Origin of the sequence: Methylobacterium oryzihabitans (assembly GCF_004004555.2) — a bacterium.
Classification (GTDB): Bacteria; Pseudomonadota; Alphaproteobacteria; order Rhizobiales; family Beijerinckiaceae; genus Methylobacterium; species Methylobacterium oryzihabitans.
The window spans coordinates 221175-278845 of the sequence record NZ_SACP01000004.1 but is presented as its reverse complement, the minus strand read 5'-3'; the positions used below and the strand labels follow the sequence as shown (position 1 = coordinate 278845).

Here is a 57671-nt window from a genome sequence, read left to right as displayed (position 1 = left end):
CACCACGTCGGCGGCCTCCCACCGGCCCGGCCGGGTGCCGGTCGCGGCGAATTCCGGCGCCAGCCGCTCCGGCTCGCGCCCGGCGAGGTCGATCCAGGCGTTGAGCCCGGCGACGAACGCCTCGACGACCGCCCGCGTGTCGGGCGCGCCGTAGGCGGCCCATTCCGCCTCCATGTCGCCGCGATAGACGAACGAGCGCGCCGCCCGGTCCTGGGCGAGGTAGCCCGGCCCGAAGCTCTCGGCGAGCAGGCCGAGGCCCCGCCGCCGCCACAGGTCGAGCTGCCACAGCCGGTCGCGGGCGGCGTTGAAGCCCTGGACGAAGAAGGCGTCGCGCCGCGATCCGGCCCGCAGATGGGCGATGCCGTGGCGGTCGAGGCGGATCTCCGCCGGGGCGTCGAGCCCCGGCACGGTCAGGGTTTCGCTGGCAACCGGCATCGTCTCCCTCCGCGAGGTGCGCCGGCGGCCAGTGTCGGACGCGGGCGGCGGGGAAGTCGAGCGCCGCCGGGGAACGAGCCCCCCGCGGCGGATGCATGGGCGGCCGGTGCGACGGGCCGCCGGTTCAGAACCGGCAGAAGCGGCGCGGCCCGTACGGGGTCGGACGGACGAAGCAGCGGCGGCCGTAGACCCGCGGCGGCCCGTAGGCGCGGAACGGGCGGCAGAAGCCGCGGGGCGTGCGGAAGAAGCCCGGGCCGCAGCCGCCGGCGACCCGGGTCACCGGCGCGTCCGGCGCCACGGCGCCGGCACCCGGCACCGCGAGCGGCGTGGCGCCTGCCGTCGAGGCGAGGCCGAGGCCGGCCGCCAGCGTGGCGGCGGCGATGAGCTTGTGCATCATCTCTCTCAACTCCAGGGAACGCTTCCGAGGAACTCCGCCGGAAGGCGCGACCAAACCGGGCTTCGGCCGGAAAGGTTCCGCGGACCGTCCCTGTCGCGCGGTCGCAAGGTCGGGATCTCGTGCGGTTTGCGATGGATCGCTTCGCGATGCGGAAACAGGCGTCGCTCAGGTGTGGGGAGCCGAGGGCTCCACCGCGCGGGCTGACGATACGATGCCCGGACCTGATCGCCCGGACATCGTATCATGTGACGCCGTCGCCGACGACGCAGGCGAAGGTCAGCACGTCGACCGCCGCGGCGCCGCCGCGCAGCAGGGCCCGGGCGGCGGCGTTGGCGGTGGCGCCGGTCGTCATCACGTCGTCGACGAGGAGGATCCGGCGGCCGGAAAGGCGCGGGCGCGCCGCCTCGGGCACCCGGAACGCCCCCTGGAGGTTCTCGGCCCGGGCGGGCCGGCTGAGCCCGACCTGCGGCCGGGTCCGGCGCACCCGCAGCAGCAGCCCGGCCTCCACGGAGCGGCCCTCCCCGGCGGCGACGTGGCGCGCCAGCAATGCCGCTTGGTTGAAGCGCCGCCGCCACAGCCGCCAGCGCCACAGCGGCACCGGCACGATCGTGTCCGCCTCGGCGACGAGGTCGCGGCCGGCCCGCGCCATCATCCGGCCCATCGCCACCGCGAGGTCGAGCCGGTCCTCGTATTTCAGCCGGTGGACGAGGCGGCGGGCGGTGTCGTCGTAGCGCGCGACGCTGCGCGCCCGGGCGAAGACCGGTGGCGCCGCCATCGCCGCCGGCGAGATCAGCCCCGGCACGCCGAGATCGACCGCGAACGGCGTGCCGAGCCGCTCGCACCACGGCCGCTCGATGAAGCGCATCCCGGTCCAGCACCCGGCGCACAGGGCGTGCGGCGACCCGGTCGCGGCCCCGCAGGCGATGCAGACCGGCGGGTAGACGAGGCCGAGGAGGCCGCGCAGGGCGAGGCCCGGCGCCCGCGCCAGGCGGCGCAGCGCCGGCGCGAGCGAACCGGGCATCCCGCCCCGGCCGAAGGTCCCGCCGCCGTTATCCACGCCCGATCTCCGGATCCGCGAAGGTGAGCCGATTGAGACGGCCACGTTAAGACGGCCGAGACGACGCAACGATACACCTTCTGCGACACTCCTCACGTGGAAGGACGCCAGGATGCTCGTCAGGTTCGGTGCCGTGGGCCGCAGGGTGGCGCGCCTCTCCATCAGGGCCCGCATCCTCGGCGGGTTCGGGCTCATCCTTCTCACGTCCTGCGGCGTCGCCGCGGCCGGCGCGCTGCTCCTGGCCCAGGCGCGGGAGAACTTCGCCGCCTACGAGGCGGCCCGCAACAAGGTCGAGCACGTCCGCACCATCGACATGGACATGATGCAGGCCCGCTTCGAGACGAGCCGCTGGCTCCAGCGGTTCGACCCGGCCGTCGCCAGGGCGGCGCAGGCGCTCCTCGCCAAGGCCGGCGAGACCGCGGGCGCGGCGAGGGACGCCGGGCTGACCGCGCCGGAGCAGGCGCTGTCGCAGCGCGTCGCCGCGAGCGTGCGCGGCTACGCCGCCGAGTACGAGAGCCTGCGGCAGATCCAGGCCGAAATCGCCGCGCAAGGGAAGGTCGTCGAGGCGGCGGGGGAGCGGTTCCAGTGGGTCCTCGCCGGGCTGCGGGCCGGGGCCGCCGAATCCTGGGATCTCGAGCGACTCACGGCGGTCAACGAGGCCGCCGAGGTCGTCCAGGCGGTCCGCGGGCAGATGGCCCAGTTCGGGATCTCGATCGATCGCGGCCGCCTCGAGGCGGCGGCGGCCGGCATCGCCGACCTGCGCGGCCGGCTCGCCGCCGCCGGGCTGGCCGAGGCCGGGAGCGGGGACGACCGGGTGTCGTCGCTGCTGGCGACGTGGGGGGAGGCGGTCCAGCGGCTTGCCGGCCTGTCGCAGCGCTGGGGCGGGCATCTCCAGACCTCGCGGGGATTCCGCGACGAGGCGAACGCGGCGCTGGCCGACCTCCTCGCCTCGGCCCGGCAGGGCGCGACGGCGCAGGAGGCCGCCTTCGCCGCGGCGGTGGCCCGCAGCAACACGATCTTCCTCGCCGTCTCCGCGGCGATCGTGGTGGCGGGCCTGCTCATCAGCCTGCGGCTCGCCGGCTCGGTCGCCGGCCCGCTCCAGCGCCTGTCCGGGGTGATGGCGGCGATCGGCGGCGGCGCCCGCGCGGTGCCGGTTCCGGAGACCGGCCGGCAGGACGAGATCGGCGGCATGGCCCGGGCGGTCGCGGTGTTCCAGGACGGGCTCGCCGAGGCCGAGCGGCTCGCCGCCGCCCAGCGGGCGCAGTCCGAGGCGGGCGAGGCGCGCACGCGGCTCGTCGCCGACCTGACCCGGGAGTTCGAGGGGGCGATGGCGCGGCTGACCCTCGAACTGACGAGCGCGGCGGGCGGGATGGAGGCGGCGGCGCAGGTCGCCGGCGAGGCGGCGGCGGAGGCCGACGGCCTCACCGCCGGCGTCGCCGAGGCGGCGAGCCGCACCTCGGCCAACGTGCAGTCGGTGGCCGGGGCGACCGAGGAGCTCTCGGCCAGCATCGCCGAGATCGTGCAGCAGGTGACCCAGTCCTCGGCGATCGCCGGCCGCGCCGAGACCGAGGCCGCCCGCACCGAGGAGACCGTCCAGGTGCTCGAGGCCGGGGTCGCGCGGATCGGCACTGTCGTCGGCCTCATCACCGAGATCGCCGCCCGCACCAATCTCCTGGCGCTCAACGCCACGATCGAGGCGGCCCGGGCCGGGGAGGCGGGCCGCGGCTTCGCGGTGGTCGCCACCGAGGTCAAGGAACTCGCCGGCCAGACCGCCAAGGCCACCGAGGAGATCGCCGCGCAGATCGGCGGGATCGAGGCGCAGACCGGACAGGCGGTGCGCGCGATCGCCGACATCGCCCGCACGATCCGCGAGATGAACGCCATCGCGTCCGGCGTCGCCGCCGCGATGGAGCAGCAGGGCGCGGCGACCCGGGAGATCGCCCGCAACGTCCAGCACGCCGCCGAGGGCACCGAGCGGGTCTCCGGCAACGCCGCCGAGGTCCGCCGCGGCGCCGCCCGCACCGGCGACGCCGCCGGCCGGGTTCGGCAGGAGGCCGGGGCGGTCTCGCAGCAGGCCGCGGGCCTCGAACGGGAGGTCTCGCGCTTCGTGGCCGGGGTCCGGGCGGCCTGACGGCCGCTGGCCCGGCCCCGGGGGGTGGCGGGCAGGGTGCTCCCGCGCCATCTAGCGGGCACGATGTCCACGCCGCCGCCCCTGTTCGACACCGCCCTGATCCGCATGCGCCTTCGGCGCGCCCGCCGGATCGGCTACGCCGACTTCCTCCTCGCCCGCGCCCTCGACGACCTCGGCGACCGGCTCGGCGCGGTGCTGCGGGACTTCCCCCACGCCCTCGACCTCGGCACGCCGCTGCCCGACGCCGCGTCGTGGCTGCGGGCGAGCGGGCGGGCCGGCGAGGTCTGTCGCCTCGCCCCGGTGCCGGAGCCGGCCGTGCCCGGCGTGGCCCTGGCGGTCGGCGACGCCGAGGCGCTGCCCTTCGCCGGTGCGCGGTTCGATCTCGCGGTCTCGCTGCTGGCGCTCCAGCACGCCAACGACCTGCCGGGCGCCCTGATCCAGATCCGCCGCGCGCTGAGGCCCGACGGCCTGTTCGTCGGCTGCCTGCTCGGGGGGCGCAGCCTCACCGAACTGCGCCAGGTCCTCGCCGAGGCGGAGAGCGAGGTCGAGGGCGGGATCTCGCCCCGTGTGGCGCCGTTCGCGGAGGTGCGCGACCTCGGCGGCCTGCTGCAGCGGGCCGGCTTCGCCCTGCCGGTCACCGACGTCGAGACGGTGCCGGTGCGCTACGCCGACCCGTTCGGGCTGATGCGCGACCTGCGCGCGATGGGGCTGACCAACGCCCTGCGCGAGCGGCGCGGGCGCCTGCGCCGCGACACCCTGATGCGGGCCGCCGCCCTCTACGCCGCGCGCTACGCCGACCCGGACGGGCGGGTGCGCGCCACCTTCGAGGTGATCTGGGTCTCGGGCTGGGTGCCGCACGAGAGCCAGCAGAAGCCCCTGGCACCCGGCTCGGCGCGGGCACGGCTCGCCGACGCCCTCGGCACGCAGGAGAGACGCTCATGAGCGACGACCATCCGATCACCGTCACGCCCAACCCGCACCGCATCCGCGTGGTGCTGGGCGGCGTCATCGTGGCCGAGACGACCCGCGCGCTGACCCTGCGCGAGGCCGGGCTGCCGCCGGTGCAGTACATCCCGCGCGAGGATGCCGAATGGGACCTGTTCGCGCCCAGTACCCGCCGCACCCGCTGCCCGCACAAGGGCGAGGCGAGCTATTACGGCCTCACCGCCGGCGGGGTCGAGCGCGCCGACGCGGTGTGGAGCTACGAGGATCCGCTGCCGCAGGTCGCGGCGATCCGCGGGCACCTCGCCTTCTACCCCAACAAGGTCGACGCGATCGAGGAGTTCAAGGATTAGGCTCACGGCCCGAGCAGGTCGACGAGCGCCGGCAGCAGCGGCAGGTCGGCAGGGGGCATCGGGTAGCTCGCGAGATCGCGGGGGCGGACCCACTTGAGCGCCTGCCCCTCGCGCGGCTGCACGAAGCCGTCCCAGCGCCGGCAGACGTAGAGCGGCATCAGCAGGTGGAAGCTCTCGTAGGCGTGGCTCGCGAAGGTCAGGGGCGCGAGGCAGGCCTCCTTCACGACGATGCCGAGCTCCTCGGAGAGCTCGCGGATCAGCGTCTCCTCCGGCCGCTCGCCGGGCTCGATCTTGCCGCCCGGGAACTCCCACAGCCCGGCCAGCGACTTGCCGTGAGGGCGCTGCGCCAGCAGCACGCGCCCGTCGGCGTCCACGAGGGCGACGGCGACGACGAGGAGAAGCTTGAGCGGATCGGCCATCCCCCGACATAGCCCGTGCGGGATGCCGGGCGGAAGCGATTCCGTGCGCCGCCTCACGCCGCCTCGTAATAGGCCCGCAGGAGGCTCGGATAGGCGAAGGTCTCGTAGCGCCGCCGGCGGCCATAGACCTCGGCGAGCGGGGTGGCGAGCAGCCGGTCGTTGAAGGCGGACGGGTCCTCCAGGAGGGACGGGGGCACCAGCACGCCCTCGCCGGTGGCGCGCAGCCGCTCCGCCTGGGCGCCGAGATCGAGCGTCACCGGCGGAATGCCCGCCGCCAGCGCGATCGACAGCGCGTAGCAGTAGGTCTCGGGCCAGATCGACGGAATCATCACGAGGTCGATCTTCAGGCTGCGCAGGAGGTCCATCGCCTCGCCGTCGGACTTGTAGGCGCCGGACTCGATCACGCCGACCTGGGCCATCCGGTCGGAGCGGTCGGAATAGCCGACGATCCGGTACTGGATCGGGAGGTTGCGCAGGCGCGCGTCGAGGGCGAGGTCGTGCAGCACGCCCGAGCCCTTGTGCGGACCGAGGGCGCCGATGGCGGCGACCTGGAGGATCGAGGGGCCGCCGCCGGCCGAGCTGCCCCGCGGCGCCGGCTGCGCCGCGGCGGTGAGCCGCTCCTCGTGCGGCCGGACCACGATCCGTGCCTCCGGGATGAACGGCCGCAGGCGCTCGGCGATGTCCCCGGACGGGGCCAGCACGCCCGTCGCGCCCGAGAGGAAGCGGGCATAGACGGTCCGCCGCTCGTCCGGGTCGGGAACGTCCTCGGCCTGATGGTCGATCGCGATGCAGGCCCGGCAGGTCTCGGCCGCGGGCAGCCCGCAATACCGGGCGAGCGGGGTCACGAGATCGTTGCGGTGGCACACCGCCGAATAGTCGTGCAGCGTGAAGTAGTAGTTCCTCATGCCCGACACCATGTCGATCATCCGGCGCGTCGAGGCCCAGTCGAGACCGACGAACGAGTGGACGTGGACGATCGCGGGATCGAGCCAGCCGAGGAACGCGGCGAGGAGGTCGGCATGCCGGCCGAGATCGAGCTGCTCGAAGGACGGCTCCGGCAGGTGCAGGTCCTGGTCCGGCGGGGCCGAGAGCCGGATCGCCCGGCGGCCGGCGATGGTCAGGATCAGGGTCTTGACGCCCTCCCGGGCCAGCCGCCCGCTCGCGTCCCTGACATGGGTGGCGATGCCGCCGCCGCGGTTGTGGGTGACGAAGACCGCGACCTTCCAACGGGCCAGGTAGCGGGCGATCCGGTAGAGGTCGAGCCGGAAGCGGGCGTCGCGGGCCGGATCGGCCTCGATGTAGCGGAAGACCCGGGTCAGGTAGTCGGGATGCTTGCCGAGCAGGCGCTTCTCGATCGCCGACAGCGAGTCGAGATAGGTGTTGTCGAACGACACGCCGCCGCAATGGTAGACGAACACGTCGTGCGCGAGCAGGTTGCGGTAGCCGGCCTTCGCGGCACGCAGGCAGAAGTCGTTCTCCTCGCCGTAGCCGCGGCCGAACGTGGCCTCGTCGAAGGCGCCGATCGCGTCGATCACCGCGCCGCGCATGTAGAAGCAGAACCCCACGCCGGTCGGGATCTCGGACGAGGCGCGCGCGTTGCAGGCGCTCGCGTAGCGGTCGATCTCGGCCAGGGACGCTTCGAGCTGGACCCGGTTGTTCTGGTTGAAGCGGGGATAGCTGCAGATCGTGGCGTTGTTGGAGAACGGCGTGATGGTGGCGGCGTCGGGATGGGCGGCGGCGTGCCACAGCATCCGGTCGATCCAGTCGCCGAACGGGATCGCGTCGGAGTTCAGCAGGATGACGTCCTTGCCGCGGCACAGGCCGAGGGCGCGGTTCACCGAGCCGACGAAGCCGAGATTGGCCGGGTTCTCCTCGTACCGGAACAGCCCGCGCGCCGCGAGGCGGCCCAGCGCCGCGTTCAGCTCCGGGTCCGGGCCGCGGTCGTTGACCACCAGCACGGCGAACCGCGCCGCCTGCGGGGTCAGCGCCGCGTGCACCGCCCGCAGGGTCTCGTCGTAGCCCTTGTAGACCGGGATCACCACGACGACGTCGCTGGCCTCGACGTCGGCGGCGGGCGCAACCGCGTCCCACTCCGCCTCGCCCGGCGCCGTCGCCGCCGGCCACAGGTCCGCGCCGAACGGGTTGGGCCGCAGGCCGAGGGTCTGCCCCTTGGTGACGTAGTGGTAGAGCGGGTTGGGATCGTCGCCGATCGCCTCCCGGTAGGTGTCGAGATAGAACGTGCTCCAGAAGAATTCCGACGGGTTGCGGCCCTCCTTCCAGCCGTGCAGCGCGTAGTGCCGGAGCGGATCGATGCCGGAATCCCGCACGTCGGCGTACTGCGCCAGATAGAAGGCGGGATCGAAGGCGTCCCGGATCGTGTGCATGACGAGGTGCAGGTCGAGCGGCGACTTGGCCTGCGGACGGCCGGAGGCGCGCGACACCTTGACGAGGGGCGGGCCTCCGTCGGCCAGCTGGTGCGTCGAGACGTAGTGGTAGAACGGGCACAGCCCGCTGTAGATGATGTGTCCGTGCCGGTTGACGTGGTTCTGCGACGAGAAGTGCGGATTCGGCTCGTAGCCCTGCCGCCAGCCGGTCAGGAGATAGTGCGACAGCGGATCCTTGACGAACTTGAGGTTGTTCTTGGAGAGGTAATAGTCCTCGTCGAAATAATCCTTGATGACGCTGCGCTGGATCTCGAGGGCATCGGAGGCGAACGACGTGTCGATCTGCGCCCGCACCTCGCGGCTGAGCTTGCTGTAATGGACGAGCGGATTGACGTCGGCCTGCCCGTCGCCGAGGCGGCTGTCCTTGTAGAGAAGGGTCGAGAAGGAGCGCGAGGGGTCCCGCCCCTCGCGCCAGCCGCACGCCATGAAGTGGTCGAACGGATTCACGCCATCCTGAGCGACGTCGGGATTCGCCTGCAAATAGAAACGGCTGTCGAATAAAGCGGCGAGACGATGATTCGGCAACCATCGACGGAACGCTTTGCGGATTGGCATGAAGATTCTCCGGCCCCGGCCTTTTAGGAAATGCAACCGGCCCGTGCAAGGGACGCGAATCGCCGCGCGGAAGAACGGTTTTGTGTCGTATTGTTGTCGCCGTGTCACGGGCAACGTGCAGACCGCCGGCTGCCCAAGGGCAGGGCCGGTCGGCGGGATGACGGCGGCCGGGCCGGTTCCGGCGCGTGTCCTGCCCCCGGGACGACTTGAGGTGAGGGACCCGCCGCGGATCGGGGATCACACGATGTCGATCGCTCGCTCGGCGATTCCGCCGGATCGCGGCGATCGCCGTGCCATCGCTTTCGCGATGCGAAAATCGGCGTCGCTCAGGCGCCGCGCGGGCGGGTGAGACGAAATCCGGATGTGATCTTCCGGATTTCGTCTCAGGGGGCGATGGCCCAGGTCACCTCGACCGAGGCGGCCACCTCGACCGTGCCGGGCTCGACCGGGACGCTGGCGCCCGGCGCCTTGGCGGCGAGGGCCCGGGCCATCGGGTAGGGCGGGGGCACCGCGCCCTGCGGCGAGGTGGTGATGCGCTCGACCCGGCCGAGGCGCAGGCCCGCCGCTTCCGCGAGGACTTCGGCCCGCCGGCGGGCGTCCCGCACCGCCTCGGCCTCGATCCCGGCCTCGGCCCGGGCCGGATCGAGGAGGCCGAAGCCGATGCCGTTGATCCGGTCGGCCCCGGTGTCGACGATCCGGCGCACGAGGGCGCCGAGGCGCGGCAGGTCGCGCAGCCGGATCCGCACCGCGTTGACCGCCTGATAGCCGTCGGCCACCTCCCTCACCACCCCGTTCGGGTCGCGCTGGCTGCGGGTGGCCGGCCGCAGGACGACCGCCGTCGTCGCGACGTCGGGGCCCGCGGCCCCGAACTCCCGGGCGAGCGCCACGACCTTCGCGGCCGCGCCGCTGCTCTGGTCGAGGGCCGCGCCGGGCGTCGCGCCGCGGGTCTCGACCGCGACCTCGACGGTGGCGAAGTCGGGCGCGATCTCGGCGCTGGCCTGCCCGGTGACCACGATCCGCCCGGGCTCCTCCGCGGCGGCGGGTCCGGCGAGGAGGAGGACGGCGAGCAGGGCGCCGGCGGGTCCCCTCACGAGCGGTAATCCCCGTTGATCTCGACATAGGCCTTGGTCAGGTCGCAGGTCCATACCCGCGCCGTGCCCTCGCCGAGGCCGAGACCGACCCGGATCACGATGTCCTGCCGGCGCATCGCCGCCGAGGCCTCGGCCTCGTCGTAGTCGGGGTCGCGGGCGCCCGCGACCGCCACCCTCACGTCGCCGAACCAGATCGCGAGCCGGTCGCGGTCGGCGGGCTCGCCGGCCTTGCCCACCGCCATCACCACCCGCCCCCAATTGGCGTCCTCGCCCGCCACCGCGGTCTTCACCAGCGGCGAGTTGGCGATCGACATCGCGATCCGGTGGGCGGAGGCGTCGTCGGTCGCGCCCTCGACCCGCACGGTGACGAACTTGCGCGCGCCCTCGCCGTCGCGGGCGACGAGCTGGGCGAGCTCGGCCAGGAGGTCGTCGAGGGCCGCCGCGAAGTCGCGCAGGCGCGGATCCTCCGCCGAGGCGACCGCGTCGTTGCCGGCCGCTCCGGTCGCGAACAGCATCAGGGTGTCGGAGGTCGAGGTGTCGCCGTCGATGGTGACGCAGTTGAAGCTCTGGCGCACGCCGCGGTCCAGCAGGGCCTGGAGAACGGCGGCCGGCAGCGCCGCGTCGGTGACGACGAAGGACAGCATCGTCGCCATGTCCGGGGCGATCATCCCGGCGCCCTTGGCGATGCCGTTGAGCGTCACTTCGGCGTCGCCGAGGCGCACCCGGCGGGTCGCGAGCTTCGGGAAGGTGTCGGTGGTCATGATCGCCCGGGCGGCCTCGGCCCAGGTCTCCGGCCCGGACCCGGCCGAGGCGGCGCAATCGGCGAGCACGCCCTCGAACTTCGTCGCGTCGAGGGGCTCGCCGATCACGCCGGTCGAGGCGATGAAGACCTGGCCGGGGGCGCAGCCGGCCGCCCCGGCGGCGATGCGGGCGGTGAGCTCGACCGCCTCGCGTCCCTTCAGCCCCGTGAAGGCGTTGGCGTTGCCGGAATTGACGACCAGCGCCCGCGCCTCGCCCCCGGGCAACTGCCCGCGGCACCAGTCCACCGCCGCCGACGGGCATTTCGAGCGGGTGAACACCCCGGCGGCCTGGGTGCCGGGCGCGAACACGGCGAGGAGGACGTCGGTGCGTCCCCTGTAGCGGATCCCGGCCTGCGCGGTGGCGAGGCGCACCCCCGCGACCGGCGGCAGTTCGGGGAGGGTCTGCGGGGCGAGCGGGGAGACGGGATGGGACATGCGGCGCTCCGATCCTGTGCGGCGCCGTGCTTGTTGCCCCCGGGCGCGGTCCCGTCAACCTGACACCCCTTCCCGTCGGGAGGCGGCCGGCGGAACCGGAAAGATGTTTTCCAAGGCCTCCAGAGGACGAAGGACCATGGGAAAATTCGGATCTAGAGTTGCAAAATATCACCTAGAGGCTCAGTTATCGCAGGGTCATCGCTCATGACGCCCCGGCCTGGAGGTCTCGCTTGGCTCACCCGCAAGTGCTGCGCGACATGGCGCTGTTCGTCGAGGTGGCGAAGCGGAAGAGCTTCAGCCAGGCCGCGGCGGCTCTCGACGTGCCGATCTCCTCGCTGTCGCGGAGGATCACGCAGTTCGAGGCCGCGATCGGGCTGCGTCTGCTCGACCGGACCACCCGCAAGCTGGTGCTCACCTCCTACGGCGAGGCCTATTACGAGCAGGCGACGCGGCTGGTGGAGGAGGCCGAGCGGACCTTCGACGACCTGATCGCGCAGGCGCGCGGCCCGAGCGGGCTGCTGAAGCTCGCGGCCCCGTCCGACCCTTGGGTGCTCGACCACGTCTCGTCGGTCGTGTCGGCCTATTGCCGGCGCCACGAGCACGTGCGGGTCCACGTCGACCTGCGGCCGACGATGGTCGATCTGGCGCAGGAGGGTTACGATCTCGCGATCGCGGTCGAGGAGCCGCGCGAGACGTCCCTGATCACCCGCCGGGTCGCGCAGATCGACAACGGCCTGTTTGCGGCGCCGGACTATCTCGATCGCGCCGGCATTCCGGCCGAGCCCCGGGACCTCGCCGCTCACTCCGCGATCCTGCTCGGACTGCCCTCGACGTCGAGCGTCTGGCGCCTGACCCGCGACGGCGCCGCCGCGGTGGTCCCGGCGGCCGGCATCGTGTCCTGCAACAGCGTCGCCCTCGCCCGGCGCTTCGCGGCGGCCGGCCACGGCATCGCCCTGCTCCAGGAGGCGGAGGCGCAGGCAGCGGTCGAGGCGGGCGCGTTGCGGCGGGTGCTGCCGGAGTGGAGCCCGTCCCCGACCCCGGTCTCCATCGTGACGACCTCGCGCCTGCTCCCGGCCAAGACCCGCAGCTTCATCGACTTCGCCGGACGGCACCTCGCGCTCCACCTCGCCGGTCGCAGCCCGGGCGAGGACGAGGAGAGCGGCGAGGCGCCCCGGGCGCTGCGCGCCTGACCCTCGACCGGAACGCCCCCCTGCCGTACTGGCCTTGCGGCGCGGCCGGAGGGGCGATGGAGGACGGGACGATCGACGAGGCGGCGGCGGCCGCGGCCCGGCTGGCGCCGGGCGAGGCGGTCGCGGTGGCGATCCCGGCGGGCCGGGTCGGCGAGGTGCTGCCGCCCCGCCGGCTCGCGCTGCCGCCCGACGAGTGTGCCCGCATCGCCCGCTACCGGCAGCCGCAGGACCGGCTGGAGCGCGAGGCGGCGCACGGGCTGCTGCGCCACCTCGCGGCGCCGCTGCTCGGGCGCGCGCCGGCCGATCTCGTCCTCGCCCGCGACGGGCGCGGCCGGCCGTTCCTAAGGGAGGCGGTCGACCTCGACCTCGACTTCAATCTCAGCCACGGCGCCGGCTGGGTCGCGGTCGCGCTGGCCCGCGGCGGCCGGGTCGGCATCGACGTCGAGGGCGCGGCGCGGCCGGTCGACTGGGACGCCCTCGCCCCGCACGTCCTGCATCCGGACGAACTCGCGGCGTTCCGCGCCCTGCCGGCGGCGCGGCGGCCGGGTCACGCCCTCGACCTGTGGACGCTCAAGGAGGCGTGCCTGAAGGCGAGCGGGGAGGGGCTGGCGGTCCACCCGCCCTCGGTCCGGCTGACGCCGGCCGGCGCCGAGTGGCACATCGACCGGTCGGGACTGCCGCTGCGCGCGACGGTGGGCCTCCTGCCCGACGCCGCCCGGCTCGCCCTGGCGCGGCAGCGCGACCTGCACCCGCGGATCGTGGTCGTCGCGTGAGGCCTCGGGCTACGGCGGGAGGAAGTATGCGCGACCGGAGGCGGTGCCGCCGCGGCACGTTCCGGATCATCGCTGCGTCTGGGAGTCGATGGTACCGCCACCCCGGCTCGAACGGGGGACCTCTAGATCCACAATCTAGCGCTCTAACCAACTGAGCTATGGCGGCCGGCGACGAGGCGGGATGTAGTCTGCCCGCGCGGCGCTGACAAGCGCCCGTTGCGCGCGGAGCGGGGAAATCTGCGCCGCGACGGTCGTCCGGCCCTCGTGGGACCCGCGAAATCCGTCGACGGAGCCGCCGCGGCGCCCTACACCCTCGGGACCTCCCGACCCCGCCGCCCGGATCCGATGGTGACGCAGACCGACCGAGCCCGCCGCCGTCTCGCGGACAGCGCGGTCGTGCGAGCCCCCGGGCATCTGCGCGCGCTCGTGCGCGGCAGCGAACTCGGCCTCGTCGCCCTCGCGGCCGCCGTCGGCTGCGTCTCGGGCTTCGTCGTCAGCGCCATGGCCTGGGCGGCGCAGGAGGCGCACCGGGCGCTGTACGGGCTCGACCTCGACACGCGCCTGAGCGCCGCGCCGGTCCTGGCGGCCTGGGCCGCCCTCACGATCCCGGCCCTCGGCGGGGCGCTGCTCGGGCTGGCGATCTGGCTCGGCAACAAGGTCCGGCGCAGCCCCGAGCGGCCGGTGATCGACCCGATCGAGGCCAACGCCCTGCATGGCGGTCGGGTCAGCCTGCGCGACTCGGTCCTGGTCGCGGTGCAGAGCGTCCTCTCCAACGGCTGCGGCGCCTCCGTCGGGCTGGAGGCCGGCTACACCCAGATCGCCGCCGGCCTCGCCTCGCGCCTCGGCCAGAGCTTCGGGCTGCGGCGCTCCGACCTGCGGGTGCTGGTCGGGTGCGGCGCCGCGGCGGCGATCGCCGCGGCCTTCAACGCCCCGCTCACCGGGGCGTTCTACGCCTTCGAGCTCATCATCGGCACCTACGCCATCGCGTCGCTGACGCCGGTGGTCACCGCGGCGCTCGCCGGCACATTCATGGCCCGGGCGGTGCTGGGGCCCGAGGCGGTCGTCACGCTCGCCGCCACCCCGGCGGTCGGCCCCGCCGACTACCTGCCGACGCTCGCCCTCGGGCTGCTCTGCGCCGGGCTCGGCATCCTCATCATGCAGGGCGTCACCCTGGTCGAGGCGGCGGCGCGCCGGACCCGGGTCCCGGGCCTCGCCCGGCCGGCGGTCGGCGGGCTGCTCGTCGGGGCGCTGGCGCTCGTCGCGACGCCGCAGGTGCTCTCCGCCGGCCACGGCGCCCTGCACCTCAACCTCGGCGAGGAGGCCGACGCCGGCGCCGTCGCCCTCGCGCTGCTGTTCCTCGCCAAGGCCCTGGCCTCGGCGATCTCGATCGGCAGCGGCTTTCGCGGCGGGCTGTTCTTCGCCTCGCTGTTCCTCGGCGCGCTGGCCGGCAAGATCTTCGCGATCCTCGGCGCGCCCCTCCTCGCCACGATGCTGCCGCCCGTCACCTACGCGATCGTCGGGATGAGCGCGCTCGCCGTCGCGGTGATCGGCGGGCCGATGACGATGACCTTCCTGGCGCTGGAGGTGACCGGCGACTTCCCGATCACCGGCCTCGTTCTCGTCGCGGTGATCGCCTCGTCGCTGACCGTGCGCAAGACCTTCGGCTACTCGTTCGCGACCTGGCGCTTCCACCTGCGCGGCGAGAGCATCCGCAGCGCCCACGACGTCGGCTGGATCCGCACCCTGACGGTCGGCCAGCTCATGCGCCGCGACGTGCGCACGGTGCGCGCCGACGCGACGCTCGCCGCCTTCCGCCGCGCCTTCCCCCTCGGCGCCGCCACCCAGGTCGTCGCCCTCGACGAGGCCGGCCGCTACGCCGGGATCGTGCTGGTGCCCGAGGCCCACGCCGAGACCCTCGACGGCGAGGCCGGCTCCGCCCGCGTCGCCGACGTCCTGCGCCACGGCGGCGACGTGCTGCTGCCGCAGATGAACGCCAAGGAGGCGGTGGCGCAGTTCGACCGCACCGAGAGCGAGGCCCTGGCGGTGGTCGAGAGCCGCCAGAGCGCGCGGGTGATCGGGCTGCTCAGCGAGAAGCACACCCTGCGGCGCTACAGCGAGGAACTCGACCGCCAGCGCCGGGCCTCTGTCGGGGAGACCGCGTGAGCAGGTCCCGGATCGGGCGCAGCGAAGCCTGGCCGCGCGGACGGGGCGTGCGCTGCCGCGGATCCGCTCAGGCCGCGGAGGTCAGCCCGCGCGCCACCGCGTCGAGGCTCTGGAGCCGGCGGATCGGGCCGATCGCCGCGAGCGTCGGGGCGCCGGACAGCAGCGCCCGCCCGGCGGCGCGCACGTCCTCCACCGTCACGGCGTCGACCTTGGCGATGACCTCCCCGGCCGGGATCACCCGGCCCCAGGCGAGGAGCTGGCGCGCGGTGCGCTCGATCCGCCCGCCGGGCGTCTCCAGGGCCGAGAGCAGCGCGACCTTGAGCTGCGCCTTCGCCCGGGCGAGCTCGGCCTCGTCGAGGGTCGCGGTGGCCTGGTGCAGGCACGCGAGCGTCACGTCGACCAGCGCCGGCAGGTCGGCGCCGGCGGTGCCGGCCCCGATCCCGAACAGGCCGCAATCGGAGAACGGCCAGTGGAAGGCGTGGATCTCGTAGGCGAGGCCGCGGGTCTCGCGCACCTCGTGCCACAGCCGCGAGGTCAGGCCGCCGCCGAGGATCTGGGCGAACAGGTGCAGCGCGTAATAGTCGTCGTCGCGGAACGACAGGCCGGGCAGGCCGAGGACGAGGTTGGCCTGTTCGAGCTTGCGCGCCATCCGGCGCTCGCCGCCGCGATAGACGCCCGGCACCGGCTCGGGCGCCGTGGCTGCCGGCAGGCCGCCGAAATGCCGCTCGGCGGCGGCGACGATCGCCTCGTGCTCGACGGCGCCGGCGGCGGCCAGCACCATCCGGTCGGGGGTGTATTCGCGGGCGAGGTAGGCCTCGATCGCGGCGCGGTCGAAGCTCTGGATCGTCTCGGGCCGGCCGAGGATCGGGCGGCCGATCGGCTGGTCGGGGAACGCCGCCTCGGTGAAGGCGTCGTAGACGACGTCGTCGGGGGTGTCCTCGACGGCGGCGTGTTCCTGGAGGATCACGCCCTTCTCGCGGGCGAGCTCGCCGGCCTCGAACACCGAGCGGGTCAGGATGTCGCCGAGCACGTCGAGGGCGGTGTCGGCGTCCTCGCCGAGCACCCGGGCGGTGTAGCTCGTCTGCTCGGCGCTGGTGGCGGCGTTGATGTCGCCGCCGACATTCTCGATGTCCTCGGCGATCCGGCGGGCCGAGCGGCGCTCGGTCCCCTTGAACGCCATGTGCTCGATGAGGTGGCTCAGCCCGTGCTCCTCGGGCCGCTCGTGGCGGGAGCCGGCGCCGACCCACACCCCGAGGGTGGCGGTGGCGACGCCGGGCATCGCCTCGGTGGCGACGGTCAGCCCGTTGGCGAGCCGGGTGAGGCGCAGGGACGGCGAGGCGCCGAAGGCGGCGAAATGCTGGTTCATGCGGCGCTCCGCAGGATCCGGGCGCGCTCGCGGATGAAGCGCTCGACCGCGGCCTCGTCGTTGGCCACCACCGAGAAACGCTCGGGCCGGTCCATCAGGTCGGCGAGGTGGGGCGGCAGGGCGGGGCGCAGGCCGGTCGCGGCCTCGACCGCGTCGGGGAACTTGGCGGCGTGGGCCGTGGCGAGCGCCACCACCGGGGTCGCCGGATCGGCGGCGAGCAGGCGGCGGGCGGCGTGGACGCCGATGGCGCTGTGGGGATCGAGCACCTGCCCGGTCGTCTCGTGGACGCGGCGGATCTCGGCGACGACCTCGGGCTCGGGCACCGCGGCGGCGTCGAACTCGGCCCGGACCCGGCCGAGGACCTCCGGGTCGAGCCGGAAGGCGCCGGATTGCCTTAAGCCCGCCATCAGCCGCACCACCGCCTCGGCGTCGCGGTCCATCGCCTCGAACAGCAGCCGCTCGAAGTTCGACGAGATCTGGATGTCCATCGACGGCGAGGTCGTCGGCTGGACGCCGCGGACCTCGTAGGCGCCGCTCTCGAGCGTGCGGGCCAGGATGTCGTTGGCGTTGGTGCCGATCATCAGCCGCCCGACCGGCAGCCCCATCCGCTTGGCGACCCAGCCGGCGAGGATGTCGCCGAAATTGCCGGTCGGGACCGAGAACGAGACCGGCCGGTGCGGCGCCCCGAGCGCCACCGCACTGGTGAAGTAGTACACCACCTGGGCGGCGACCCGGGCCCAGTTGATCGAGTTGACGCCCGACAGGCGCACGTCCTCGGCGAAGCGCGGGTGCTGGAACAGCGCCTTCACGATCGCCTGGCAGTCGTCGAAGGTGCCCTCGATCGCGAGCGCGTGGACGTTGGGGGCGTCGACCGAGGTCATCTGCCGGCGCTGCACCTCCGAGACCCGCCCGTGCGGGTAGAGGATGAACACGTCGACCTGATCGAGGCCGCGGAACGCCTCGACGGCGGCGCTGCCGGTGTCGCCCGAGGTCGCCCCGACGATGGTGGCGCGGCTGCCGCGGGCGCGCAGCGCATGGTCCATCAGCCGGCCGAGGAGCTGCATCGCCACGTCCTTGAAGGCGAGCGTCGGGCCGTGGTGGAGTTCGAGCAGGAACAGGTTGTCGTCGAGCTGCACCAGCGGGCACACCGCCGGGTGGCGGAAGGCGGCGTAGGAGTCGTCGATCATCCGGTCGAGGTCGGGGCGCGGGATCTCGCCGTCGACGAGGCGCGACAGCACCGTCCTGGCCGCGTCGGCGTAGGGCCGCCCGGCGAGGCCGGCGATGGTCTCGGGCGGCAGGGTCGGCCAGCTCTCGGGCAGGTAGAGGCCGCCGTCGCGGGCGAGGCCGGCCAGCAGCGCGTCGGTGAAGGAGAGCGGCGCGGCGGCGCCGCGGGTCGAGACATGGAGCACGGTGTTCGTCCTGAGCGAAGGGCTGCCCTACACGAAACCGCGCCCGGCGTCAGCCTTCCGGGAACCCCGGCGACGCGTCCGACCGGCGGCGTGAACGCGCCGGTCGCAGCGTCATGCGGTGTCCGATCGCTCTCCCGGCGATCCCTGCGGGACCGTGACGATCGCCGGGCCATCCGCTGACGCGATGCGGATGCCGGCGCCGCTGAGGTGCGTGGAGCCTACGGCTCCACCCTGCGGGCTTCGGCACGGCTGCCGGACTCCCTCGTCCGACGGCCGCGTCGTCCGCCGTGATCCGGGAGGCTACGCGCGGGGCAGCGCCGAGCGCACCTCCCGACCTGACGTGGCGCGCCGCGCGAGGGTGCGGCCGAGGGCGATCGAGGGCCGCTCGATGGCATGGTACATGACGTGCGATGCCAGGAGAGACGTGCCGACGATCAGTGCCGTCAGAACAGGCATCGAGACCTTGTGATAGAGCAGATGCGTCAGCGCCAGCAGGATCGGGATGTGCAGGAGATAGAGGCTGTACGAGATCTCGCCGAACCAGCGCAGGACCGAGCGCGAGAGGAAGCGATCGGCCGGCCGATCGGCGAAGCAGAGGAAGACGATCAACAGGGCCGCCAGGGGAGTCGTCGCGTTCTCGATCCGCTCGAGCGACACGACCAGCAGGGCTAGGACCGCAGCCCATGCCAGCAGCCGGTAGGCGAGCCGCTGCTGGTTGAACCAGGCGATCAGGAATTGGTAGTTGCAGGCCATGATCGCCCCGGCTGCGAAGAGCCAGAGGTAACGCAGGGCCGAGAACGGGTCGAAGGTCAGGCCGAACCGCCGGAAGAAGACCATGCTGATCGCGGAGATGACGAACGAGCCGATGAAGGCGATCCGCCAATCCCGGTTGATGGCATAGACCAACAACGGGAAGATCAGGGAGATCCTCATCTCGTAGACGAGGCTCCACATGACGACATTGTAGGTCTGCCAGTCGGTGATGTCGGTCATCAGGAGGTGGCGCGCAATCGAGTCGAAGCTCGGCGGAAAGCGCCAGTTCCAATTGAACCAGGTGCTCAGCTCGGGAATGTTGGTCGGGGAAACCAGGACGTACAACAGGCAGGAGATCAGGATCGATACGGCAAAGGGCGGCCAGATCCGGATGACGCGTTTGATGGCATAGGGGATGTACTGGTTCGTCTTTCCGGTGATGAACGTCCGCATCAGCACGAAGCCGCTCAGGACGAAGAATACCAGCACCGATACCTTGCCCATCAGGTGTCCGGCGTGCTGGATGATGTCGCCGGAGCGGCCGTCCAGGTTCTGCATCAGGATGATGTGGCTGGCCAGGACCAGCAGGGACGCGACGCCTCTCAGCGAGTCCAGGGCCACGATGCGTTCGGATCCGCCGCTCTGCGACTTGGCGGCCGCTTCGGACCCGGAAAGATTCAGCCGTGTGGATTGCATCAGTCGGTTGTCCCCCATCGCGGTTTTTTAGCACGGGCGGGCGCGAGGCCGTCAATCGTTCCGGGTCTCATGCCAGGGCCATCGGGTTTCACCCGATGGCGCTTGGTCTCATGCGATTTCCGCATCGCTCATGCGTGCGGAGCCTCCGGCTCCTCCGCGCGGGCCGGTGATACGGAATCCGGAACGAAATGTCCGATTCCGTATCACCGGGCGAAGACCGGCCTGCGTCGCTCTCTCGGGTCGTTCGGTCCGCGGTGTCCATCCGCCGGGTCTGTCGGCCCGCATGCATGCGGCATGCCCGCATCTCTGCGGGCCGGCGACGGGAAGCCGCTGGCCGGAGGCGCCGTCCGCCGCGCGGCTGTCCCTGGATGCAGCCGCCGGGGCGCCAGCGGCAGGTTTTGTTGACCCGATCGTGTGACTCTGTCATCCCGAACCCGACGTGACGATCCTCGATCACATCGACGTGGCCCGCACCGCCGGGGCCGGGATCCCACGATCCGTCGACATGAAACTCCGTGGCCGTCATGACCCGCACCACCGAAGCCCGCTACCCGCTGATCCATCTCGTGGTCACGGTGGTGATCATGTTTCTGCTGATCGCGATTTTCCGGGCCCGCCAGTACGACGACAAGTCGATCGACTTCCAGACGCTCCTGCGCATCGGCGCATGGATCGTCGCCGCCGGCTACATCGTGGGGTTCAGCGGACAGTCCCTCTGGCTGCTGCAGCGCCGCAGCCTGCTGCCGTGGCTGCTCTTCCACCTCTACGCGGTTGTGCATATCTCGGTCGCCAGCAACTGGGTCTACGGCCTCGTCGGCGCGATATCGTTCCTGATCTTCTACGTCTACGTCGGGACCATCCTGGTGCGCTTCGGGCGCGGGTTCTTCCTCGACGCCTTCTTCGTGGCGATGGCGATCGTGGCGATCTCCTCGCTCATCGTCTACTTCGCGATCCCGTCCTTCGGGCGCCTCGGCACGTGGATCGGCAACGTCCGCCTGTCGAGCAACCGCCTGTCGGGAATCACCGGGGCCGCGAACGGGATGGGGTACGCGGCCGGTATCGGTGCCATCCTGCTGGTCATGTACTGGCGCGAGATCACGATCGCATCGCGCAACGTTAAATTGGTCGTCCTGGCGTTCTTCATCGTCGATCTGCTGATGACCGTCAACCGGATGTCGATCGCGGGGGTCGGGATATGCTTGATCGCGCACTACATCTTCCTGCGCAAGAATGAGACGACCCTCGGGGCGATCTGGTTCGGAACGATCGCGATCCTGGCTCTGGCCCTGATGTTCGGATCGGAACTGCTGCCGCTGCTGTCCCGTTCGGGCGACGTGCGCGAATTGACGACCGGCACGTCGCGGGCCGGGATCTGGGCCGCGGTGATCGCGCTCGCATGGGAGCGCCCCATCCTCGGCTGGGGTCACTCGGCGGCCATCTCGATCTTTCCGTATCAGCCTGGCCTCTTCACGGAGGCGGCGCACGCCCACAACCTCTATCTCGACATCTGGTTCAGCCGCGGCTTCGTCGGCCTCGGTCTGTTTGTCCTGGCGCTCGGCGTCAGCTTCATCCACGCGATCCGGCACCGGCGCACCCGGGCGATGATCGTGATGTTCTTCTTCCTGTTCCAGGGGTTGATGGAGGCGGTTCCGCTCTACAACGTGGTCTGGCTCGGCTTCCTGCCGTTCACCTTCACCATCCTGGAGATGGTCGGAGTGACCTCTTACGTCATCGTGCCGGCACCCGACCGCGCCCGCCAGTCGCCCGGCGGCGGCCGTCCGGCCGGGCCGAGGGCGGAGGACGCCCACCAGCCGGCGCTGCTCGGACCTCGGATCGACCGGAGGCCGTCGCCGGCGGCCTGAGCCGGCCGCGGTCAGGGCGTCGGGCCGGGCCGGGTGTCGAACGGAACGTACTTCGCCCGGATCCGGTCGTAGGTGCCGTCCGCCAGGACGGCGGCCAGCGCCCGGTCGAGGGCCGCGCGCAGGGCTCCGTCGTCCTTGCGCAGGCCGACGCCGATGCCGGCGCCGAGGATCGGATCGCCCGGCGGCAGGTCGCCGGCGAGCCGGCAGCAGGCGCTTCCCTCGGGCTGGGCGGCGAAGCGGGCCAGCTCCAGCTTGTCGCCGAGGACGAGGTCGACCCGGCTGGCGCGCAGGTCGAGGATCGCGTCGGCGAGGCTGTCGAAGGGGCGGATCTCGGCCTTCGGCGCGCGCTGCTCGAGGTAGGTCTCCGCCGGCGAGCGGGCGGCGACGCCGACCCCGCGTCCGGCGAGGCCGGCGGGGGTGAGGTCCGGCGCCGGCGCGTCGCGGCGAACCAGGGCCGCGACCGGGATCCGGTAGTAGGGCCGGGTGAAGGCGATCCGGGCCTCGCGCTTCGGCGTGATCGCCAGCGACGCCATGATGGCGTCGTACTCCCCGGCCTCCAGCCCGCGGACGATCCCGTCCCACTGGTGCAGCACGATCGTGCAGGACAGGCCCGCCGCCCGGCACAGGGCTTCGGCGAGGTCCACCTCGAACCCCGCCGGCCGGCCGTCCTCGACGTAGTTGAACGGCGGGTGCCCGCCCTCGGTGGCGATGCGGACCGGTGCCGGATCGGCCGCGGCGGGGATCGCGAACAGCAGCGCGACGGCGGCGGCGAGGACCGGCCTCGGGAGCCGGCTGGGGACGGGGACGCAACGCGGACGGCGCATGGGACCGGGAGGCTTGGGCTGTGACGGCGGCGGCCCGGGCCGGCGCCCGGCCGGAACGGGGAAAAAGCGTCGCATGGCCGGCGCCCCGCGCGCAACTCGGACGTGCCCGATGCGGTTCGGGGCCGGGATTGTGCGAAACCTCCGCGGTCAGGGGCAGCCTTTCGGCGGCGCCGTGCTAGATAGGCCGCCATGCGCTGCTCCGTTCCCGTCTCGTCCCGGCGACGCATCCTGTGCGTCTTTCCCGCCTACACGCCGTCCTTCGGCACCTTCTCCCACGCCTACCCGCTGATGGGCGGGGTCAAGGCGTTCATGCCGCCCCAGGGGCTCCTCGTCATCGCGGCCTACATGCCGGAGGCGTGGGAGTGCCGCTTCGTCGACGAGAACATCCGGCCGGCCTCGAAGGCCGACTTCGCCTGGGCCGACGCGGTGTTCGTGTCGGGCATGCACATCCAGGAGGGCCAGATCCACGACATCGGCCGGCGCGCCCACGCCGCCGGCAAGGTCGCGGTGCTCGGCGGTCCCTCGGTCTCGGGCGCGCCCGAGAAGTACCCCGACTTCGACTACCTCCACGTCGGCGAGATCGGCGACGCCACCGACCGGCTGGTCGCGCATCTCGACCGCGACGTGTCGCGCCCGGCGGCCCAGGGGGTGTTCGAGACCGGCGACCGCCTCGCCTTGTCCGAGTTCCCGGCGCCGGCCTACGACGCGGTCGCGCTCAAGCGCTACCTCATCGGCTCGCTGCAATTCTCGTCGGGTTGCCCGTATCGCTGCGAGTTCTGCGACATCCCGCAGCTCTACGGCCGCCAGCCGCGGCTGAAGAGCCCGGAGCAGATGTGCGCCGAGCTCGACGCCATCGTCAGCCAGCCCGGCCACCCGGCGGTGGTGTACTTCGTCGACGACAACTTCATCGGCAACCGCAAGGCGACCCGCGAGATGCTGCCGCACCTCGTGGAGTGGCAGAAGCGGAACAACTACCCGCTCCAGTTCGCCTGCGAGGCGACGCTGAACATGGCCAAGCAGCCCGAGATCCTCGAGCTGATGCGGCAGGCCAACTTCATGACCGTGTTCGTCGGCATCGAGACGCCGGAGGCCGAGGCGCTCAAGGGCATCGACAAGACCCACAACGCCGCCGTGCCGATGTACGAGGCGATCCAGACGCTCAATTCCTACGGGCTGGAGGTGACCTCGGGCATCATCCTCGGCCTCGATTCGGACACCGACAAGTCCGAGCAGAACCTCATCGACTTCATCGACCGCTCGGCGATTCCGGTCCTGACGATCAACCTGCTCCAGGCGCTGCCCAAGACCCCGCTCTGGGACCGGCTGGAGCGCGAGGGACGCCTCCTCCACGACGCCAGCCTCGAATCGAACGTGCTGTTCAAGCGCCCGCACGACACCGTGGTCGGAAGCTGGCGCCGGGCGATCGCCCACGCCTACGCGCCCGAGCAGCTCTTCGAGCGGTTCAAGCACCAGTGCGACGTGACCTACCCGCACCGGATCGCGACGCCGACCGCCGGCAAGCTGACGCTGACCAACCTGCGCCGCGGGCTGATCCTCGGCTTCAACATCGTCACCCGTGTCGGGCTGTTCTCGGATTACCGCGGGCCGTTCTGGCGCGCCGCCGGCCACGCCCTGCGGCGCGGGCAGATCGAGGCGGTGTTCAACATGGGCTTCGTCGCCCACCACCTCATCCGCTTCACCCGCGAGGCCCTGCGCGGCGAGCACAACGCCTCGTTCTACGCCGCCAAGGCGGCCGAGAAGGAGGCCGAGCGCAACCGGTCGTGGTGGCAGAACGCCCGCCGCCGGCTGGCGCCGGAGCGCGAGGCGGCCTGAGCGATGGCCGCGGCCTGCGACCGAATATCCCGCATCGCGGGCGCTTCGGGCACTTGGCAGGCCGCTTGCACGCCGCTATAGACCGCGCTCAACGTTTTCACTCAATCGGAAGGGAGCGACCGACCGGTCGTGTTCCGAAAAGACGTCCCCGGGCGACCGGGTGACGATTGGCCGGCGGGCCCGGAGGGGCAACCCTCTTCGAGCCCCGTCCGGCCATGTCCTGTCCGAGACTGCAGGCGCCGGCGATCCGGCTTAATCCGCGAGGGCCTGCACAGACGGGGAAGACCGAGTTCGTCCGCCCTCGACGCCCGGCTCGCCGGGAGGGGAGGGCGTCGGTTTGAACCAATCTCACCTGGGATGCGGGCCTCGCGGCCGGCGCTTCGGGGACAGGGCCGTGAAGCGTCGCTCAGGACGTCGCGGTCTTCAAAAGGCCCGGCTCAGCTTGAGCGGCAGGTGCAACCGGCGGAACCCCGTTCCGCCAACCGGAGAGAGCCGAAGTGGACAGAGCAGCAAAAGCTGATCTCGTCGCGACGCTCAACGGGGTGTTCTCCGACACCGCCGTGGTCGTCGTGGCCCACTACAAGGGCCTCACGGTTGCCGACATGCAGAAGCTGCGCGCGCAGATGAAGCAGGCCGGCGCCACCGTGAAGGTCGCGAAGAACCGCCTCGCCAGCATCGCTCTCGATGGCACGGACGTCGCCTCCATCAAGCCCCTCCTGAAGGGCCCGACCCTGCTCGCCTATTCGAGCGATCCGGTCGCGGCCGCGAAGGTGGCGGTGGACTTCGCCAAGGGGAACGACAAGCTCGTGATCCTCGGCGGCGCCATGGGTACGACCGCCCTGAACCCGGACGGAGTGAAGGCGCTCGCCACGCTGCCGTCCCTCGACGAACTGCGCGCCAAGATCGTGGGCCTCGTCCAGGCTCCCGCGACCAAGGTCGCCCAGGTCGTCAACGCGCCGGCGGCGAAGCTCGCCCGCGTGTTCGGGGCCTATGCCAAGAAGGACGAAGCGGCCTGAGGGCTGTTTCCCCATCCATCGTTCAAACCGACAATCCCTGCAGGAAGTGAAAAATGGCTGATCTTGCCAAGCTCGTCGACGACCTCTCCTCGCTGACCGTCCTCGAGGCCGCCGAGCTCGCGAAGATGCTCGAGGAGAAGTGGGGCGTCTCGGCGGCCGCCGCCGTCGCCGTCGCCGCCGGCCCGGCCGGTGGCGCCGCCGCTGCCCCGGTCGAGGAGCAGACCGAGTTCACCGTCATGCTGGCCGCCGTCGGCGACAAGAAGATCGAGGTCATCAAGGAGGTCCGCGCGATCACCGGGCTGGGCCTCAAGGAGGCCAAGGACCTGGTCGAGGCGGCTCCCAAGGCCGTCAAGGAAGGCGTCGCCAAGGACGAGGGCGAGAAGATCAAGGCCCAGCTCGAGAAGGCCGGCGCCAAGGTCGAGCTCAAGTAAGGCGATGGCGGGCCGTTCAGGCCCGCCATTCCCCGCCGGCCGGGCCCGCGAGGGCCGCGGGCGATGGGCGGGACCGACGGCCCGCGGGTTCCTGCCCGCGGGCTAAGGTCGCTTCGGCGACCCCCTCGGGATCCGGGTCAGCGATCCCCATATGTTTCGAAATCGGGTGGGGACCGCCGGCCTGCGGCGGTCCGGTCCTGGCGAGGTCACGATGCGGGAAGGCCTGCGTCCCTCCGGACCCCGAGACGCGGTGAATGAGGAGCGAGGTCACCTATGGCCAACACGCTGGTCGGTCGCAAGCGCATTCGCAAGTTCTTCGGCAAGATCCGGGAAGTCGCCGAGATGCCGAACCTCATCGAGGTCCAGAAGGCGTCCTACGACCAGTTCCTGATGGTGGACGAGCCCGAGGGCGGTCGTCCCGACGAGGGCCTGCAATCCGTCTTCAAGTCCGTCTTCCCGATCTCCGACTTCGCCGCCACCGCGCTGCTCGAATTCGTGCGCTACACCTTCGAGGCGCCGAAGTACGACGTCGACGAGTGCCGCCAGCGCGGCATCACCTTCGCGGCCCCGCTGAAGGTGACCCTGCGGCTGATCGTGTTCGACGTCGATCCCGATACCGGCGCCAAGTCGGTCAAGGACATCAAGGAGCAGGACGTCTACATGGGCGACATGCCCCTGATGACGGAGAACGGCACCTTCATCGTCAACGGCACCGAGCGCGTCATCGTCTCGCAGATGCACCGCTCGCCGGGCGTGTTCTTCGACCACGACAAAGGCAAGACCCACTCCTCGGGCAAGTTGCTGTTCGCCGCCCGCATCATCCCGTATCGCGGCTCGTGGCTCGACGTCGAGTTCGACGCCAAGGACATCGTCCACGCCCGCATCGACCGCAAGCGCAAGATCCCGGTCACCTCGCTGCTGTTCGCGCTGGGGCTCGACGGCGAGGAGATCCTGTCGACCTTCTACAACCACGTCACCTACACCCGTGACGGGGACGACTGGCGCGTGCCGTTCGACGCCGAGCGGATGAAGGGTCTCAAGGCCTCGACCGACCTCATCGACGCCGATTCCGGCGAGGTGGTGCTGGAGGCGGGCAAGAAGCTCACCGCCCGCGCCGCCCGCCAGATCGCCGAGAAGGGCGTCAAGGCCCTGCGCGCCACCGACGAGGACCTCGTCGGCCAGTACGTCGCCGAGGACCTCGTCAACTACAAGACCGGCGAGATCTGGGCCGAGGCCGGCGACGAGATCTCCGAGAAGATGCTCAAGGTGCTGGAGGACGTCGGCACCGCCGAGCTTCCGGTGCTCGACATCGACCACGTCAACGTCGGCCCCTACATCCGCAACACGCTGGCGGTCGACAAGAACTCGGCCCGCGAGGGCGCGCTGTTCGACATCTACCGGGTGATGCGCCCGGGCGAGCCGCCGACGCTCGAGACCGCCGAGGCGATGTTCCACTCGCTGTTCTTCGACTCGGAGCGCTACGACCTCTCGGCGGTCGGGCGCGTCAAGATGAACATGCGGCTCGACCTCGACGCCGCCGACACCGTGCGGACGCTGCGGCGCGAGGACATGCTGGCGGTCGTCAAGGCCCTGGTGGACCTGCGCGACGGCAAGGGCGAGATCGACGACATCGACCATCTCGGCAACCGCCGGGTGCGCTCGGTCGGCGAGCTGATGGAGAACCAGTACCGGCTGGGCCTCCTGCGCATGGAGCGCGCCATCAAGGAGCGGATGTCGTCGGTCGACATCGACACCGTGATGCCGCAGGACCTCATCAACGCCAAGCCCGCGGCGGCGGCGGTGCGCGAGTTCTTCGGCTCGTCGCAGCTGTCGCAGTTCATGGACCAGACCAACCCGCTCTCCGAGGTGACGCACAAGCGCCGCCTGTCGGCGCTCGGCCCGGGCGGTCTGACCCGCGAGCGCGCCGGCTTCGAGGTGCGCGACGTCCACCCGACCCATTACGGCCGCATCTGCCCGATCGAGACGCCGGAAGGCCCGAACATCGGCCTCATCAACTCGCTGGCGACCTTCGCCCGCGTGAACAAGTACGGCTTCATCGAGACGCCGTTCCGGCGCGTGCGCAACGGCGTCGTCACCGACGAGGTCGCGTATCTCTCGGCGATGGAGGAGGCGAAGTACCACGTCGCCCAGGCCAACGCGGCGATGGACGAGACCCGCAAGCTGACGGAGGACCTCGTGGTCTGCCGTCGCGCCGGCGAGGTCATCGTGGTCGGGCCCGAGCGCGTCGACCTCATGGACGTGAGCCCCAAGCAGCTCGTCTCGGTCGCCGCGGCCCTGATCCCGTTCCTCGAGAACGACGACGCCAACCGCGCGCTGATGGGCTCGAACATGCAGCGGCAGGCGGTGCCGCTGGTGCGCGCCGACGCGCCCTTCGTCGGCACCGGCATGGAGGCGGTGGTCGCCCGCGATTCCGGCGCGGCGATCGGCGCCCGGCGGGCGGGCATCGTCGACCAGGTCGACGCCACCCGCATCGTCGTCCGCGCCACCGACGAGGCCGACGCCTCCAAGCCCGGCGTCGACATCTACCGGCTGCAGAAGTTCCAGCGCTCGAACCAGTCGACCTGCATCACGCAGAAGCCGCTGGTCCGCGTCGGCGAGCAGGTCAAGAAGGGCGACATCATCGCCGACGGTCCCTCGACCGAGTTCGGCGAGTTGGCGCTCGGCCGCAACGTGCTCGTCGCGTTCATGCCGTGGAACGGCTACAACTTCGAGGACTCGATCCTGCTCTCCGAGCGGATCGTGAAGGATGACGTGTTCACCTCGATCCACATCGAGGAATTCGAGGTGATGGCCCGCGACACCAAGCTCGGGCCGGAGGAGATCACCCGCGACATCCCGAACGTCTCGGAAGAGGCGCTCAAGAACCTCGACGAGGCCGGCATCGTCTATATCGGCGCCGAGGTCCATGCCGGCGACATCCTCGTCGGCAAGATCACGCCGAAGGGCGAGAGCCCGATGACGCCGGAGGAGAAGCTGCTCCGCGCCATCTTCGGCGAGAAGGCGTCCGACGTGCGCGACACCTCGCTCCGGGTCCCCCCGGGCGTGACCGGCACGATCGTCGAAGTGCGCGTGTTCAACCGCCACGGCGTCGACAAGGACGAGCGCGCCCAGGCGATCGAGCGCGAGGAGATCGAGCGCCTCGCCAAGGACCGCGACGACGAGCAGGCGATCCTCGACCGCAACACCTACGCCCGCCTCGCCGACGTGCTGGTCGGGCAGGCGCCGGTGGCCGGGCCGAAGGGCTTCAAGAAGGACACCACCCTCACCCGCGAGGGGCTGGCCGACTACCCGCGCTCGCAGTGGTGGCAGTTCGCCGTGCTCGAAGACCGTCTCATGACCGAGATGGAAGCGATGCAGAAGCAGTACGACGAGTCGAAGAAGCGCCTCGAGCAGCGCTTCCTCGACAAGGTCGAGAAGCTGCAGCGCGGCGACGAGCTGCCCCCCGGCGTCATGAAGATGGTCAAGGTCTTCGTGGCGGTGAAGCGCAAGATCCAGCCCGGCGACAAGATGGCGGGCCGCCACGGCAACAAGGGCGTGGTGTCGCGGATCGTGCCGATCGAGGACATGCCGTTCCTCGAGGACGGCACCCATGCCGACATCGTGCTCAATCCGCTCGGCGTGCCGAGCCGGATGAACGTCGGGCAGATCCTCGAGACCCATCTCGGCTGGGCGGCGGCGGGCCTCGGCCGGCAGGTTGCCCAGGCGGTGGACGCCTACCTGCGCACGCAGGACGTGGCGCCCCTGCGCGAGCGGATGAAATCGATCTACAGCCCCTCGGAGCTGGAGGGCCTGTCGGACCACGAGCTGGCCGAGGTCGGCAACAACCTGCGCCGCGGCGTGCCGATGGCGACGCCGGTGTTCAACGGCGCCAAGGAAGCCGACATCGAGGCGATGCTGGAGATGGCCGGTCTCGACCGGTCGGGTCAGTCGACGCTCTACGACGGGCGCACCGGCGAGCCCTTCGACCGCAAGGTCACGGTCGGCTACATCTACATGCTGAAGCTGCACCACCTCGTGGACGACAAGATCCACGCCCGCTCGATCGGTCCGTACTCCCTCGTCACCCAGCAGCCGCTGGGCGGCAAGGCGCAGTTCGGCGGCCAGCGCTTCGGCGAGATGGAGGTCTGGGCGCTCGAGGCCTACGGCGCCGCCTACACCCTGCAGGAGATGCTGACGGTGAAGTCGGACGACGTGGCGGGCCGCACCAAGGTCTACGAGGCGATCGTGCGCGGCGACGACACCTTCGAGGCGGGCATCCCCGAGAGCTTCAACGTGCTCGTCAAGGAGATGCGCTCGCTCGGCCTCAACGTCGAGCTGACCAACTCGAAGAAGGCCGACAACGACCAGCTCGAAGCCCCGCCCGAGGCGGCCGAGTAAGCGGATCCAAGCGCGGGCCGGCGTCCAGTCGCCGGCCCCACCCCGACGTCCCGCACGGGACGCGCGGCCGGTGCCCCCTCGCGGCACCGGCCGTTTCCGGATTTCATTGCGGCCTGAGCCGCACGGCGGCGGCCCCCGGCCCAGGGGCTTCCCCGCTCACAGGAGCCGATCATGAACCAAGAGGTCATGAATCTTTTCAACCAGCAGGCTCAGCCTCAGAGCTTCGACCAGATCAAGATCTCGATCTCGTCGCCTGAGAAGATCCTGTCCTGGTCCTACGGCGAAATCAAGAAGCCCGAGACGATCAACTACCGCACGTTCAAGCCGGAGCGTGACGGTCTGTTCTGCGCGCGGATCTTCGGACCGATCAAGGATTACGAGTGCTTGTGCGGCAAGTACAAGCGCATGAAGTACAAGGGCGTCATCTGCGAGAAGTGCGGCGTCGAGGTTACCCTCGCGCGCGTGCGCCGCGACCGCATGGGCCATATCGAACTCGCCGCGCCCGTCGCCCACATCTGGTTCCTGAAGTCGCTGCCGAGCCGCATCGGCCTCTTGCTCGACATGGCGCTCAAGGACCTCGAGCGCATCCTCTACTTCGAGTCGTACTGCGTCATCGAGCCGGGCCTCACCCCCCTCAAGGAGCGTCAGCTCCTGTCGGAGGAGGAGTACCTGCGCGCTCAGGAGGAGTACGGCGAGGATTCGTTCACCGCGATGATCGGCGCGGAGGCGATCCGGCGCATCCTGCAGGAACTCGACCTCGACAAGATCGCGGCCGACCTGCGCGAGGAGATCGCCACCACCACCTCCGAGCTGAAGCCCAAGAAGCTGCTCAAGCGCCTCAAGATCATCGAGGCGTTCCAGATGTCGGGCAACCGGCCCGAGTGGATGATCCTTACCGTCGTGCCGGTGATCCCGCCGGACCTGCGCCCGCTCGTGCCCCTCGACGGCGGCCGCTTCGCGACCTCGGACCTCAACGACCTCTACCGCCGCGTCATCAACCGCAACAACCGCCTCAAGCGGCTGATCGAGCTGCGCGCGCCCGACATCATCATCCGCAACGAGAAGCGGATGCTGCAGGAGGCGGTCGACGCGCTGTTCGACAACGGCCGGCGCGGCCGCGTCATCACGGGTGCCAACAAGCGCCCGCTGAAGTCGCTCGCCGACATGCTGAAGGGCAAGCAGGGCCGGTTCCGCCAGAACCTGCTCGGCAAGCGCGTCGACTATTCCGGCCGCTCGGTCATCGTGGTCGGGCCGGAGCTGAAGCTGCACCAGTGCGGGCTGCCCAAGAAGATGGCGCTCGAACTGTTCAAGCCGTTCATCTACGCGCGCCTCGACGCCAAGGGCTTCTCGGCCACGGTGAAGCAGGCGAAGAAGCTCGTCGAGAAGGAGAAGCCGGAGGTTTGGGACATCCTGGACGAGGTGATCCGCGAGCATCCCGTCATGCTCAACCGGGCGCCGACGCTGCACCGCCTCGGCATCCAGGCGTTCGAGCCCAAGCTCATCGAGGGCAAGGCGATCCAGCTCCACCCGCTGGTCTGCGCCGCGTTCAACGCCGACTTCGACGGCGACCAGATGGCCGTGCACGTCCCGCTGTCGCTGGAAGCGCAGCTCGAAGCGCGCGTCCTGATGATGTCGACCAACAACATCCTGCACCCGGCCAACGGCGCGCCGATCATCGTGCCGTCGCAGGACATCGTGCTCGGCCTGTACTACCTCTCGATCGTCGCCGAGGGGATGCCGGGCGAGTTCAAGCCGAACAACCCGAAGAACCCGATGCAGGGCGTCTACGGCAATCTCGGTGAGCTCGAACACGCGCTCGCCGCCAAGGCGATCACCCTGCACACCAAGATCAAGTGGCGCTGGAAGGGCCTCGGCCCCGACGGCGAGCCGGTCTCGCGCCTCTACGACACCACGCCGGGCCGGGTGATCCTGTCCAGCGTGCTGCCCAAGCACCGCAAGGTGCCCTTCGACGTCGTCAACAAGCTGATGACCAAGAAGGAGATCTCGGCGATGATCGACACCGTCTACCGCCATTGCGGTCAGAAGGAGTCGGTGATCTTCTGCGACCGCATCATGGGTCTCGGCTTCTCGCACGCGTTCAAGGCCGGCATCTCGTTCGGCAAGGACGACATGGTGGTGCCCGACAACAAGTGGGCGATCGTCGACGAGAACCGCGCGCTCGTGAAGGATTACGAGCAGCAGTACCAGGACGGCCTGATCACCCAGGGCGAGAAGTACAACAAGGTCGTGGACGCCTGGGCGAAGTGCTCGGACCGTCTCGCGGGCGAGATGATGAACCGCATCTCGTCGGTGCAGAAGGACGAGCACGGCGCCGACAAGCAGGTCAACTCGATCTACATGATGAGCCACTCGGGCGCCCGTGGCTCGCCGGCGCAGATGAAGCAGCTCGCGGCGATGCGCGGCCTGATGGCCAAGCCGTCGGGCGAGATCATCGAGACCCCGATCATCTCGAACTTCAAGGAAGGCCTGGACGTGCTCGAGTACTTCAACTCGACGCACGGCGCCCGCAAGGGCCTCGCCGACACCGCCCTGAAGACCGCGAACTCGGGCTACCTCACCCGCCGCCTCGTCGACGTGGCGCAGGATGCGGTGATCCGCGAGGTCGATTGCGGCACCGACAACGGCATCCGGATGCGCGCGATCATCGACGCGGGTCAGGTCGTGGCGTCGCTCGGCACCCGCATCCTCGGCCGCGCCACCGCCGAGGATCTGGTCGCGCAGGACGGCACGATCATCGTCGCCAAGGGCCAGACCATCGAGGAGAAGCACCTCGAGCCGATCACCAAGGCCGGCATCCAGGAGGTGAAGATCCGCTCGGTCCTGGTCTGCGCGACCAAGAACGGCGTCTGCGCCACCTGCTACGGGCGCGACCTCGCCCGCGGCACGCCCGTCAACATGGGCGAGGCCGTCGGCGTCATCGCGGCGCAGTCGATCGGCGAGCCGGGCACCCAGCTCACGATGCGCACCTTCCACATCGGCGGCGCGGCCCAGATCGCCGACTCGTCCTTCATCGAGTCGAGCTTCGAGGGCACGGTGCGGATCCGCAACCGCGGCCTCGCCCGGAACTCGGACGGCGACCTCATCGCCACCGGCCGCAACGTGGCGGTGGTGATCGTCGGACCGGACGGCACCGAGCGGGCGGTCCACCGCCTGCAATACGGCTCCCGCGTCCGGGTCGACGAGGGCGACACGATCAAGCGCGGCCAGCGCATCGCCGAGTGGGATCCCTACACCCGGCCGATCCTGACCGAGGTGGACGGCGTCGTCGCCTACGAGGACCTGATCGACGGCCAGTCGATCACCGAGACCACCGACGAGTCGACCGGCATCGCCAAGCGCGTCGTCATCGACTGGCGCGGCTCGGCCAGGACCGCCGACCTGCGTCCGGCAATCGTCATCCACGACCAGAGCGGCAAGGTGCTGAAGCTGCCCCGCGGCGCCGACGCCCGTGCCCTGCTGCCGGTGGAGGCGATCATCGGCGTCGATCCGGGCTCCCGGGTCAAGGCCGGCGACATCCTCGCCCGCGTCTCGTCGGAGAGCGCCAAGACCCGCGACATCACCGGCGGTCTGCCGCGGGTGGCGGAGCTGTTCGAGGCGCGCCGTCCGAAGGACGCGGCGATCATCGCCGAGAAGTCGGGCACGATCTCGTTCGGGCGCGACTACAAGAACAAGCGCCGCCTGACGCTGACGCCGCATGACGGGTCGGAGCCGGTCGAGTACCTGATCCCCAAGGGCAAGCACATCCACCTGCAGGACGGGGACGTGGTCGAGCTCGGCGACTTCATCGTCGACGGCAACCCGGCGCCGCACGACATCCTGGCGATCAAGGGCGTCGAGGAACTCGCCGCCTACCTCGTCAACGAGATCCAGGAGGTCTACCGGCTCCAGGGCGTGTCGATCAACGACAAGCACATCGAGGTCATCGTCCGGCAGATGCTGCAGAAGGTCGAGATCACCGACGGGGGTGATTCCGACATCCTCAGCGGCGACCAGATCGACCGGACCGAACTGGCGGACCTGAACGAGAAGCTGCTCGCCGAGGGCAAGAAGCCGATCCAGGGCGTGCCCGTCCTGCTCGGCATCACCAAGGCGTCGCTGCAGACGAAGTCGTTCATCTCCGCGGCCTCGTTCCAGGAGACCACCCGCGTCCTCACCGAGGCGGCGGTCAACGGCAAGGTCGACACGCTGGAGGGCCTGAAGGAGAACGTCATCGTGGGCTCGCTCATCCCGGCGGGTACCGGCGCGATGATCTCCGACATCAAGTCGGTGGCGCGCCGCCGCGACGACCTCATCATGGCGCAGAAGACCTCCGACAGCGGCGTCGAGCAGCTGCCCGCCGCCGAGTGACGAACCGGGTTCCGCCCTCGGGCGGAGCCCTTCCTACTGAGAAGGGCCGGCGTCGCCATCGGGCGGCGCGGGCCCTTTTCGTTCGGGCGCTCCGCCCGAGTGGTTAACCGATCGTCAAGGCTCTTCGGCCAATCTTAAGGACCACGCCACCGAGCGCGCGTCCGGCATGCCTTCCGTTTCGGTCAACCTTTCCCCTCTGTCGCGTTCCGACCCGCCGGGCGCGGCCTCGCGCCGGCCCGCGGCGGGCGCCGAGGCGCGCCGGCGGGACCGCGACGCGGCGCTCGAACGGGCGGTGTTCGCCATCACCCTGGTGCTCGCCGCCGCGTCCTCGGGCTTCGCCGCCTGGACGATCGGCGGGGCGGGCCGCGCGGCGATCGCGAGCGACGGGGCGCTGCCGTCCGGGTTGATGACCTGGAAGCGGGGCGTCGTGCCGGCCGAGGCCGAACCGACCGTCACCGGCGCGCTGCCGAAGCGCCCCGCCGTCGAGGCCCCGCTCGGCAGCGAGATCCGGCCGGCGGACGAGCCGCTCGGACGCGGCTACGTCGTGCGCGCCGTCCTGGAGGGGGTCGCGACCGTCGAGGGACCGGACGGCCTGCGGGTGGTCGCGCCCGGGATGCTGCTGCCGGGCGCCGGCCGCGTCCTGTCGATCCGGCCCTCCGGCCCCGGCTGGCTCGTCGTCACCACCGAGACCGTCATCACGACGCCGCGGCCGTGAGGCCGGGCAAGCCTGAGACAAGGCTCGCTTCCTAAAGCTCACTCGCCGCCGGGGCGGCGAACGACCGGGACCCCCGACGGCCGCGGGCCGGCGCATCGATCGCAAACCAGGAGCGGGCCGGGTGGTGTCGACCTTCACCAACTACGCGCTGATCTCGAAGGATCTCGCCACCGCGCTCAAGCGCAAGGCGGCCGAGCCCCTGATCGCCCGCGAGACCGCGTATTTCGAGGCCAATATCGGCAAGGTGAAGTCCGTCGACGAGTTCCTCGCCAACACCCGGCTCTACACCTACGCAATGAAGGCCTACGGCCTCGAGGACATGATCTTCGCCAAGGCGTTCATGCGCCGGGTGCTGAACGAGGGCGTGGCGGACCCTTCCAGCTTCGCCAACCGCCTGTCCGACAACCGCTACCGGGACTTCGCCAGGGCGTTCAACGTCACCGGCGGCTGGGGCGCGCGCGACACCGGAGAGGGCCTCGCCTACAATCCGATTTCGCCGACGTTCGCCGACGCCGGGCCGGCGACCGCGACCGGCAGCCGTCCCCTGACCGAGGGCCAGAACGGCACCGGTGTGTTCGATTTCAGCACCACCAACGAGGTCAGCTTCGTGCTGACGACGAACCTCGATTCCAACACGGCCCGCAGCGGCAAGATCGTGCTCAATGCCGGGACCCTGGCCAACGCGGTGAGCGACCGCGCCAGGGTCACCGCCGACGAGATCGTCCGCGTGGTCAATTCCCAGATCGACGCCTCCGCGCTCGGGGGGACCGTCAAGGCCGCCCTCGACGTCGATGGCCGCCTCGTCTTCGTCACCAAGGACTTCGTCGATCTCGGCGCCGACGGCCGGGTCGGCGGCACCGGCCGCGACGCCGACCGGATCTTCGCCGCCACCGGCGCGGACCGGACGATCCAGATCCAGAACACCGACCGTTCGTCGCCGTTCCAGACCGGGATCAGCATCGGCTTCGGAGTCGACAACAACCCCGACGTCAGGGCGCAGGCCGGCGGCAGGGCACCGGCCCAGGCGATCGGGTCCCGGGTCTTCGCCCAGGACGAGGTGCTGGATTTCAGCACCACCGGCGAGGTCAGTTTCGAGCTGACGACGAATCTCGACGCGGCCACCGCCCGTACCGTCAAGATCGTCCTCAACGCCGAGACCCTGAACGACGTCACGGTGAATCTCGCCAGGGTGACGCCGGCCGAGCTGCTGAAGGCGATCAACGGCCAGATCGACGCCTCGGGCCAGGCCGGCCTCAAGGGCGCCGTCGCGGCCTCCTTCGACACCGGCGGCCGCCTCGTCTTCACCACGACGGATGTCGTCGATCTCGGCGCCGACGGAGAGGCCGGCGGGACGGATGCGAATGCCGACCGGACCTATGCCGGCGATGCGCCGCAACGGACGATCCGGATCCACAACACCGACCGCTCGGCGCCGGCCCAGACCGGAATCAGCATCGGCTTCGGCCTGCGCAACGACCCCGACGTGACGGCGCAGGTGGGGGGCGCCGGGCCGGCCCGCGTGGTCGGGAACCGCAGCTTTCCGGCCGGCACCACACTCGATTTCACCGACACCAGCGCGATCAGCTTCGACCTGACGACGCATCTCGACGCGACCACCCTGCGCACCGGCCGGATCGTCATCGACGCCGCCGCCCTGACCGGCCGCGTCGCGAACCTCGCGGCGGTGACGCCGGCCGAACTGCTGCGGGCGATCAACGACCAGATCGACGCCACCGGCGATGGCGGCCTCAAGGGCACGGTCGAGGCGTCGCTCGATGCCTCCGGCCACCTCGTCTTCGCGACCCGGGACACCGTCGATCTCGGCGCCGACGGCCAGGCCGGCGGCACCGGCCGGGACGCCGACAGGGTCTTCGCCGCCGATGGGATGGAGCGGACGATCCGGGTCCGCACCAACGACAGCAGCCTCTGGCAGGCCGGTGCCAAGACGATGAATATCGGCTTCGGCGTGGGTGCGGCCGGCGAGCCCGACAAGACGGCGGTGCCGAGCATCGTCGGGCCGGCCCGGGCGACCGGATCGCAGGATCTGGTGACCGCCGCCACCTTCGACTTCAGCACCACCGACGAGGTCAGCTTCGACCTTGCGACGAATCTCGACGCGACCACCGTCCGCAGCGGCCGGATCGTCCTCAACGCCGCGACGCTGAAGGGACAGGTCGCGGATCTCGCCAAGGTGACCTCCGACGAACTGCTCAAGGCGGTCAACGCCGCGGTCGATGCGTCCGACCTCAAGGGTGCGGTCGCGGCCTCCTACGACCCGCAGGGCCGTCTCGTCTTCACCTCGACGGACCTCGTCGATCTCGGGTCCGACGGCAAGGCGGGCGGCACCGGCGCGGCGGCCGACAGGACCCTGTACGCGGGCAACGCGCCCGAGCGGACGATCCTGATCCGCAACACCGACCGCTCGTCGCTGCTGCAATCGGCGTTCAACATCGGCTTCGGCATCGACGACGATCCCGACACCTCGGTCCGGGCGAGGGCCGCCACCGCCGGGTCGGCGGCGCAGGTGACCGGCGCCCGCCTGTTCGGGTCCGCCGACACGCTCGATTTCAGCACCACCGCCGAGGTCGGCTTCCGGCTGACGACGAATCTCGACGCCGACACCACCCGCTCCGGCACGATCGTGCTCAACGCCGCGACTCTGAAGGACGTCGCCGCGAACCTCGCCAAGGTGACGCCGGCCGAACTGGTCGGGGCGATCAACGCGCAGATCGACGCCAGCGGCAACGCCAACCTCCAGGGGGCGGTCAGGGCCTCGCTCGACGCCGTGGGGCGCCTCGTCTTCACCACGACGGACACGGTCGACCTCGGCGCCGACGGGCGGCTCGGCGGCACCGGCGTCGACGCCGACCGCGCCTACGGGGCGGTCGGTGCCGGTCGCACGATCCAGGTCCAGAACATCGACCGGTCGGCCGCGACTCGGACCGGTCTCGACATCGGCTTCGGCGTCGACAACGGCCCCGACGCGACGGTGAGGGCCGCCACCAGCGCCTATCTGCGCCAGTCGCTGGAAACCGATGCCGGCGAGGAGGATACCGGGGTGCGCCTCGCCCTGTACTTCGCGCGGCTCGGCCCGACCCTGACCAGCGGCTACCAGATCCTCGGCGACACCGCGCTGACCCAGGTGGTCAACACGGTGCTGGGGCTGACGACCATGACCGGCGCCAGCGCCGAGGCGCTGGCCTCGCGGGCGCGGCTGATCGAGCAGAAGATCGACCTCAAGAGCTTCTCCGACCCCAGGAAGCTCGACGCCTTCGTCCGGCGCTTCGCCGCGGTGTGGGACGCCCAGAACAACGCGACCGCCTCGCCGCTGCTGGCGCTGTTCGGCTCCTCCGGGGCCGGGATCGGGGCCAACCTGCTGCTGAGCGCCGTGCGCGTGCGGACCGGAGGCTAGGAGACCCATGCAGAACGGCCTCTACGTCGCCCTCTCGGCCCAGATCGCCCTCGAGAAGCGGCTCAACACCGTCGCCAACAACGTCGCCAACATGGCGACCGGCGGCTACCGCGCCGAGGAGACCCGGTTCGAGACCCTGCTCGCCGAGGCCGGGGCCGGCCCGGTCGCGTTCGCGTCCCCGGGCGAGACCTTCATCTCGCGCCGGGCCGGCGAGGCGAAGCGCACCGACGCACCCCTCGACGTGGCGGTGCAGGGCGACGCCTGGCTCTCGGTGCAGGGGCCGAACGGCCCGCTCTACACCCGCGACGGCCGCATGACGATGGACGCCACCGGCCAGCTCCTCAGCGTCGCCGGGCAGCCGATGCTGGATTCCGGCGGCGCGCCGATCCTGCTCGACCCGCAGGGCGGCCCGGTGATGATCGGCCGCGACGGCAGCATCGTCCAGAACCGCAACCAGGTCGGCACGATCGGCGTGTTCACCCTCGACCCGCAGGCCAAGCTCAGCCGCGCGGCGAGCGGTGCCGTGGCCTCCAGCGTGCCCGGCACGGCGGTGCAGGACTTCTCGCGGATCGGCGTCCTCCAGGGCTACGCCGAGGGCGCCAACGTCAATCCGGTCCTGGAGATGACGAAGCTCATCATGATCCAGCGCACCTTCGAGCAGGCCGCGACGCTGACCGGCGACAGCGAGAACGCGCTTGCCAACGCCATCCGCACCCTCGGGCCGTCGAGCTGAGCCGATGAGCGACGCCCTCGCGCGCCTCGGCGCGGCCCTCTCCGAACGGCAGGCCCTGCCGCTGGTGCGCGTCGGCGGCCCGGTGCAGGAGGTGACCGCGAGCGCCTGCCGGGTCGGCGGGGTCGCGGCCTTCGTCCGGCTCGGCGACCGCATGGGCATCGAGGCCGACGGCCGCGTCCAGGTCGGCGAGGTGGTGCGGATCGAGGCCGGCGGGGTCACCCTCAAGCCGTTCGAGGCCCGGATCGAGGCCGGGATCGGCGCCCGGGCGTTCCGCCTCGGCGAGGCCGCCCTGCGGCCGCATCCCGGCTGGAAGGGCCGGGTGATCGACGCGCTCGGCCGTCCCATCGACGGCGGCGGCCCGCTGCCGGCGGGCGAGCGGGCGATGCCCCTCGACGCGGCCCCGCCCCCGGCGATGAGCCGGGCCCGGGTGCGCCGCCCGGTGCGCACCGGCGTGCGGGCGCTGGACCTGTTCACGCCGCTCTGCGCCGGCCAGCGCATCGGCATCTTCGCCGGCTCGGGCGTCGGCAAGTCGACCCTGCTGGCGATGCTGGCCGGGGCGGAGGGCTTCGACAGCGTCGTGGTGGCGCTCGTCGGCGAGCGCGGCCGCGAGGTGCGCGAGTTCCTCGAGGGACCGCTGGCCCCGAGCCGGGCGCGCGCGGTGGTGGTGGTGTCCACCGGCGACGAGAGCCCGATGATGCGCCGGCAGGCGCCGCGGGCGGCCCTCGCCGTCGCCGAGGCGTTCCGGGATGCCGGCGAGTCGGTCCTGCTGATCGTCGATTCGGTCACCCGCTACGCCCACGCCGCCCGCGACGTGGCGCTGGCGGCCGGCGAGCCGGCGGTGGCGCGCGGCTACCCGCCGAGCGTGTTCTCCGACCTGCCGCGCCTTCTGGAGCGGGCCGGGCCCGGTCCGGACGGGCAGGGGACGATCACCGGCCTGTTCTCGGTCCTCGTCGACGGCGACGACCACAACGACCCGGTCGCCGACAGCATCCGCGGCACCCTCGACGGCCACGTCGTGCTCGACCGCGCCATCGCCGACCAGGGCCGCTACCCGGCGGTCAACACCCTGGGCTCGATCTCGCGCCTCGCCGATCAGGTCTGGACGGCCGAGCAGCGCGAGCTGGTGCGGCGCCTGCGCAGCATGATGGCCCGGTTCGAGGAGACCCGCGACCTGCGCCTGATGGGCGGCTACCGCAGCGGCGCCGACCCCGAACTCGACCACGCGGTCGCGCTGGTGCCGCGGGTCTACGAGGCCCTGCGCCAGGAGCCCGCCCACGGCCCGAGCCGGGACGCCTTCCTCGAACTGGCGGAGGCGCTCCGGTGACCGCCCGCTCCAGCCCCGCACAAGCCGAACACCCCCTCAATCACCGCCAGTCTCCGAATATCGAGGTCACGACATGAGTCTCCTGGGAGTGCTCCGCACCGGCGTGTCGGGCATGGGCGCGCAGACCAACCGGATCAGCACCGTCGCCGAGAACGTGCAGAATTCCGGCACCACCGGCTACAAGCGCGCCTCGACCGAGTTCTCGTCGCTGCTCGTCGACGGCGGCGCCACCGGCACTTACAATTCCGGCGCGGTCGAGACCACGGTGCGGCGCGCGGTCACCGAGGGCGGGGTCAACACCACCACCACCTCGACGAGCGACCTCGCGATCGAGGGCAACGGCTTCTTCGTCGTGCAGGACCCGGCCGGCGTGAAGGTCCTCACCCGCGCCGGCAACTTCGTGAAGGACGGCGAGTCCGGCAACTACGTCAACGCCGCCGGCTTCGCCCTGACCGGGTACGACCTCTCGACGGGTCCGGCGGTGCCGACCCTCAACAGCACCGACGGGCTGGTGCCGGTCAACATGAACCAGTTCGCCATGCAGGCGACGGCATCGAAGTCCGGCCTGTTCGGCGGCAACCTCGACGCGACCGCGACCAACACCGCCACGACGCCGCCCTCGACGGAGAGCGGCACGGCGACGACCTACGGCTACGCCAAGAAGACCTCGATCCTCACCTACGATCCCCAGGGGGCTAAGGTAACCCTCGACGTCTACATGACGAACAACGGCGCCAACAACTGGACCGCGCGGGTCTACAACGCGTCGGGCAACGCCTGGCTGGCGACCGCGACCCTCGGCTTCAACGCCAGCGGCCAGCTCGCCACCGCGACCGCCCCCGGCGGCGGCGCGCTGACGACCACGGATATCGGCATCCCGGTCGGCGGGCGCACGCTGTCGTTCGACTTCAGCACCCTGACCAACCTCGCCGGCGACTACAGCCTGAAGGGAGCCGCCGACGGCAAGGCGCCGAGCGCGGTGAAGTCGGCCCAGTTCGACCCCGACGGCACGGTCTACGCGGTCTACGACGACGGCAGCCGCCTCGCCGCGTTCAAGGTGCCGGTCGCCACGGTCGACAGCCCCGACAACCTCGATCCGAAGGCCGGCAACGTCTACACCACCAGCACCACCAGCGGCGACCTCCAGATCGGCTTCGCCGGCGCCGGCGGCTTCGGCAAGGTCAAGTCGGGCTCGCTCGAAGCGTCCAACGTCGACGTCAGCACCGAGCTGACCGCGATGATCGAGGCGCAGACGGTCTACACCGCCAACTCGAAGGTGTTCTCGACCGGCAACGACCTGCTCGAGATCCTGATGAACCTGAAGCGGTAGCCTCCGCCGGCTCACCCGCCGCTCACCCCTGCTCCGGAACCTGTCGATGGGTCTCTCCCTCGCCCTCAACACCGCCCGCTCGTCGCTGCTCGCCAACGCGACGCAGATCGCGGTCTCGGCGCGCAACAGCGCCGGGGCGACCGATCCGACCTATTCGCGCAAGGTCGCGACCGTGGTCTCGGGCGGCGGCGGCGCCTCGGTGGCGGTGCGCCGGGCAAGCGACGACGCCCTGTTCGCCCGCATGCTCGACGGCACCTCGTCGCTGGCGAGCCGCGAGGCGCTGCTCGGCGGCCTCACCAGCCTGCAGCAGACGGTGGGCGACCCGGACGACGCGGCCTCGCCGGCGGCGAAGGTCGCGGCCTTCGCCACCGCCCTGCAATCCTCCGCCAACGCCCCCGACAACGGCGACCTCGCCCGCTCGCTCCTCGACAGGGCGAGCGACCTCGCCGGCAGCCTCAACCGGGCGGCGGGCGCGGTGCAGACCGTGCGCCGCGACGCCGACACCGCGATCCGCGACTCGGTCGCCCGGATCAACGACCTGCTCGCCCAGTTCGACCTCGCCAACCGCGCGGTGATGAAGGGGACGGTGAGCGGGGGCGACATCAGCGACGACCTCGACAACCGCGACCGCATCCTCGCCAAGCTGTCGGAGGAGGTCGGCATCACCACCGTCGCCCGCGCCGGCGGCGATCTGGCGGTCTACACCGACAGCGGCGTGCCGCTGTTCGACCGGGCGGCGCGCACGGTCAGCTTCGCGGCGACCGCGGTCTACAACCCCGGCACGGTCGGCGCCGCGGTGATGATCGACGGGGTCGCGGTCACCGGCCCGGGCTCGCCGATGCCGCTGCAGGGCGGCCGCATCGCCGGGCTGGCGGAGCTGCGCGACACGGTCGCGACCACCTACGAGGCGCAGCTCGACGCGATGGCCGGCACGCTGATCCGGGCCTTCGCCGAGACCAGCACCACCACCCCGCCCGGGCCCGCCCGCGCCGGCCTGTTCACCTCCGGCGTGTTCACCACCGGCGGCGCCGCGGTGCTGCCCGGGAGTGACGCCGGCCTCGCCACCGCGATCCGGATCAACCCGGCCGCCGATCCGGCGGCCGGCGGCAGCCTCGCCACCCTGCGCGACGGCGGCATGAACGGCGCCGGCTACCGCGCCAACCCGGCCGCGGCCGGCACCGACGCGGCCTATTCCGGCCGCCTCGACGCCCTGGTGAAGACCCTGAAGGGCACCGGGTCCTACGCCGCCGCCACCGGGATCGGCGGCGCCGCGACCCTCCAGGACTTCGCCACCACCTCGGCCGGCTGGATCGAGGCCCGGCGCAAGACCGCCACCGGCGAGGTCGACTACCAGACCACGCTGCTGAACCAGGCCTCCGGCGCGCTCTCGGCCGCCACCGGCGTCAGCACCGACGACGAGACCGCGCGGACGCTCCAGCTCCAGCAATCCTACTCCGCCTCGGCGAAGCTGATCTCGGTGATCGACGACCTGATGAAGATCCTGCTCAACGCGGTGAACTGAGGCCATGCAGACCAGCTTCATCTCGACCCTGACCCTGTGGAACTCGTCCCGGGCCGGTCTCGGCAAGCTCCAGAGCGAGCTCGCCAAGGCCAACCAGGAGAGCGTCGACGGCCGCTACGCCGATGTCGGGCTGGCGCTCGGCAACGGCGTCGGCCTCGGCATCGCGCTGCGCCGGGAGATGGAGGAGATCGACGGGCTCAAGACCGGCAACGGCCTCGTGTCGCTTCGGCTCAGCACCACCCAGGCCAGCCTGAGCGACCTGCAGAAGGCGGCCGATTCGGTGCTCGCGACCCTGGTCGGGACCACGCCGAGCCAGCGCGCCGCGGCGATCAAGGAGACCGCCGCGACCCAGCTCGCGGCCCTGACCGCCGGGCTCAACAAGGCCAGCGGCGGCCAGTACCTGTTCGCCGGCACCAACGCGCAGCAGAAGCCGGTGGCGGACTACGCCGACGCGGCCAAGGCGAAGGTCGCCGACGCCTTCGACCTCGCCTTCGGCTTCCCCCAGGGCGATCCGCGGGCGGCCTCGATCAGCGAGGCGGACATGGCGGCGTTCCTCGACGGCGCCTTCGCCGACCTGTTCGACGAGGCCGGCTGGAAGGCGGACTGGTCGTCGGCGTCGAGCGACGTCCTGACCAGCCGCATCTCGACCACCGAGACGGTCACGACCTCGGCCACCGCCAACAGCGCGCCGGTGCGGATGCTGGCGATGGCCTACGTCATGGCCTCCGACCTCGGCGCGACCGCCTTCTCGGACAAGGTCCAGACCCTCGTCACCGACCGGGTCATCGGCCTGCTCGGCAAGGCGAGCGACGGGCTCGTCGACGTGCAGGCCGATCTCGGCCGCTCGCAGGCGATGGTCGCCGCCGCCAACACCCGGATGGGCGCCCAGCGCGCCCTGCTCGCCACCCAGCTCAACGACCTGGAGGGCGTCGACCAGCAGGCGGCGATCACCCGGGGCCAGCTGATCCAGCAGCAGATCCAGGTGTCCTACAACCTCACGGCGCAGCTGCGCCAGCTCAGCCTCGTCAACTACCTGTGACGGGGGAGCGATGACCACGGTTCCCGGGCTCCGGGAGGCCGCGACCCGCGGCCGGCCCGCCCGACACCCTTTCGCCGGCGCTGCGCCGGAGCACCGCGCGGCGCCGGCAACGGCGCCGCGGGCCTGACCCACGCGAGGCAGCATCGACCATGTACCGGTTCTCCTATTCCGAGATCCTCGAGGATTCCTCCGAACTCTGCCGCGAGCGCGAGCGCGCCGCGTTCGACCGGGCGATCGGCCTGCTGCGCACCGCCGACGCCGACGAGGCGGGGCTGGAGGATCGCGGCGAGGCGGTGAGCTTCCTGCACCGGCTGTGGGACATCCTCATCGACGACCTCATCAGCCCGGAGAACGGCCTGCCCGACGGGCTGCGGGCCGATCTCGTCTCGATCGGCCTGTGGAGCATGCGCGAGGCGAGCGAGGTGCTGCGCACGCCCACGCGCAGCCTCGCGGCACTCATCGAGGTCAACAGCACGATCCGGGACGGCCTGCGGTGACCCGGCGGATGAACCTCTCCCTGCGCGCCGGCGAGCGCGTGTTCATCAACGGCGCCGTGCTGCGGGTCGACCGCAAGGTGACGATCGAGCTGATGAACGACGCCACCTTCCTCCTGGAGAACCACGTCATCCAGCCCGAGGAGGCGACGACGCCCCTGCGCCAGCTCTACTTCGCGGCGCAGACGATGCTGATCGAGCCCGCCCGGGCCGAGGAGGCCCGCGCCGTCTACCGCCGGCTCGACGCGGCGCTGATGGCGACCTTCGTCAACGCCGAGATCCTGCACGGCCTGCGCAACGCGGCGGCGATGATCGAGGCCGAGCGGCCGTTCGAGGCGCTCAAGGTGATCCGCGGCCTCTATCCGGCCGAGGCCACGGTGCTCGCCGGCGGCGCGCCGTCGATGCCCGAGACCCCGACCCGCGCCGCCTGATATCCTGGCGGCGCGGACGACCGATTCGGCGCCGGCGCGAGCCGCCGGCGCCGCGCGATCCCCGCGACGAGAGAGCCCGCCCATGACCACCGTCCCCGCCACGACCGCGGCCACGACGACCAGCACCGCCGGCACCGCGACCAGGGCCGGAAGCGCCGCGATGTCGTCGCTCGGCTCCGACGCGTTCCTGAAGCTGCTCCTGGCGCAGCTCAAGAACCAGGATCCGACCAAGCCGATGGACTCGACGGACTACATGGGCCAGCTCGCCACCTTCTCGGAGGTCGAGCAGAGCACCAAGATGAACCAGAAGCTCGATTCGCTGCTGTCGTCGTCCTACCTGTCGCAGGCCGACGGCATCATCGGCCGCACCGTCACCTCGGCCGACGGGACGGTCGCGGGGGCGGTCGCCTCGGTCAAGCTGACCAGCGACGGCGCCGTGGCCCAGCTCGCCGACGGCCGGGAGCTGCTCCTCGGCTCCGGCGTGGTGGTGTCGTGACGCCCGTGGGCGTGACGCGCGTGGGCGGGAGGCGCCCGACGCGCCCGGGCGGGAGGCGGCCGTGAACGAGGTCGACGCCCTCGAACTGGTCCGCCAGGCGATCTGGACCGTCATCATCGGGTCGGGCCCCGCGGTCGGCGCCGCGATGGCGGTCGGCATCGTGGTCGCCCTGGTCCAGGCCCTGACCCAGATCCAGGAGGTCACCCTGACCTTCGTGCCGAAGATCCTGGTGATCCTGCTCGTGCTGCTGATGACCGGATCGTTCGTCGGCACCCAGATCTACGCCTTCACCGAGGCGACCTACGGCCGGATCGTCACCGGGTTCTGATCGCCGCGAGGCTCGCGCAAGCTTGCGGGCCGATCATGCCGGCGTCGGTGAGCGGGGGCGTGTCCGGGATGGCGGTGCTGGGAGCGGTGGCGGCGGTGGAGCCGCGCTCGAGGCGGGACGTCGGCTTCGCGGTCGGCGTGGTCTGCATCCTGGCGGTGCTGTTCCTGCCGGTGCCGGCTTTGCTCATCGATGTCGGGCTCGCCTTCTCGATCGCCCTGTCGGTGCTGATCCTGATGGTCGCGCTCTGGATCCAGAAGCCGCTCGAATTCTCCGCCTTCCCGACCGTGCTGCTCATCGCCACGCTGCTGCGGCTGGCGCTCGGCATCGCCACGACCCGGCTGATCCTCGCCAACGGCCAGACCGGGGTCGACGCCGCCGGCCACGTCATCCAGGGCTTCTCGCAGTTCGTGATGAGCGGCGACTTCGTGATCGGGATCGTGGTCTTCGCGATCCTCATCACGGTCAACTTCCTCGTCATCACCAAGGGCGCGACCCGCATCGCCGAGGTCGGCGCCCGCTTCACCCTCGACGCGATCCCCGGCAAGCAGATGGCGATCGACGCCGATCTCAATGCCGGGCTGGTCGACGAGAAGGAGGCGCAGCGCCGGCGGCGCGAGCTGGAGGAGGAGAGCGCGTTCTTCGGCGCCATGGACGGCGCCTCGAAGTTCGTCCGCGGCGAGGCGGTGGCCTCGCTCATCATCATCGCGGTCAACATCTTCGGCGGCATCATCATCGGCACCACCCGTCACGGCATGGCGCTCGCCACCGCCGCCGACGTGTTCACCAAGCTGTCGGTCGGCGACGGCCTCGTCTCGCAGATTCCCGCCCTCATCGTCTCGCTCGCCGCCGGCCTGCTGGTGTCGAAGGGCGGCACCCGCGGCTCGACCGAGCGGGCGGTGCTCGGCCAGCTCGGCGCCTATCCCCGCGCCCTGATGGTCGCGGCCGGGCTGATGGGGGTGTTCGCCCTGGTGCCGGGCCTGCCGCTGGTGCCGTTCACCGCGCTCGGCCTGCTGATGGGCTTCGTCGCGGTCGTCATCCCGCGCCGGCGCGCCGCCGAGGAGGCCGAGGCGGTGCGCCGGCTCGCCGAGGAGGAGGAGGCGAAGAGCCAGGCCACCGCCCGCGATTCGGTCAAGGAGGCGCTGAAGACCCCGGAGGTCGAGCTGCTGCTCGGCCGCCAGCTCTCCGGCCAGCTCCAGAACTCCCGCGCCGAGCTCGGCCACCGGGTCGCCAAGATGCGGCGCAAGTTCGCGATCCAGTACGGCTTCGTCGTCCCCGACATCAAGCTCACCGACAGCCTGTCGCTGCCGCCGCGCTCCTACCAGATCCGCATCCACGGCACCCTCGCGGCGACCCACGAGACCCGGCCCGGCGAGGTGCTGGTGGTGGTCGGCGACGGGCCGATGCCGGACGTGCCGGGCGAGGAGGTGCGCGAGCCGGCCTTCGGCCTCAAGGCGCTGTGGGTGCTCGAATCCTACGGCCACGAGGTCCGCCGCGCCGGGCTCGAGCCGGTCGACGGCGCCTCGGTGATCCTCACCCACCTGTCCGAGGTGATCCGCAACAACCTGCCCCACCTCCTGTCCTACAAGGACATGCGCGGCCTCATCGACCGCCTCGACCCCGAGTACAAGCGCCTGCTCGACGAGATCTGCCCGTCGCAGATCTCGCAGTCGAGCCTCCAGGCGGTGCTCAAGCTGCTGCTCGCCGAGCGGGTCTCGATCCGCAACCTGCACCTGATCCTGGAGGCGGTGGCCGAGATCTCGCCGCATGCGCGCCGGGCCGAGCAGATCGCCGAGCACGTGCGGATGCGGGTGGCGCAGCAGATCTGCGGCGACCTCGCCGAGGACGGGGTGCTCAGCGTGCTGCGCCTCGGCAGCCGCTGGGACCTGTCGTTCCACCAGAGCCTCAAGCGCGACGCCAAGGGCGAGGTGGTCGAGTTCGACATCGACCCGCGCCTCGTCGAGCAGTTCGGCACCGAGGCCTCGGCGGCGATCCGCGCCCGCCAGAAGGAGACCCACGGCTTCGCCCTTGTCACCGCGCCCGACGCCCGGCCCTATGTGCGGATGATCGTCGAGCGCATGTTCCCGACCCTTCCGGTGCTGTCGCACCTCGAGATCGCCCGCGGCGTCGAGATCAAGTCCCTCGGGACGATCTCGTGAGCGCCTTCGCGCTGCTCGGCCAGAACACCGTGCTGGCGGCGTTCCTGATCTTCTGCCGCATCGGCGCCTGCCTGATGGTGGTGCCGGGCTTCTCCAGCACCCGGATCCCGGCCCAGATCCGGCTGTTCGTCGCCTTCGCGGTCTCCCTCGCCGTCGCCCCCGTCGTGCTGCCCGGCTTCCAGGCCCGGCTCTCCGATCAGGTCCCGGCGGTCACCCTGGCCTGGATCGTCGTCGAATCGCTGACCGGCTTCGTGATCGGGCTGCTCGGGCGGATCTTCCTGTTCGTGCTCGAGAGCATCGTCACCGCGATGGCGACGGCGGCGGGCTTCGGCGTCATCCCGGGCACGCCCCTCGAAGGCGAGCCGGTCCCGGGCTTCGGCGCCCTCCTGATGCTCGCCGCGACCGCGCTGACGTTCGCCGCCGACCTGCACTGGGAGCTGGTGCGCGGCATCGTCGATTCCTACGACCGCATCCCGCCCGGCAGCGGGCTCGGCGCGCAGGCGTCGCTGGTCCAGGTCACCGACCAGATCGGCGCGGTGTTCGTGATGGGCCTGCGCATCGGCTCGCCGTTCATCGCCTACTCGATCGTCGTCAACCTCGCGCTCGGCTTCGCCAACAAGCTCACGCCGCAGGTGCCGGTGTTCTTCATCGCGACGCCGTTCCTGATGGCCGGCGGCCTGCTCCTGCTCTACGCGACCTCGACGGAGTTCATGACCCAGTTCCTCACCGCCTACGCGTCCTGGCTGCGGCGGGGCTGAGGGGTGAGCGCCAAGGACCGCCTCGCCCGGGTCGAACGGCTGCTGGCGGTGCAGGAGCAGATGCGCCGCGCCGCCGAGTGGGAGCTCGCCGCGACCCGCCGGCAGGCCGCGGCGATCCGCGACTCGGAGGCCGAGCTGATGGCCCGGCTGTCGCAGGAGGGACCGCTGCACGGCCTCTTCCTCGACGCGGCCGCCCGACGGCTCAAGGCGCTCGCCCGCGACGCGGCGGCGGCCGACGCGCTGGCGGCGCGCCAGGAGGCGGCGGCGCGGGAGCATGCCCTGGAGCAGAAGCGCAGCGAGCGCCGCGTCGTGCACCTCGCGGCGGAGGGCCGGCGCGAGGACGAGCGCCGCGAGGCCCTCGAGCGCCTCGACGCCATCGTCGCCCGGCGCGCGCGCGCGCCCGAGTAGCGGCCGGGGCGCAAGCCTCCCTCAAGCCAGCCCGGCTAGACGGGAGGGGAGGGGCCGCCCCGGCGCTCGCGGCCCGCTCGTCGGATTCTCGTTCACGCCCCAGGGCCGGCCATGAGCATCAAACCGCTGTCGGACATCGTGCTGGACGTCGCGCGCGCCGCCGACCCCGCCCGCTACCAGGAGGCGGCGTCGCGGCTGTCGACGACCGGGACCGCCGGCACGTTCGACGACGCGATCCGCGAGGCCGGCCTGTCGACGCACATGCCGTCGGACGCCCGCGGCACCCTGACGACGCTCCAGAACGGCGCCGCCACGGCCGGGCCGGGGGCCAAGGCCGGCGGTCCCTACAAGCAGTTCGAGGCGTTCGTGCTGCAGAACTTCATCGAGTCGATGCTGCCGAAGAACGCCACCGCGGTGTTCGGCAAGGGCACCGCCGGCTCGTACTGGAAGTCGATGATGGCCGAGCAGGTCAGCGGCCAGATCACCCGGGCCGGCGGCCTCGGCATCGCCCGCATCCTCGCCGCCGGGCGCCCGGCCGGCGAGACCGCCGCCGTCGCCGGCACGGTCGCGGGCAGCGTCGCCTCCGGCCTCACCACCCTCAAGGCCGGCGGATGAGCGACGTGTCCGGACAGCTCACCGCCTCGCTCCGGCGGCTCGAAGCCACGATCGAGGCCGAGACCGAGTCCCTGGTCGCCCTGCGCCCGTTCGACCAGGACGAGGTCAACCGCCGCAAGGGCCAGAGCCTGCTCGAACTCACCCGCCTGTCGCGCCGCCTCGACGACGCGCCGCCCGAGCCGGAGGCGCTGGCCTGCCTCGGGCGGCTGCGCGCCAAGCTCGAGCGCAACCACGAGGTCGTGGCGATGCACCTGCGCGCCGCCCAGGAGGTGTCCGACATCGTCGCGCGGGCCCTGCGCGACGCGGATTCCGACGGCACCTACGCGCCGCCGGCCCGGCGATAGCGAGGCCCCATGCGCGTGCTGTTCATCGGATTGTGGATCTGCGCCGCCACCGCCCTGTCGTGCTGGGGCATCGTCACCTACGGCGCCGGCCTGCTCGGCCCGAAGGCCGAGCCCTACCTCGAAGGGCTGGAATACCAGAAGCTCAAGCCGATCAACGTGCCGATCATCGCCGACGGGGCGATCCAGGGCTACGTCGTGGCGGTGCTGGTGTTCACCGCCGACGCCAAGCTGATCCACACGCTGCCGGTGCCGCCGAGTTCCTTCGTCACCGACGAGGCGTTCCGGCAGATCTACGGCGACACCGCCCTCGATTTCCGCCGGATCGCCAAGTACGACGTCACCCGCCGCCTCGACGAGATCCGCACCAAGGTCAACCAGCGCCTCGGCGCCGACGTGGTCAAGGACGTGCTGATCGAGGAGTTCAACTTCGTGCCGCGCAAGGACGTAAAGTCGTAGGGGGCTACTCCCAGGGCCATCGCTTCGGCGATCGTCCTGTTGTCGCCCGAAGGGCGAGGCTGCAGACCGGGCGCGAAGAGCGCCCCGCGGAGCGGGTTCGAGGGGACGAAGGTCCCCTCGAACGCAGAGTGCAGCGAAAGCCAAGTGAGCGGATGCGAACGCCGGCGCTTGAGGCCAGGCAAGAAACAAGGGCCATCGCTCTGAAGCGATTGCCCTTGGGCTACTCCCCCGCCAGACGCCGCGCCACCGCCTCGCCCGCCACGAGCGCGGCGAGGCGCTGCTCGCGGGCCTCGTCGATGGCCACCAGCACGCCGCCGCAGACCCGGCCGCGGCCCGACACGGTGTAGCGCAGGAGGCTCGCCGGCCGGAGCGCGCCGGGGCGGCGGGAGACGAAGCCCTGGACCGAGCCGGGGCGGTCGTTGCGGCCGTTGACGACCTCCAGCCCGCCCGGCTGGCCGAGGATCGCCCGCGGCACGAGGCGCAGGCGCCGCTGCTCGCGGCCGGCGAGCGCGAGGCGGGGATTGGCGAGCGCCACCATCGCGTCGGGGGCGAGATGGAGCAGGCCCTCGAACCCGACCGGGCGGTCGCGGGTCTCGAACCGGTCGAACACCGCGAGCCCGCCGAGGTCGTCGAGGACGACGAAGATCCGGCGGTGGCGGTATTCCGGCCCGTGCACGCTGGTGGCGATCTCGTGCAGGACGGCGCCGTCGAGGCGCGTGGAGCCGACGAGCCAGCCGTTGCCCGAGCCCTGCTCGCGCCCGTCCGGATGGGCGACGTTGTGGCCGCGCGACGACAGCAGGTACTGGCGCAGCGCCCCGGTCTCGAACTGGCCCGAGCCCGCCGCCTCGACGATCCAGCGCGCGCCGCCGGTGGCGAACACGAAGGACGAGCAGTCGCGGTGGTCCTGGGCGCCCTGGCCGGCGAAGCCGCAGGCGAAGTGGCCCCAGCCGCGGCCGGGGGCGTCGTAGCGGGCGGCGATCACCCCGGCGGCCCCGGGCGCCGGGGCGCGGGAGGCGGCGCGCTCGGCCACCATCGCGCGCCCGTCGAGGGCCAGCAGCCGCCCGATCCAGCCGGCATGGTCGACGCCGTGCGGGCCGTCGCCGAACGGCGGCAGCCGCCCGCCGGGATCGAGCAGGCCGGCGAGCGCCGGCACCGCCGGCCCGGTCCGCTCGGCGAGGAACGTCGCGAGGTCGTCGCCGGCGAGGGCCGGGATCAGCACCCGCCCGAGCGTCAGCAGTTCGAGCCGGGCGTGCAGCGACGGCTCGGTGAAGGCGCCGTCCGGCCCGAGCAGGGCGTCGAAGCCCTCGCGCAGGGCGAGCCGGGCCAGGGACGACCAGAACCCGGCGAGCGGGCAGGCCGGCAGGCCGCGGCCGACCGCCAGCAGGGCGACCGCGGCGTGGATCTGGTGCAGCGAGCGGGCGAAGGTGTTCTGGCCGACGATCTCCGACAGGGCGAGGCCGTGGCGCACCACCTCGGCGGCCAGCAGCCGGGCGGCCTCGCCCTCCGGCTCCGCCCGGGCGAGCAGGCCGATCAGCACCTCGGCCCGGGCCGAGAGGGCGGCCGGGTGCAGGCTGAGCCCGTCGCTCGGCCGGCCCCACGGGTTGTGGCGCGACCACGACAGGGCGAGGTCGAGGGCGCGCTTCAGGCCGTCCGGCCCGGCCGCCATGGCGGCGAGCCAGGACAGCGACTGGTAGTCGAGCCGCCAGGCCGGCGAGCGGAACGGATCCTCGCTCCAGTCCGGCCGCTCCGGCAGGCGCCATTCCGGCTGTCCGGCGAGCCGCAGCGGCTGCCACGGGCCGAGGGGGGAGGCCGGGCCGCGCTGCACGGCGCTGGCGCGGTCGAGCACCGCCGGGGCGTCGTCCGGGCCGGCCGGGCCCCAGCTCTCCCCGGGCCGCCCGAGCCGGTCGGCGAGACGGGCGGCGAGGGTCGGGGCGTCGAGGAGGTCGTCGCCGCTGAGGCTCTCCAGCCGCAGCCGGTCGGCGAGGGAGACCTCGGGCGGGGCCAGCAGCTCGACCGGGTTGTCGGAATCCCACGCCGCAAAGCCGAGCCGCACCCGCGCGGCGCCGGGCGGCGGCGCCAGCTCCAGGGTGAAGCGTCGGGCCTGCCGGTGGGCCGGCAGGTCGACCAGGGCGCCGAAGGCCGGGGTCGAGACGATCTCGGGATAGGGCGGCGCGATCTCGGCGCCGTCGCCGTCGTGATAGGCGACCCGCACCAGGGCGGCGTTGTCGCCGGTCTCCTCGGCGAAGAGCTGGCCGCGCACGATCAGCCGCTCGCCGGGCACGAGGGCGTGGTCGAGCCAGTCCGGCTCCACCGCGAGGGGCCGGCGCCGGCGCGGCGGCATCCGCTCCTGCGCCGGATCGTGGGGGTGCAGCCGCGGCCGCGCGACCTCGAACGGCAGGGCGTTGCGCCACGAGCGCAGGCTGACCGCGACCTGCCGGGCCGGGGCCGGGACCAGGAAGGCGATCCGCACCAGCGCGGCCCCGGCGGCCTCGGCCCCGGCGGGCTGGTAGGCGGGGCCGGGGATCCAGGCGCTGTGCGGGTCCAGCAGGGTCCGGGTCAGGCCGGGGACGTGGTCGAAGTCGAGGCTCGACCCGTCCGGCGCCAGGAAGTCGAAGCCGGCGAGCACGAAGTCGGCCGCGGCCTCGGCCGGCTCGTCGGGCTCCCAGGCGAGGCGGCAGACGAAGCTGCACCACGCCTCCGCCGGCACGTCCCGGAAGGTCAGGGCGACCCGCGACCAGCGGTTCTTGGCCGGCACGGCGTGCGTGTCCTCGGCCGGGCCGGCGGCGGCCCCGCCGGCATAGTGCACCGCGGCGGGCAACAGGGGCTCCCGGGATGGGGAGACCGGATCGGGGGGCGGGACGTCGGTCGTCAGGGGAGGCGCGCGCGGACAGGAGGACTTGCGTCCGGCACCTGTTCGCCGCCCCGCAGAGGTTGTCAAGGCGCAGCGCCGCGGCGGGCGCGCTCACCCCGGGAACCCTCCCGTCACCGCCAGCTTCGGGCAAGATAGCGGACCTAGACCGGCACCAGCAGCAGCCCGCGTTCGGGCCCGGAGGCCGCGGTGTCAGGCGTCTACCTCTTCGATCTCGCCTCGCGGCAGGTCCAGTACCTCGCGGTGCGGCAGGCCGCCATCACCGGCAACATCGCCAACGCCAACACGCCCGGCTACCGGGCGCGGGACACGGTGCCGTTCGACCAGGTGCTGTCGCGGGTCGGCATCGGCATGACGACGACCTCGGCCGCCCACCTCACAAGCCAGGCCGCCCCGGTCGAGGCGAACCCGCTGCGGGCCGAGGCGAGCTGGGACGCCCTCGAGACCGGCAGCTCGGTGCGGATGGAGCAGGAGCTGATGAAGGCCGGCGAGGTCAACCGCCAGCACAGCCTCAACACCGCGGTGGTCAAGTCGTTCCACCGCATGCTGCTCGCCAGCGTGAGGAGCGCATGATCGATCCGCTGAAGCTTTCGAGCCAGCTCGCCGGGGCCGGGCTGGAGGCGCAGTCCCTGCGCCTGCGCATCGTCGCCGAGAACATCGCCAACGCGCAGTCGACCGCCTCCGAGGCCGGCGGCGATCCCTACAGCCGCAAGACGATCACGTTCCGCACCGAGATCGACCGGCTCACCGGCGCCGCCTCGGTCAGCACCCGTGAGATCGGCAAGGACAACGCCCCGTTCCGGATCGAGCACGATCCCGGCAACCCCGCCGCCGACAAGGACGGCAACGTCAAGCTGCCCAACGTGAACGTCCTCGTGGAGATGGCCGACATGCGCGAGGCCAACCGCTCGTACGAGGCCAACCTTCAGATGATCAAGCAGACCCGCGCGATGGTGGCGAGCATCATCGATCTCCTGAGGAGCTGACGGCCGTGATCGAAGCCCTGACCTCACTCGCGGCCTTCGACAAGGCCGCGCCGACCTCGTCCTCGGCGGCCGCCTCGCTGCTGCAGCGGGTGGCGACCCCGGCGAACCAGACCGCGCCGGCCGATTTCGGCAGCGTGATGGCCCAGCTCGCCGCCGGCACCGCCCAGTCGCTCAAGGCCGGCGAGGCCGCGTCGATCGCCGGCCTCCAGGGCAAGGCGACGGCCCAGCAGGTGGTCGAGGCGGTGATGTCCGCCGAGCAGAGCCTCCAGACCGCGATCGCCATCCGCGACAAGGTGGTGAGCGCCTACCTCGAACTCAGCCGCATGTCGATCTGAGGACAGAACACCGATGAGAGCGCTCGCGATCGCCGCCACGGGCATGAACGCCCAGCAGCTGAACCTCGAAGTCATCGCCAACAACATCGCCAACCTGAACACCACCGGGTTCAAGGGGGCGCGGGCGGAGTTCACCGACCTGCTCTACCAGGCCGAGCGGCTCCAGGGCGTGCCCAACCAGGCCGGCCAGGAGCCGGTGCCGGAGGGCGCGATGCTCGGCCTCGGCGTCCGGGCGGCGGCGATCCGCAACCTGCACCGCCAGGGCCAGCTCACCAACACCAGCAACCAGCTCGACCTCGCCATCAACGGCCGCGGCTTCTTCCAGATCACCAACGCCAACGGCGAGATCAACTACACCCGCGCCGGCTCGTTCAACAAGAACAACGCCAACCAGCTCGTCACGCTCGAAGGCTACGCCGTCGATCCGGCGATCACCATCCCGCCCAATACCGTCGAGATCGTGGTCAACGAATCGGGTCAGGTGTTCGCCAAGGTCGACGGCCAGCTCCAGCCGAACAACATCGGCCAGATCTCGCTGGCGAGCTTCGCCAACGAGGCCGGCCTGGAGCCCCTCGGCAACGGCCTCTACCGCGAGACCCCGGCCTCGGGGGCGCCGACCGTCGGCGTCGCCGGCGACCCCGGCTACGGCCGGATCCAGCAGGGCTACCTCGAAGGCTCGAACGTCGACCCGGTCAAGGAGATCACCAACCTCATCACCGCCCAGCGCGCCTTCGAGATGAACTCGAAGGTGATCCAGGCGGCCGACGAGATGGCGAGCACGGTCTCCAAGGGCATCCGCTGAGGAGGCATGCCGTGACGTCCGCGATCCTCGCCCGCCGCGCCGCCCTGGTCCTCGCCGGGATCCTGGCCGGGACTCCGGCCGCCGGCCTCGCCCCGGCCTTCGCCGGCCCGGCGGCGTCCCCCGCTCCGGCACCCGCGGCGTCCGCCGCGCAGGCACCCGCGGCGTCCGCCGCGCAGGACCTCCGGCCGGCGCCGGCCACCACCGGCGCCCTGTCGGCGGCCCCCGACCTGATTCTGCCGGTGCCGACGGTGACGATCTATCCGGGCGACACGATCCGGGAATCGATGCTGCGCATGCAGGCCTACCCGGCGAACTTCCGGGCCCGCGCGGCGGTGATCGACGCGCCGATGGCGATGGTCGGGCGCGTCGCCCGGCGGATGCTGGTGCCGGGCGATCCGGTGCCGGTCAACGCCGTCGACGATCCCCGTCTCGTCAGCCGCGGCGCGCCGACCCAGATCATCTTCGAGGAGAACGGGCTCGTGATCACCACCGTCGGCTCGCCGCTCCAGAACGGCGGCCTCGGCGAGATGATCCGGGTGCGCAACGCCGATACCGGCCGCATCGTCCTCGGGACCGTGCAGGCGGACGGGCGCATCCGCATCGGTGGCCTCAACTGATGCGCGCCCTCCTCGCCGTCCTGCTCGGCCTGCTCCTCATCGGGCCCGCCGCGGCCTCGACCCGGATCAAGGACGTCGCGGCGCTCAAGGGCGTGCGCGACAACCAGCTCGTCGGCTACGGCCTCGTCACCGGCCTCCAGGGCACCGGCGACACCCTGCGCAACACCCAGTTCACCGAGCAGTCGCTGCAATCGATGCTCGACCGGATGGGGGTGAACGTCCGCGACGCGCGCCTGCGCACCCGCAACGTCGCCGCCGTGATGGTGACCGCCGATCTGCCGCCCTACATCGGCGTCGGCTCGCGCATCGACGTCACGGTGACCTCGCTCGGCGACGCCTCGTCCCTGCGCGGCGGCACGCTGCTGATGACGCCGCTCGCCGGCGGCGACGGCCAGATCTACGCCGCCGCCCAGGGCCCGATGGCGGCGTCCGGCTTCTCGGTGCGCGGCGAGGCCGAGACCCTGACCCAGGGCGTCGCCACCGCCGGCCGGATCCCCAACGGCGCGCTGATCGAGCGCGAGGTGCCGGGCAGCTTCCGCGAGCTGCCCGAGCTGATCCTCGAACTGAAGAACCCCGACTTCAAGACCGCGACGCTCATCACCGACGCGATCAACGAATACGCGCTCCAGCGCTTCCGCCGCCGGGTGGCGGTGCCGCGCGACCAGCGCTCGGTGGTGCTCCAGAAGCCGCAGAACATCATCCCGACCCGGTTCGTGGCCGAGATCGGCGACCTGCTCATCAACCCCGACACCCCCGCCCGGGTGGTGGTCGACCAGCGCACCGGCACGGTGGTGATCGGGCGCAACGTGCAGATCTCGACGGTCGCGGTGACCCACGGCAACCTCACGGTGCGGGTGACCGAGACGCCGGAGGTGTCGCAGCCGAACGGCCCGGTCATCAACAACCAGACGATCGTCGGCAACGGCAACGCCGCCGCGGCGGGGGGCAATCCCGGCGTCGCGACCGTGGTGGTGCCGCGCACCCAGATCAACGCCGACGAGGCGGGCGGCAAGGTCGCGATCCTGCGCGGCTCCGACCTCCAGACGCTGGTGCGCGGCCTCAACCAGGTCGGCCTCAAGCCGAGCGACATCATCGCGATCCTGCAGGCGGTGAAGACCGCCGGCGCCCTCCAGGCGGAGCTCGTGGTGCAATGATCCGCGCCGTCACCCTGCTGGGCCTGCTCCTCGCCCTCGCCGCCCCGGCGGCGGCGCAAGAGGCGGGGCCGGCCACGACCGCGGCGGCTCCGGCCGCGCCCACCGGCGCCGCGAAGGCCCAGGCCTACTGCGCCGGCATCGCCGACGCGGCGGCGGATGCCCGCTTCGCCTGGCAGAAGGAGACGCTCGCGGCGCTCGAGAAGCAG

The 57671-nt window shown here is 71.7% G+C and carries 48 protein-coding genes and 1 tRNA gene (2 of these 49 cut by a window edge); 36 read left to right on the top strand and 13 right to left on the bottom strand.

The window, feature by feature from the left end; translation table 11 throughout:
- The 3 genes from EOE48_RS06780 to EOE48_RS06770 form a co-directional block, all read right to left on the bottom strand.
- A protein-coding gene (locus EOE48_RS06780) for a penicillin acylase family protein (protein WP_127728020.1) crosses the window boundary here: on the bottom strand, positions 1–435 show its start. The gene continues 1911 nt to the left of window position 1, outside the view; the window shows 435 of its 2346 coding nt (coding positions 1–435); the start codon lies at positions 433–435; its stop codon lies beyond the left edge, outside the window.
- Between the two features lie 124 nt (positions 436–559).
- Positions 560–832, bottom strand: a complete 273-nt coding sequence (locus EOE48_RS06775; RefSeq protein WP_342791820.1) for a GCG_CRPN prefix-to-repeats domain-containing protein — start codon at positions 830–832, stop codon at positions 560–562.
- A 241-nt stretch (positions 833–1073) separates the two neighbouring features.
- Positions 1074–1853, bottom strand: a complete 780-nt coding sequence (locus EOE48_RS06770; protein ID WP_127728046.1) for a ComF family protein — start codon at positions 1851–1853, stop codon at positions 1074–1076.
- Between the two features lie 148 nt (positions 1854–2001).
- On the opposite strand from EOE48_RS06770, the gene EOE48_RS06765 reads away from it, so the two are divergent.
- From EOE48_RS06765 to EOE48_RS06755, 3 genes are all read left to right on the top strand, one after another.
- Positions 2002–4020 (top strand): methyl-accepting chemotaxis protein, encoded by a 2019-nt coding sequence (locus EOE48_RS06765; protein WP_127728019.1) that lies wholly within the window; start codon positions 2002–2004, stop codon positions 4018–4020.
- A gap of 63 nt (positions 4021–4083) precedes the next feature.
- A complete protein-coding gene (locus tag EOE48_RS06760) occupies positions 4084–4962 on the top strand; it encodes a methyltransferase domain-containing protein (RefSeq protein WP_127728018.1) in 879 nt (292 codons plus the stop codon).
- Entirely contained in the window at positions 4959–5315 is a 357-nt protein-coding gene (locus EOE48_RS06755; RefSeq protein ID WP_127728017.1) for a DUF427 domain-containing protein, read from the top strand. The genes EOE48_RS06760 and EOE48_RS06755 overlap by 4 nt, the downstream gene beginning before the upstream one ends.
- 2 nt (positions 5316–5317) lie before the next feature.
- Here the strand turns inward: EOE48_RS06755 and EOE48_RS06750 are convergent, their stop codons facing one another.
- From EOE48_RS06750 to argJ, 4 genes are all read right to left on the bottom strand, one after another.
- Complete coding sequence (locus EOE48_RS06750; protein ID WP_127728016.1) at positions 5318–5734, bottom strand: (deoxy)nucleoside triphosphate pyrophosphohydrolase; 417 nt, start codon at positions 5732–5734, stop codon at positions 5318–5320.
- 53 nt (positions 5735–5787) lie between these two features.
- Entirely contained in the window at positions 5788–8625 is a 2838-nt protein-coding gene (locus EOE48_RS06745; RefSeq protein ID WP_127728015.1) for a glycosyltransferase, read from the bottom strand.
- 491 nt (positions 8626–9116) lie between these two features.
- The gene (locus EOE48_RS06740) at positions 9117–9824 is read right to left on the bottom strand and encodes an SIMPL domain-containing protein (RefSeq protein WP_246154005.1); all 708 of its coding nucleotides are present in this window, start codon (positions 9822–9824) and stop codon (positions 9117–9119) included.
- On the bottom strand, positions 9821–11059 hold the full coding sequence (argJ, locus tag EOE48_RS06735) for a bifunctional glutamate N-acetyltransferase/amino-acid acetyltransferase ArgJ (protein ID WP_127728013.1): 1239 nt from the start codon (positions 11057–11059) through the stop codon (positions 9821–9823). Before argJ ends, EOE48_RS06740 begins: the two co-directional genes overlap by 4 nt.
- Before the next feature lie 230 nt (positions 11060–11289).
- On the opposite strand from argJ, the gene EOE48_RS06730 reads away from it, so the two are divergent.
- Positions 11290–12249, top strand: coding sequence for a LysR family transcriptional regulator (locus EOE48_RS06730; RefSeq protein ID WP_127728012.1), 960 nt, complete (start codon positions 11290–11292; stop codon positions 12247–12249).
- A 56-nt stretch (positions 12250–12305) separates the two neighbouring features.
- Positions 12306–13022 (top strand): 4'-phosphopantetheinyl transferase family protein, encoded by a 717-nt coding sequence (locus tag EOE48_RS06725; RefSeq protein WP_127728011.1) that lies wholly within the window; start codon positions 12306–12308, stop codon positions 13020–13022.
- Positions 13023–13111: 89 nt separating this feature from the next.
- Here the strand turns inward: EOE48_RS06725 and EOE48_RS06720 are convergent.
- Positions 13112–13188: transfer RNA gene (locus EOE48_RS06720), tRNA-His, on the bottom strand.
- 179 nt (positions 13189–13367) lie between these two features.
- Between EOE48_RS06720 and EOE48_RS06715 the strand changes: the two genes are divergently transcribed.
- Positions 13368–15185 (top strand): chloride channel protein, encoded by a 1818-nt coding sequence (locus tag EOE48_RS06715; protein WP_127728010.1) that lies wholly within the window; start codon positions 13368–13370, stop codon positions 15183–15185.
- Between the two features lie 67 nt (positions 15186–15252).
- On the opposite strand, the gene EOE48_RS06710 is transcribed toward EOE48_RS06715, so the two are convergent.
- The 3 genes from EOE48_RS06710 to EOE48_RS06700 form a co-directional block, all read right to left on the bottom strand.
- Complete coding sequence (locus tag EOE48_RS06710) at positions 15253–16551, bottom strand: M16 family metallopeptidase (protein WP_127728009.1); 1299 nt, start codon at positions 16549–16551, stop codon at positions 15253–15255.
- A complete protein-coding gene (gene thrC / locus EOE48_RS06705) occupies positions 16548–17960 on the bottom strand; it encodes a threonine synthase (RefSeq protein WP_127728008.1) in 1413 nt (470 codons plus the stop codon). The genes EOE48_RS06710 and thrC overlap by 4 nt, the downstream gene beginning before the upstream one ends.
- A gap of 300 nt (positions 17961–18260) precedes the next feature.
- On the bottom strand, positions 18261–19409 hold the full coding sequence (locus EOE48_RS06700) for an acyltransferase family protein (RefSeq protein ID WP_187371326.1): 1149 nt from the start codon (positions 19407–19409) through the stop codon (positions 18261–18263).
- Positions 19410–19933: 524 nt separating this feature from the next.
- On the opposite strand from EOE48_RS06700, the gene EOE48_RS06695 reads away from it, so the two are divergent.
- On the top strand, positions 19934–21271 hold the full coding sequence (locus EOE48_RS06695) for an O-antigen ligase family protein (RefSeq protein WP_127728006.1): 1338 nt from the start codon (positions 19934–19936) through the stop codon (positions 21269–21271).
- 11 nt (positions 21272–21282) lie between these two features.
- Here EOE48_RS06695 and EOE48_RS06690 read toward each other — a convergent pair whose 3' ends face one another.
- Positions 21283–22095: a transporter substrate-binding domain-containing protein gene (locus tag EOE48_RS06690; RefSeq protein ID WP_127728005.1), complete on the bottom strand. Its 813-nt coding sequence runs from the start codon at positions 22093–22095 to the stop codon at positions 21283–21285.
- Between the two features lie 189 nt (positions 22096–22284).
- On the opposite strand from EOE48_RS06690, the gene EOE48_RS06685 reads away from it, so the two are divergent.
- The 22 genes from EOE48_RS06685 to EOE48_RS06580 all read left to right on the top strand — a co-directional run bounded on the left by EOE48_RS06685 (position 22285) and on the right by EOE48_RS06580 (position 50702).
- A complete protein-coding gene (locus tag EOE48_RS06685; RefSeq protein ID WP_127728004.1) occupies positions 22285–23928 on the top strand; it encodes a B12-binding domain-containing radical SAM protein in 1644 nt (547 codons plus the stop codon).
- Positions 23929–24425: 497 nt separating this feature from the next.
- Positions 24426–24944 (top strand): 50S ribosomal protein L10, encoded by a 519-nt coding sequence (rplJ, locus tag EOE48_RS06680; protein WP_127728003.1) that lies wholly within the window; start codon positions 24426–24428, stop codon positions 24942–24944.
- A 53-nt stretch (positions 24945–24997) separates the two neighbouring features.
- Positions 24998–25375, top strand: a complete 378-nt coding sequence (gene rplL, locus EOE48_RS06675) for a 50S ribosomal protein L7/L12 (protein WP_127728002.1) — start codon at positions 24998–25000, stop codon at positions 25373–25375.
- 273 nt (positions 25376–25648) lie between these two features.
- On the top strand, positions 25649–29773 hold the full coding sequence (gene rpoB / locus EOE48_RS06670) for a DNA-directed RNA polymerase subunit beta (protein ID WP_127728001.1): 4125 nt from the start codon (positions 25649–25651) through the stop codon (positions 29771–29773).
- 171 nt (positions 29774–29944) lie between these two features.
- A complete protein-coding gene (gene rpoC / locus EOE48_RS06665; RefSeq protein WP_127728000.1) occupies positions 29945–34141 on the top strand; it encodes a DNA-directed RNA polymerase subunit beta' in 4197 nt (1398 codons plus the stop codon).
- Between the two features lie 166 nt (positions 34142–34307).
- Positions 34308–34856 carry a hypothetical protein gene (locus tag EOE48_RS06660; RefSeq protein WP_127727999.1) on the top strand — a complete coding sequence of 183 codons (549 nt, stop codon included), beginning with the start codon at positions 34308–34310 and terminating at the stop codon, positions 34854–34856.
- 124 nt (positions 34857–34980) lie between these two features.
- Positions 34981–38268, top strand: a complete 3288-nt coding sequence (locus EOE48_RS06655; protein ID WP_127727998.1) for a DUF1217 domain-containing protein — start codon at positions 34981–34983, stop codon at positions 38266–38268.
- 7 nt (positions 38269–38275) lie between these two features.
- Positions 38276–39001 (top strand): flagellar basal-body rod protein FlgF, encoded by a 726-nt coding sequence (flgF, locus tag EOE48_RS06650; RefSeq protein ID WP_127727997.1) that lies wholly within the window; start codon positions 38276–38278, stop codon positions 38999–39001.
- A 4-nt stretch (positions 39002–39005) separates the two neighbouring features.
- The gene (fliI, locus tag EOE48_RS06645; protein ID WP_127727996.1) at positions 39006–40325 is read left to right on the top strand and encodes a flagellar protein export ATPase FliI; all 1320 of its coding nucleotides are present in this window, start codon (positions 39006–39008) and stop codon (positions 40323–40325) included.
- A 73-nt stretch (positions 40326–40398) separates the two neighbouring features.
- Positions 40399–41655 carry a flagellar hook protein FlgE gene (locus EOE48_RS06640; protein WP_127727995.1) on the top strand — a complete coding sequence of 419 codons (1257 nt, stop codon included), beginning with the start codon at positions 40399–40401 and terminating at the stop codon, positions 41653–41655.
- A 46-nt stretch (positions 41656–41701) separates the two neighbouring features.
- Positions 41702–43177 (top strand): flagellar hook-associated protein FlgK, encoded by a 1476-nt coding sequence (gene flgK / locus EOE48_RS06635; protein ID WP_127727994.1) that lies wholly within the window; start codon positions 41702–41704, stop codon positions 43175–43177.
- A 4-nt stretch (positions 43178–43181) separates the two neighbouring features.
- Positions 43182–44216 (top strand): flagellar hook-associated family protein, encoded by a 1035-nt coding sequence (locus EOE48_RS06630; protein ID WP_127727993.1) that lies wholly within the window; start codon positions 43182–43184, stop codon positions 44214–44216.
- A gap of 149 nt (positions 44217–44365) precedes the next feature.
- Positions 44366–44713 (top strand): flagellar biosynthesis regulator FlaF, encoded by a 348-nt coding sequence (gene flaF / locus EOE48_RS06625; protein WP_127727992.1) that lies wholly within the window; start codon positions 44366–44368, stop codon positions 44711–44713.
- 8 nt (positions 44714–44721) lie between these two features.
- On the top strand, positions 44722–45141 hold the full coding sequence (flbT, locus tag EOE48_RS06620; RefSeq protein WP_127727991.1) for a flagellar biosynthesis repressor FlbT: 420 nt from the start codon (positions 44722–44724) through the stop codon (positions 45139–45141).
- An 82-nt stretch (positions 45142–45223) separates the two neighbouring features.
- Positions 45224–45637 carry a flagellar hook assembly protein FlgD gene (gene flgD, locus EOE48_RS06615; RefSeq protein ID WP_127727990.1) on the top strand — a complete coding sequence of 138 codons (414 nt, stop codon included), beginning with the start codon at positions 45224–45226 and terminating at the stop codon, positions 45635–45637.
- Between the two features lie 61 nt (positions 45638–45698).
- Positions 45699–45965 carry a flagellar biosynthesis protein FliQ gene (gene fliQ / locus EOE48_RS06610; protein WP_127727989.1) on the top strand — a complete coding sequence of 89 codons (267 nt, stop codon included), beginning with the start codon at positions 45699–45701 and terminating at the stop codon, positions 45963–45965.
- 68 nt (positions 45966–46033) lie between these two features.
- Positions 46034–48121, top strand: coding sequence for a flagellar biosynthesis protein FlhA (gene flhA, locus EOE48_RS06605; RefSeq protein WP_127727988.1), 2088 nt, complete (start codon positions 46034–46036; stop codon positions 48119–48121).
- The gene (gene fliR / locus EOE48_RS06600; RefSeq protein ID WP_127727987.1) at positions 48118–48879 is read left to right on the top strand and encodes a flagellar biosynthesis protein FliR; all 762 of its coding nucleotides are present in this window, start codon (positions 48118–48120) and stop codon (positions 48877–48879) included. The genes flhA and fliR overlap by 4 nt, the downstream gene beginning before the upstream one ends.
- 3 nt (positions 48880–48882) lie before the next feature.
- On the top strand, positions 48883–49287 hold the full coding sequence (locus EOE48_RS06595) for a hypothetical protein (protein ID WP_127727986.1): 405 nt from the start codon (positions 48883–48885) through the stop codon (positions 49285–49287).
- Between the two features lie 111 nt (positions 49288–49398).
- Positions 49399–49902, top strand: coding sequence for a rod-binding protein (locus tag EOE48_RS06590; protein ID WP_127727985.1), 504 nt, complete (start codon positions 49399–49401; stop codon positions 49900–49902).
- Between the two features lie 5 nt (positions 49903–49907).
- Positions 49908–50246 carry a flagellar protein FlgN gene (locus tag EOE48_RS06585; protein ID WP_246154001.1) on the top strand — a complete coding sequence of 113 codons (339 nt, stop codon included), beginning with the start codon at positions 49908–49910 and terminating at the stop codon, positions 50244–50246.
- A gap of 9 nt (positions 50247–50255) precedes the next feature.
- Positions 50256–50702 (top strand): hypothetical protein, encoded by a 447-nt coding sequence (locus EOE48_RS06580; RefSeq protein ID WP_127727983.1) that lies wholly within the window; start codon positions 50256–50258, stop codon positions 50700–50702.
- A gap of 220 nt (positions 50703–50922) precedes the next feature.
- Here the strand turns inward: EOE48_RS06580 and EOE48_RS06575 are convergent, their stop codons facing one another.
- Positions 50923–53520: a heparinase II/III domain-containing protein gene (locus tag EOE48_RS06575; protein WP_246153999.1), complete on the bottom strand. Its 2598-nt coding sequence runs from the start codon at positions 53518–53520 to the stop codon at positions 50923–50925.
- Positions 53521–53760: 240 nt separating this feature from the next.
- Here EOE48_RS06575 and flgB point away from each other — a divergent pair, with 240 nt between their 5' ends.
- The 7 genes in view from flgB to EOE48_RS06540 are tightly spaced (at most 13 nt apart) and all read left to right on the top strand, a layout consistent with a single transcriptional unit that may run on beyond the window.
- Positions 53761–54144 carry a flagellar basal body rod protein FlgB gene (gene flgB / locus EOE48_RS06570; RefSeq protein ID WP_127727982.1) on the top strand — a complete coding sequence of 128 codons (384 nt, stop codon included), beginning with the start codon at positions 53761–53763 and terminating at the stop codon, positions 54142–54144.
- Positions 54141–54557 carry a flagellar basal body rod protein FlgC gene (gene flgC / locus EOE48_RS06565; protein ID WP_127727981.1) on the top strand — a complete coding sequence of 139 codons (417 nt, stop codon included), beginning with the start codon at positions 54141–54143 and terminating at the stop codon, positions 54555–54557. The genes flgB and flgC overlap by 4 nt, the downstream gene beginning before the upstream one ends.
- Before the next feature lie 5 nt (positions 54558–54562).
- Positions 54563–54892: a flagellar hook-basal body complex protein FliE gene (gene fliE / locus EOE48_RS06560; protein WP_127727980.1), complete on the top strand. Its 330-nt coding sequence runs from the start codon at positions 54563–54565 to the stop codon at positions 54890–54892.
- A gap of 13 nt (positions 54893–54905) precedes the next feature.
- Positions 54906–55694: a flagellar basal-body rod protein FlgG gene (gene flgG / locus EOE48_RS06555; RefSeq protein WP_127727979.1), complete on the top strand. Its 789-nt coding sequence runs from the start codon at positions 54906–54908 to the stop codon at positions 55692–55694.
- A gap of 11 nt (positions 55695–55705) precedes the next feature.
- Positions 55706–56311 carry a flagellar basal body P-ring formation chaperone FlgA gene (gene flgA, locus EOE48_RS06550; RefSeq protein WP_246153997.1) on the top strand — a complete coding sequence of 202 codons (606 nt, stop codon included), beginning with the start codon at positions 55706–55708 and terminating at the stop codon, positions 56309–56311.
- A complete protein-coding gene (gene flgI, locus EOE48_RS06545) occupies positions 56311–57465 on the top strand; it encodes a flagellar basal body P-ring protein FlgI (protein WP_127727978.1) in 1155 nt (384 codons plus the stop codon). The genes flgA and flgI overlap by 1 nt, the downstream gene beginning before the upstream one ends.
- Positions 57462–57671, top strand: partial view of a MotE family protein gene (locus tag EOE48_RS06540; RefSeq protein WP_246153995.1) — the 5' end (the start) only. The gene runs 297 nt beyond the window's last position; only the first 210 of its 507 coding nucleotides appear in the window; its start codon is at positions 57462–57464; the stop codon falls past the right edge of the window. Before flgI ends, EOE48_RS06540 begins: the two co-directional genes overlap by 4 nt.

What these genes read in the sequence shown, in the direction of transcription:
- EOE48_RS06775 (WP_342791820.1), bottom strand. Translation starts at nt 832, where the DNA reads ATGATGCACAAGCTCATCGCCGCCGCCACGCTGGCGGCCGGCCTCGGC.
- EOE48_RS06770 (WP_127728046.1), bottom strand. Translation starts at nt 1,853, where the DNA reads ATGCCCGGTTCGCTCGCGCCGGCGCTGCGCCGCCTGGCGCGGGCGCCG.
- EOE48_RS06765 (WP_127728019.1), top strand. Translation starts at nt 2,002, where the DNA reads ATGCTCGTCAGGTTCGGTGCCGTGGGCCGCAGGGTGGCGCGCCTCTCC.
- EOE48_RS06760 (WP_127728018.1), top strand. Translation starts at nt 4,084, where the DNA reads ATGTCCACGCCGCCGCCCCTGTTCGACACCGCCCTGATCCGCATGCGC.
- EOE48_RS06755 (WP_127728017.1), top strand. Translation starts at nt 4,959, where the DNA reads ATGAGCGACGACCATCCGATCACCGTCACGCCCAACCCGCACCGCATC.
- EOE48_RS06750 (WP_127728016.1), bottom strand. Translation starts at nt 5,734, where the DNA reads ATGGCCGATCCGCTCAAGCTTCTCCTCGTCGTCGCCGTCGCCCTCGTG.
- argJ (WP_127728013.1), bottom strand. Translation starts at nt 11,059, where the DNA reads ATGTCCCATCCCGTCTCCCCGCTCGCCCCGCAGACCCTCCCCGAACTG.
- EOE48_RS06725 (WP_127728011.1), top strand. Translation starts at nt 12,306, where the DNA reads ATGGAGGACGGGACGATCGACGAGGCGGCGGCGGCCGCGGCCCGGCTG.
- EOE48_RS06715 (WP_127728010.1), top strand. Translation starts at nt 13,368, where the DNA reads ATGGTGACGCAGACCGACCGAGCCCGCCGCCGTCTCGCGGACAGCGCG.
- EOE48_RS06710 (WP_127728009.1), bottom strand. Translation starts at nt 16,551, where the DNA reads ATGAACCAGCATTTCGCCGCCTTCGGCGCCTCGCCGTCCCTGCGCCTC.
- EOE48_RS06700 (WP_187371326.1), bottom strand. Translation starts at nt 19,409, where the DNA reads ATGCAATCCACACGGCTGAATCTTTCCGGGTCCGAAGCGGCCGCCAAG.
- EOE48_RS06695 (WP_127728006.1), top strand. Translation starts at nt 19,934, where the DNA reads ATGACCCGCACCACCGAAGCCCGCTACCCGCTGATCCATCTCGTGGTC.
- EOE48_RS06690 (WP_127728005.1), bottom strand. Translation starts at nt 22,095, where the DNA reads ATGCGCCGTCCGCGTTGCGTCCCCGTCCCCAGCCGGCTCCCGAGGCCG.
- EOE48_RS06685 (WP_127728004.1), top strand. Translation starts at nt 22,285, where the DNA reads ATGCGCTGCTCCGTTCCCGTCTCGTCCCGGCGACGCATCCTGTGCGTC.
- rplL (WP_127728002.1), top strand. Translation starts at nt 24,998, where the DNA reads ATGGCTGATCTTGCCAAGCTCGTCGACGACCTCTCCTCGCTGACCGTC.
- rpoB (WP_127728001.1), top strand. Translation starts at nt 25,649, where the DNA reads ATGGCCAACACGCTGGTCGGTCGCAAGCGCATTCGCAAGTTCTTCGGC.
- rpoC (WP_127728000.1), top strand. Translation starts at nt 29,945, where the DNA reads ATGAACCAAGAGGTCATGAATCTTTTCAACCAGCAGGCTCAGCCTCAG.
- EOE48_RS06660 (WP_127727999.1), top strand. Translation starts at nt 34,308, where the DNA reads ATGCCTTCCGTTTCGGTCAACCTTTCCCCTCTGTCGCGTTCCGACCCG.
- flgF (WP_127727997.1), top strand. Translation starts at nt 38,276, where the DNA reads ATGCAGAACGGCCTCTACGTCGCCCTCTCGGCCCAGATCGCCCTCGAG.
- fliI (WP_127727996.1), top strand. Translation starts at nt 39,006, where the DNA reads ATGAGCGACGCCCTCGCGCGCCTCGGCGCGGCCCTCTCCGAACGGCAG.
- EOE48_RS06640 (WP_127727995.1), top strand. Translation starts at nt 40,399, where the DNA reads ATGAGTCTCCTGGGAGTGCTCCGCACCGGCGTGTCGGGCATGGGCGCG.
- flgK (WP_127727994.1), top strand. Translation starts at nt 41,702, where the DNA reads ATGGGTCTCTCCCTCGCCCTCAACACCGCCCGCTCGTCGCTGCTCGCC.
- EOE48_RS06630 (WP_127727993.1), top strand. Translation starts at nt 43,182, where the DNA reads ATGCAGACCAGCTTCATCTCGACCCTGACCCTGTGGAACTCGTCCCGG.
- flaF (WP_127727992.1), top strand. Translation starts at nt 44,366, where the DNA reads ATGTACCGGTTCTCCTATTCCGAGATCCTCGAGGATTCCTCCGAACTC.
- flbT (WP_127727991.1), top strand. Translation starts at nt 44,722, where the DNA reads ATGAACCTCTCCCTGCGCGCCGGCGAGCGCGTGTTCATCAACGGCGCC.
- flgD (WP_127727990.1), top strand. Translation starts at nt 45,224, where the DNA reads ATGACCACCGTCCCCGCCACGACCGCGGCCACGACGACCAGCACCGCC.
- flhA (WP_127727988.1), top strand. Translation starts at nt 46,034, where the DNA reads ATGGCGGTGCTGGGAGCGGTGGCGGCGGTGGAGCCGCGCTCGAGGCGG.
- EOE48_RS06590 (WP_127727985.1), top strand. Translation starts at nt 49,399, where the DNA reads ATGAGCATCAAACCGCTGTCGGACATCGTGCTGGACGTCGCGCGCGCC.
- EOE48_RS06580 (WP_127727983.1), top strand. Translation starts at nt 50,256, where the DNA reads ATGCGCGTGCTGTTCATCGGATTGTGGATCTGCGCCGCCACCGCCCTG.
- flgC (WP_127727981.1), top strand. Translation starts at nt 54,141, where the DNA reads ATGATCGATCCGCTGAAGCTTTCGAGCCAGCTCGCCGGGGCCGGGCTG.
- flgG (WP_127727979.1), top strand. Translation starts at nt 54,906, where the DNA reads ATGAGAGCGCTCGCGATCGCCGCCACGGGCATGAACGCCCAGCAGCTG.
- flgI (WP_127727978.1), top strand. Translation starts at nt 56,311, where the DNA reads ATGCGCGCCCTCCTCGCCGTCCTGCTCGGCCTGCTCCTCATCGGGCCC.